At 65.5% G+C, this 57,671-nt stretch carries 45 protein-coding genes and 1 tRNA gene (1 of these 46 cut by a window edge); 30 read left to right on the top strand and 16 right to left on the bottom strand.

Annotated features, from left to right (window positions below):
- The 5 genes from ectB to GGR43_RS00515 form a co-directional block, all read left to right on the top strand.
- On the top strand, positions 1 to 194 hold the 3' end of the coding sequence (gene ectB / locus GGR43_RS00535; RefSeq protein WP_188069997.1) for a diaminobutyrate--2-oxoglutarate transaminase. It extends 1,114 nt beyond the left edge of the window; 194 of the gene's 1,308 nt are visible here — the last part of the coding sequence; its start codon lies beyond the left edge, outside the window; it ends in the stop codon at positions 192 to 194.
- 18 nt (positions 195 to 212) lie between these two features.
- The gene (locus GGR43_RS00530) at positions 213 to 617 is read left to right on the top strand and encodes an ectoine synthase (RefSeq protein ID WP_188069996.1); all 405 of its coding nucleotides are present in this window, start codon (positions 213 to 215) and stop codon (positions 615 to 617) included.
- A gap of 33 nt (positions 618 to 650) precedes the next feature.
- Positions 651 to 1,571, top strand: coding sequence for an ectoine hydroxylase (gene thpD / locus GGR43_RS00525; RefSeq protein WP_188069995.1), 921 nt, complete (start codon positions 651 to 653; stop codon positions 1,569 to 1,571).
- A 120-nt stretch (positions 1,572 to 1,691) separates the two neighbouring features.
- Positions 1,692 to 3,029 carry an MFS transporter gene (locus tag GGR43_RS00520; protein ID WP_425502142.1) on the top strand — a complete coding sequence of 446 codons (1,338 nt, stop codon included), beginning with the start codon at positions 1,692 to 1,694 and terminating at the stop codon, positions 3,027 to 3,029.
- Entirely contained in the window at positions 3,029 to 4,297 is a 1,269-nt protein-coding gene (locus tag GGR43_RS00515) for a mechanosensitive ion channel family protein (RefSeq protein ID WP_188069993.1), read from the top strand. The genes GGR43_RS00520 and GGR43_RS00515 overlap by 1 nt, the downstream gene beginning before the upstream one ends.
- Before the next feature lie 21 nt (positions 4,298 to 4,318).
- On the opposite strand, the gene nhaA is transcribed toward GGR43_RS00515, so the two are convergent.
- On the bottom strand, positions 4,319 to 5,488 hold the full coding sequence (nhaA, locus tag GGR43_RS00510) for a Na+/H+ antiporter NhaA (RefSeq protein WP_188069992.1): 1,170 nt from the start codon (positions 5,486 to 5,488) through the stop codon (positions 4,319 to 4,321).
- On the bottom strand, positions 5,485 to 6,303 hold the full coding sequence (locus tag GGR43_RS00505; protein ID WP_188069991.1) for a universal stress protein: 819 nt from the start codon (positions 6,301 to 6,303) through the stop codon (positions 5,485 to 5,487). The genes nhaA and GGR43_RS00505 overlap by 4 nt, the downstream gene beginning before the upstream one ends.
- Before the next feature lie 611 nt (positions 6,304 to 6,914).
- Here GGR43_RS00505 and GGR43_RS00495 point away from each other — a divergent pair.
- The 6 genes from GGR43_RS00495 to GGR43_RS00470 all read left to right on the top strand — a co-directional run bounded on the left by GGR43_RS00495 (position 6,915) and on the right by GGR43_RS00470 (position 15,496).
- The gene (locus GGR43_RS00495) at positions 6,915 to 8,120 is read left to right on the top strand and encodes an MFS transporter (protein WP_188069989.1); all 1,206 of its coding nucleotides are present in this window, start codon (positions 6,915 to 6,917) and stop codon (positions 8,118 to 8,120) included.
- A 30-nt stretch (positions 8,121 to 8,150) separates the two neighbouring features.
- On the top strand, positions 8,151 to 10,484 hold the full coding sequence (locus tag GGR43_RS00490; protein WP_188069988.1) for a TonB-dependent receptor: 2,334 nt from the start codon (positions 8,151 to 8,153) through the stop codon (positions 10,482 to 10,484).
- A gap of 63 nt (positions 10,485 to 10,547) precedes the next feature.
- Complete coding sequence (locus tag GGR43_RS00485; protein ID WP_188069987.1) at positions 10,548 to 11,786, top strand: FAD-dependent monooxygenase; 1,239 nt, start codon at positions 10,548 to 10,550, stop codon at positions 11,784 to 11,786.
- Between the two features lie 50 nt (positions 11,787 to 11,836).
- Positions 11,837 to 13,357 (top strand): amidohydrolase family protein, encoded by a 1,521-nt coding sequence (locus GGR43_RS23450; protein ID WP_223177228.1) that lies wholly within the window; start codon positions 11,837 to 11,839, stop codon positions 13,355 to 13,357.
- A 59-nt stretch (positions 13,358 to 13,416) separates the two neighbouring features.
- The gene (locus GGR43_RS00475) at positions 13,417 to 14,622 is read left to right on the top strand and encodes an MFS transporter (protein WP_188069986.1); all 1,206 of its coding nucleotides are present in this window, start codon (positions 13,417 to 13,419) and stop codon (positions 14,620 to 14,622) included.
- A 94-nt stretch (positions 14,623 to 14,716) separates the two neighbouring features.
- Positions 14,717 to 15,496 (top strand): GntR family transcriptional regulator, encoded by a 780-nt coding sequence (locus tag GGR43_RS00470; protein WP_188069985.1) that lies wholly within the window; start codon positions 14,717 to 14,719, stop codon positions 15,494 to 15,496.
- Between the two features lie 15 nt (positions 15,497 to 15,511).
- On the opposite strand, the gene GGR43_RS00465 is transcribed toward GGR43_RS00470, so the two are convergent.
- On the bottom strand, positions 15,512 to 16,219 hold the full coding sequence (locus GGR43_RS00465) for a class II aldolase/adducin family protein (protein ID WP_188069984.1): 708 nt from the start codon (positions 16,217 to 16,219) through the stop codon (positions 15,512 to 15,514).
- Positions 16,216 to 17,190, bottom strand: a complete 975-nt coding sequence (locus GGR43_RS00460) for a dihydrodipicolinate synthase family protein (RefSeq protein ID WP_188069983.1) — start codon at positions 17,188 to 17,190, stop codon at positions 16,216 to 16,218. The genes GGR43_RS00465 and GGR43_RS00460 overlap by 4 nt, the downstream gene beginning before the upstream one ends.
- Positions 17,191 to 17,377: 187 nt before the next feature.
- Here GGR43_RS00460 and GGR43_RS00455 point away from each other — a divergent pair, with 187 nt between their 5' ends.
- The 7 genes from GGR43_RS00455 to GGR43_RS00425 all read left to right on the top strand — a co-directional run bounded on the left by GGR43_RS00455 (position 17,378) and on the right by GGR43_RS00425 (position 24,318).
- Positions 17,378 to 18,325, top strand: a complete 948-nt coding sequence (locus GGR43_RS00455) for a VOC family protein (protein WP_188069982.1) — start codon at positions 17,378 to 17,380, stop codon at positions 18,323 to 18,325.
- Positions 18,326 to 18,386: 61 nt separating this feature from the next.
- The gene (locus GGR43_RS00450; RefSeq protein ID WP_188069981.1) at positions 18,387 to 19,589 is read left to right on the top strand and encodes a thiolase C-terminal domain-containing protein; all 1,203 of its coding nucleotides are present in this window, start codon (positions 18,387 to 18,389) and stop codon (positions 19,587 to 19,589) included.
- A gap of 1 nt (position 19,590) precedes the next feature.
- Positions 19,591 to 19,992, top strand: a complete 402-nt coding sequence (locus GGR43_RS00445; protein WP_223177227.1) for a Zn-ribbon domain-containing OB-fold protein — start codon at positions 19,591 to 19,593, stop codon at positions 19,990 to 19,992.
- Positions 19,993 to 20,003: 11 nt separating this feature from the next.
- Positions 20,004 to 21,182: a CaiB/BaiF CoA transferase family protein gene (locus GGR43_RS00440; RefSeq protein ID WP_188069979.1), complete on the top strand. Its 1,179-nt coding sequence runs from the start codon at positions 20,004 to 20,006 to the stop codon at positions 21,180 to 21,182.
- A 60-nt stretch (positions 21,183 to 21,242) separates the two neighbouring features.
- Positions 21,243 to 22,559, top strand: a complete 1,317-nt coding sequence (locus GGR43_RS00435) for an NtaA/DmoA family FMN-dependent monooxygenase (RefSeq protein ID WP_188069978.1) — start codon at positions 21,243 to 21,245, stop codon at positions 22,557 to 22,559.
- Positions 22,560 to 22,592: 33 nt separating this feature from the next.
- On the top strand, positions 22,593 to 23,915 hold the full coding sequence (locus GGR43_RS00430) for a flavin monoamine oxidase family protein (protein WP_188069977.1): 1,323 nt from the start codon (positions 22,593 to 22,595) through the stop codon (positions 23,913 to 23,915).
- A 16-nt stretch (positions 23,916 to 23,931) separates the two neighbouring features.
- A complete protein-coding gene (locus tag GGR43_RS00425) occupies positions 23,932 to 24,318 on the top strand; it encodes a DUF4440 domain-containing protein (RefSeq protein ID WP_188069976.1) in 387 nt (128 codons plus the stop codon).
- Between the two features lie 67 nt (positions 24,319 to 24,385).
- On the opposite strand, the gene GGR43_RS00420 is transcribed toward GGR43_RS00425, so the two are convergent.
- Genes GGR43_RS00420 through GGR43_RS00410 form a run of 3 tightly spaced genes read right to left on the bottom strand, consistent with a single transcriptional unit; the run spans position 24,386 to position 28,560 of the window.
- Positions 24,386 to 25,873: an aldehyde dehydrogenase family protein gene (locus tag GGR43_RS00420; protein ID WP_188069975.1), complete on the bottom strand. Its 1,488-nt coding sequence runs from the start codon at positions 25,871 to 25,873 to the stop codon at positions 24,386 to 24,388.
- 21 nt (positions 25,874 to 25,894) lie between these two features.
- Positions 25,895 to 27,349 carry an aldehyde dehydrogenase family protein gene (locus GGR43_RS00415; protein WP_188069974.1) on the bottom strand — a complete coding sequence of 485 codons (1,455 nt, stop codon included), beginning with the start codon at positions 27,347 to 27,349 and terminating at the stop codon, positions 25,895 to 25,897.
- Positions 27,346 to 28,560, bottom strand: a complete 1,215-nt coding sequence (locus GGR43_RS00410; RefSeq protein ID WP_188069973.1) for a cytochrome P450 — start codon at positions 28,558 to 28,560, stop codon at positions 27,346 to 27,348. Before GGR43_RS00410 ends, GGR43_RS00415 begins: the two co-directional genes overlap by 4 nt.
- 189 nt (positions 28,561 to 28,749) lie before the next feature.
- Here GGR43_RS00410 and GGR43_RS00405 point away from each other — a divergent pair, with 189 nt between their 5' ends.
- The 3 genes from GGR43_RS00405 to GGR43_RS00395 are packed head-to-tail and all read left to right on the top strand — an operon-like array spanning position 28,750 to position 31,399.
- Positions 28,750 to 29,793, top strand: coding sequence for a cupin domain-containing protein (locus GGR43_RS00405; RefSeq protein ID WP_188069972.1), 1,044 nt, complete (start codon positions 28,750 to 28,752; stop codon positions 29,791 to 29,793).
- Positions 29,794 to 29,826: 33 nt separating this feature from the next.
- Positions 29,827 to 30,432 (top strand): malonic semialdehyde reductase, encoded by a 606-nt coding sequence (locus tag GGR43_RS00400; protein WP_188069971.1) that lies wholly within the window; start codon positions 29,827 to 29,829, stop codon positions 30,430 to 30,432.
- A gap of 13 nt (positions 30,433 to 30,445) precedes the next feature.
- The gene (locus GGR43_RS00395) at positions 30,446 to 31,399 is read left to right on the top strand and encodes a fumarylacetoacetate hydrolase family protein (protein WP_223177226.1); all 954 of its coding nucleotides are present in this window, start codon (positions 30,446 to 30,448) and stop codon (positions 31,397 to 31,399) included.
- A gap of 364 nt (positions 31,400 to 31,763) precedes the next feature.
- On the opposite strand, the gene GGR43_RS00390 is transcribed toward GGR43_RS00395, so the two are convergent.
- Positions 31,764 to 31,848: transfer RNA gene (locus tag GGR43_RS00390), tRNA-Leu, on the bottom strand.
- A 157-nt stretch (positions 31,849 to 32,005) separates the two neighbouring features.
- Between GGR43_RS00390 and GGR43_RS00385 the strand changes: the two genes are divergently transcribed.
- Complete coding sequence (locus GGR43_RS00385) at positions 32,006 to 32,974, top strand: glucokinase (RefSeq protein WP_188069969.1); 969 nt, start codon at positions 32,006 to 32,008, stop codon at positions 32,972 to 32,974.
- A 423-nt stretch (positions 32,975 to 33,397) separates the two neighbouring features.
- Here the strand turns inward: GGR43_RS00385 and GGR43_RS00380 are convergent, their stop codons facing one another.
- Complete coding sequence (locus GGR43_RS00380) at positions 33,398 to 33,820, bottom strand: glycine zipper 2TM domain-containing protein (protein WP_188069968.1); 423 nt, start codon at positions 33,818 to 33,820, stop codon at positions 33,398 to 33,400.
- Between the two features lie 229 nt (positions 33,821 to 34,049).
- Between GGR43_RS00380 and GGR43_RS00375 the strand changes: the two genes are divergently transcribed.
- Complete coding sequence (locus tag GGR43_RS00375) at positions 34,050 to 35,051, top strand: esterase-like activity of phytase family protein (protein ID WP_188069967.1); 1,002 nt, start codon at positions 34,050 to 34,052, stop codon at positions 35,049 to 35,051.
- Positions 35,052 to 35,244: 193 nt separating this feature from the next.
- Here the strand turns inward: GGR43_RS00375 and rpmB are convergent, their stop codons facing one another.
- Positions 35,245 to 35,538 (bottom strand): 50S ribosomal protein L28, encoded by a 294-nt coding sequence (gene rpmB, locus GGR43_RS00370; RefSeq protein ID WP_188069966.1) that lies wholly within the window; start codon positions 35,536 to 35,538, stop codon positions 35,245 to 35,247.
- Positions 35,539 to 35,701: 163 nt separating this feature from the next.
- Between rpmB and GGR43_RS00365 the strand changes: the two genes are divergently transcribed.
- Entirely contained in the window at positions 35,702 to 36,160 is a 459-nt protein-coding gene (locus GGR43_RS00365) for a nucleoside deaminase (RefSeq protein WP_188069965.1), read from the top strand.
- 81 nt (positions 36,161 to 36,241) lie between these two features.
- Here GGR43_RS00365 and GGR43_RS00360 read toward each other — a convergent pair whose 3' ends face one another.
- Positions 36,242 to 38,101, bottom strand: a complete 1,860-nt coding sequence (locus GGR43_RS00360; protein WP_188069964.1) for a hypothetical protein — start codon at positions 38,099 to 38,101, stop codon at positions 36,242 to 36,244.
- 109 nt (positions 38,102 to 38,210) lie between these two features.
- Between GGR43_RS00360 and GGR43_RS00355 the strand changes: the two genes are divergently transcribed.
- Together GGR43_RS00355 and parE are read left to right on the top strand one after the other, a co-directional pair.
- Positions 38,211 to 38,645 carry a GtrA family protein gene (locus tag GGR43_RS00355; RefSeq protein ID WP_188069963.1) on the top strand — a complete coding sequence of 145 codons (435 nt, stop codon included), beginning with the start codon at positions 38,211 to 38,213 and terminating at the stop codon, positions 38,643 to 38,645.
- A gap of 235 nt (positions 38,646 to 38,880) precedes the next feature.
- Positions 38,881 to 40,860: a DNA topoisomerase IV subunit B gene (gene parE, locus GGR43_RS00350; protein ID WP_188069962.1), complete on the top strand. Its 1,980-nt coding sequence runs from the start codon at positions 38,881 to 38,883 to the stop codon at positions 40,858 to 40,860.
- A gap of 242 nt (positions 40,861 to 41,102) precedes the next feature.
- Here the strand turns inward: parE and GGR43_RS00345 are convergent, their stop codons facing one another.
- The 4 genes from GGR43_RS00345 to wecB all read right to left on the bottom strand — a co-directional run bounded on the left by GGR43_RS00345 (position 41,103) and on the right by wecB (position 44,825).
- The gene (locus tag GGR43_RS00345) at positions 41,103 to 41,654 is read right to left on the bottom strand and encodes a sugar O-acetyltransferase (protein WP_188069961.1); all 552 of its coding nucleotides are present in this window, start codon (positions 41,652 to 41,654) and stop codon (positions 41,103 to 41,105) included.
- A gap of 1 nt (position 41,655) precedes the next feature.
- Positions 41,656 to 42,354 carry a fatty acid desaturase CarF family protein gene (locus tag GGR43_RS00340; RefSeq protein WP_343054361.1) on the bottom strand — a complete coding sequence of 233 codons (699 nt, stop codon included), beginning with the start codon at positions 42,352 to 42,354 and terminating at the stop codon, positions 41,656 to 41,658.
- A gap of 64 nt (positions 42,355 to 42,418) precedes the next feature.
- The gene (gene wecC, locus GGR43_RS00335; protein WP_188069959.1) at positions 42,419 to 43,720 is read right to left on the bottom strand and encodes a UDP-N-acetyl-D-mannosamine dehydrogenase; all 1,302 of its coding nucleotides are present in this window, start codon (positions 43,718 to 43,720) and stop codon (positions 42,419 to 42,421) included.
- On the bottom strand, positions 43,710 to 44,825 hold the full coding sequence (wecB, locus tag GGR43_RS00330) for a non-hydrolyzing UDP-N-acetylglucosamine 2-epimerase (protein ID WP_188069958.1): 1,116 nt from the start codon (positions 44,823 to 44,825) through the stop codon (positions 43,710 to 43,712). The genes wecC and wecB overlap by 11 nt, the downstream gene beginning before the upstream one ends.
- Before the next feature lie 270 nt (positions 44,826 to 45,095).
- On the opposite strand from wecB, the gene GGR43_RS00325 reads away from it, so the two are divergent.
- From GGR43_RS00325 to GGR43_RS00310, 4 genes are all read left to right on the top strand, one after another.
- On the top strand, positions 45,096 to 46,757 hold the full coding sequence (locus GGR43_RS00325; RefSeq protein ID WP_223177225.1) for a methyl-accepting chemotaxis protein: 1,662 nt from the start codon (positions 45,096 to 45,098) through the stop codon (positions 46,755 to 46,757).
- 572 nt (positions 46,758 to 47,329) lie between these two features.
- The gene (gene rpoB, locus GGR43_RS00320) at positions 47,330 to 51,484 is read left to right on the top strand and encodes a DNA-directed RNA polymerase subunit beta (protein ID WP_188069956.1); all 4,155 of its coding nucleotides are present in this window, start codon (positions 47,330 to 47,332) and stop codon (positions 51,482 to 51,484) included.
- 92 nt (positions 51,485 to 51,576) lie between these two features.
- The gene (gene rpoC, locus GGR43_RS00315; protein ID WP_188069955.1) at positions 51,577 to 55,830 is read left to right on the top strand and encodes a DNA-directed RNA polymerase subunit beta'; all 4,254 of its coding nucleotides are present in this window, start codon (positions 51,577 to 51,579) and stop codon (positions 55,828 to 55,830) included.
- Between the two features lie 357 nt (positions 55,831 to 56,187).
- Positions 56,188 to 57,009, top strand: coding sequence for an MOSC domain-containing protein (locus tag GGR43_RS00310; protein ID WP_188069954.1), 822 nt, complete (start codon positions 56,188 to 56,190; stop codon positions 57,007 to 57,009).
- Between the two features lie 229 nt (positions 57,010 to 57,238).
- Here the strand turns inward: GGR43_RS00310 and GGR43_RS00305 are convergent, their stop codons facing one another.
- Positions 57,239 to 57,634: a hypothetical protein gene (locus GGR43_RS00305; RefSeq protein WP_188069953.1), complete on the bottom strand. Its 396-nt coding sequence runs from the start codon at positions 57,632 to 57,634 to the stop codon at positions 57,239 to 57,241.
- Positions 57,635 to 57,671 lie beyond the last annotated feature (37 nt).

Genomic DNA, 57,671 nt, shown 5'->3' with positions numbered 1-57,671 from the left:
AGGTCGCCGCCACTGTTACCGCCGCTTGCTTTGCGCGCGGTCTCATCATCGAAACCAGCGGTGCGCATGATGAGATCGTCAAGGTGCTGGCGCCCCTTGTGATCGATGACGCCGTGCTGTCGGCCGGTCTCGACATCCTTGAGGAAAGCATCCGCGTCGCGCTGGCGGCTTCCTATGGCGTGGCCGCGGAATAGGAAAGGGAGAACAGGCATATGATCGTCCGCACGCTGGAGGACATCCGCGCATCCGACCGCAATGTGAAGTCGAAAGGCTGGGAAAGCGCCCGGTTGCTGCTCAGGGATGACGGCATGGGTTTTTCGTTCCATGTTACGACCATGTATGCCGGCGAGGAACTGCGCATGCATTACCAGAACCATCTGGAAGCGGTTCTGGTGCTGGAGGGGAACGGCACGATCGAGGATCTGGGCACGGGCGTCACCCATCGGCTCGCGCCCGGCGTTATGTATGCGCTCAATGCCCATGACAGGCATATCGTGCGCCCCGAAACCGATATCCTGTGCGCCTGCGTGTTCAATCCGCCGGTGACGGGCCGGGAAGTCCATGACGAGAACGGCGCCTATCCGGCCGAGGGCGATATGGCTCAGGCGGCCCGCTGACAAACTGATCCGGAAAAAATGGCGGAATGTCCCATGAACGACCTATATCCTTCCCGGAAAGCCGACATGGCCATGTTCCTGCCGCGTCTCGATCCGGTCGTGCACAGCGACTGGAATGGGGATGCGCCGCTGGGCCGTGAGCAGGCCGCCCGTTTCGAACGTGACGGCTATCTGGTCCTTGAAGATCTTTTCTCGGAAGAGGAGGTCGCCTTTCTCCAGAGTGAGGCCGGCAAGCTGCTGGCCGATCCCGATGCACTCGAAGAGGAAACGGTCGTCGCCGAGCCGGGCGGGCAGGAGATCCGCTCCATCTTCAAGATTCATGCTCAAAGCCGCGTGCTGGCGCGTCTGGCGGCCGATGAGCGGCTGGCCGGCGTCGCGCGCTTCCTGCTGGGGGACGAAGTCTACATCCACCAGTCCCGGCTCAACTACAAGCCGGGTTTCCGCGGCAAGGAATTTTACTGGCACAGCGATTTCGAGACCTGGCATGTCGAGGACGGCATGCCGCGCATGCGCGCGCTGTCCATGTCGATCCTGCTGGCGGAAAACACGCCGCATAACGGGCCGCTGATGCTGATTCCGGGATCGCACCGGACATTCCTCACCTGTGTGGGGAAAACACCGGAAGATCATTACCGCATGTCGCTGAAGCGACAGGAATATGGCGTGCCGGACGAGGACAGTCTTGCCGAGCTGGCGCATCGGCATGGAATCGTCGCACCGACCGGAAAGCCCGGCACCGTGGTCCTTTTCGACTGCAATATCATGCACGGCTCCAACGGGAACATCACGCCTTTCCCGCGTGCCAACGCCTTTCTGGTCTATAATGCCGTCAGCAATGCATTGAAGCCGCCCTTCGGCGTCGACAAGCCGCGTCCGGAGTTCATCGCGGCCCGTGGCGTGCCGCAGGGCCTGCACCCGGTATCCGGTCCCCTCATGGAGGGGAAGATGCCATGAGCGACACGGGGAACGCACGGCTCCGCCCGTTCCTGGCGCGATCGCGGAATGCCGGCGGGTCTGCCGGTGACTGATGGTCTTGCCGATGCCGGATCGGCCGGGCGGGCAGCCGATCCGAGCATTATCGTCGAGGTTTCCGGAACCCCGCCGCCGGAAGCGGTGACGGACCGGGCCACGCTTCGTCGCGCGATCGCGGCGTCGGCGCTGGGCAATGCGACCGAATGGTTCGACTATGGCATTTATGCCTATGGCGTGACCTATATCTCCGCCGCACTTTTCCCCGGCGATGTCGACGAGGCCGTGCTGTTCGCGCTGGCGACCTTCGCCATCTCTTTCCTTGTCCGGCCATTGGGCGGACTTTTCTGGGGGCCGCTGGGCGACCGGCTGGGGCGAAAATCGGTGCTGGCCTTCACCATATTGCTGATGTCCGGCGCAACGCTGTGCGTCGGGCTGATCCCCGATTATGCCAGCATCGGCTTTTGGGCGCCGACCTTGCTGATCCTGCTGCGCATGGTGCAGGGCTTTTCGACCGGCGGCGAATATGGCGGCGCGGCAACTTTCATGGCCGAATATGCGCCGGACGACCGGCGCGGTTTTTACGGCAGCTTTCTGGAATTCGGCACGCTGGCGGGTTTTTCGTTCGGCGCCTTCCTGATGCTGGCCTTTTCGCTGCTGCTGGGGGACGCGGCGATGCATGAATGGGGCTGGCGCATTCCGTTCCTGATCGCCGCGCCCATGGGCCTGATCGGCATGTATCTGCGGTCGAGGATGGAGGATACGCCGATCTTCCGCGAAGAAAGGCATGGCGGCGGCCGGACCGGGACGCCGCGTCTTTCGACGCTCGTGCGGCGGCATTGGCGGCCGATGCTGGTGGTGGCTGGCCTTGTCGTTGCGCTCAACGTGGTGAATTACACGCTGCTCAGCTATATGCCGACCTATCTTCAGCGGCGCATCGGCCTGTCGCCGGACCAGGCGCTGATCGTCCCGATCATCGGCATGCTGTTCATGATGCTGTTCCTGCCCTTCGCGGGCAGCCTGTCCGACCGGATAGGGCGGCGCGCCCTGTGGGCGTTCTCGCTGACCGGATTGCTTCTCGCCGTGGTGCCTCTCTATATGCTGATGGCGACCGGCCTTGCCGGGGCGATCGTCGGCTTCGTCCTGCTCGGCCTGCTCTATGTGCCGCAGCTCGCGACCATCTCCGCGACATTCCCGGCGCTGTTTCCGACCCCGGTTCGCTTTGCCGGCTTCGCCATCGCCTATAATATCTCCACCTCTCTCTTCGGCGGCACCGCGCCCGCCATGGGAAGCGCGCTCATCACCATGACCGGCAATGAACTGATGCCTGCCTTCTACATGATGGCCGCCTGCGTCATCGGCCTTGTTACCCTGCGCTTCATGCCGGAGACGGCGGGCCGGTCCCTTCGTTACGACCCCTTTTCCGACGAGCAGCGAGTCTGATGACCGATCCTTTCACCTTCTCCGGCCAAATCGAACATCTGATACGGGCCTGGATACCCGAACCCTGGATGCAGACTGGCATATCCCTGCTTCTGTTGCTGGCGTGCGCCTGGATTTCCAACTGGATCGCCAAGGAAATCGTGCGCCGGATCGTCATGCGCGTGCTCGGACATCTTCCGTTCCCCATCGAGGCGCGGCATATCGGCGCGATCGTGGCGCGCCTGTCCAACATCGTGCCGGCGCTCGTGATCCAGGCGGGTATCGCCGCGGTCCCGCACCTGCCTGCCGGCGTGACCGCGCTGGTCCAGAGCCTTTGCGCGGGTTTCATCATCCTGACCATCGCCATCGCCCTGAGCGGCGTGCTGGACCTGCTGAACGACCTCTACCAGCGGCGCCCCCATGCCGCCGACCGCCCGATCAAGGGCTATGTCCAGATCGGCAAGATGTTCCTCTATGGCGCCGCAGCCATATTGATCATCGCGGTGCTGATGAACCGCTCGCCCCTGTTGCTGCTTTCCGGTCTCGGGGCGATGGCGGCGGTCTTGATGCTCGTGTTCAAGGATACGATCCTTTCGCTGGTCGCCTCGGTGCAGCTTGGTTCCAACGATATGATCCGGCTGGGCGACTGGATCGAGATGCCGCAGGTCAACGCCGACGGGGACGTCATCGATATCGCCCTTCATACCGTGAAGGTGCAGAATTTCGACAAGACGATCACGACCATTCCCACGCACCGGCTGATCAATGAAAGCTTCCGCAATTGGCGCGGCATGTCGGAATCGGGTGGACGGCGTATCATGCGGTCGCTGATGGTCGATCAGAACAGCGTCCGCTTTCTCGACTGGGAGGGGCTGGCCGCCGTGTCGCGCTTCGGTCTGTTGAGCGATTATCTCCAGGCCAAGCGGGAAGAGGTGGAGCGCTGGAATGCCGATCATGCCGGGGCGGAGGCCGTCGACAGCAGGCGGCTCACCAATATCGGCACCTTTCGCGCCTATGTGCGGGCCTATCTGAAAGCCCGCCCCGACATAGCCGATGACAAGACGCTGCTGGTGCGCCAACTCGCGCCCGGCGAACATGGCCTGCCGCTCCAGATCTATGCCTTTGCCGCCACGACGGCATGGGCCGATTATGAAGGCATACAGGCCGACATCTTCGACCATCTGATCGCGATCATGCCTGAGTTCGGCCTGCGCCTGTTCCAGCGTCCGTCCGGCCTCGATCTCGCGGCATTGGGACCGGCTGCCGCCATATATCCCGCCCGCCTCTGATCTGCGCCGTTCAGCAGAATCTCACCGTCCGCCAGAAGCAGACATGCGCAGGATGAGGAAACCGGCGGTGGCCGACAGGATCGAGCCGCCCAGCACACCGATCTTCACTTCGTCAATCAACAGCGGATCGGTGAAGGCGAGACCGCCGATGAACAGGCTCATCGTAAAGCCGATCCCGCACAGCAAGCAGACGCCATAGATTTGCGTCCAGGTCGCATTGGCGGGTTTCGGCGCCAGCCGGAGCCTGACGCATAGCCAGAGCGCGCCGAGCACGCCCGTCTGCTTTCCGATGAACAGGCCCGCCGCGACGCCGAGCGGCAACGGAGCCAGCAGATGCTCCATGCCGATGCCGGCGAAGGAAACGCCCGCATTGGCGAAACCGAAGACAGGTACGATGGCATAGGCCACCCAGGGCTGGAGCGCATGTTCGAGCCGATGGAGTGGCGGTTCTGCATCCTCCGGCGCGCCGGAGGATGCACGCAGCGGGATGAACATGGCGCTCAGCACGCCCGCGATCGTGGCGTGGATGCCGGAGAGCAGCACGGCCAGCCACAGGAGTGCCGCGAGCGCGAGATAGGGCTGCAAGCGTGTAACGCCACCCCGATTGAGCGCGAACAGCACGGCCATGATCGCGAGGGAAGCCAACAGCGCCAAGCCGTTGAGGCCATCGGTATAGGCGAGCGCGATGATCGCCACCGCGCCCATGTCGTCGACGATGGCAACGGTGACGAGGAACAGCTTGAGCGAAGTCGGGACGCGCCTGCCCAGCAGCGCCATCACGCCGATGGCGAAGGCGATATCGGTCGCGGAGGGGATGGCCCAGCCGCGCGCCAGTCCCGGCGTCGATCCGGCGATCGCCAGATAGATCAGCGCCGGAACCGCCATGCCGCCCGCCGCCGCGATCATCGGCAAGGCCCGATCCGACCAGCTCGACAGCTGCCCGCCGGCGAACTCGCGCTTGATCTCCAGCCCGACCAGCAGGAAGAATAGCGCCATCAGCCCGTCATTGATCCAGTGGAGCAGCGTCAGCGGCCCCAGATGGATATGCAGGCCATGGAAATAGCCGTCCGCCAGCGGGCTGTTGGCGACCAGCATGGCGAGCGCGGCGGCAAGCATCAGCAGGATGCCGCCTGACGCCTCGCTGCGCAGGAAATCGCGCAGGACGGAGGACCGGACGGCTGGCGCTGTCATGCCTTGCGCTCGCGCACCATCAGCACATCGACGCTCACGGCGGCGAGAAGCGCTTCGGCCTGACTGCCGATGGTCGCATGGGCAAAGCCGCTGCGGCCATGCGTGCCGAGGACCAGCAGGTCGGCGCCGGTGCGGTCAAGCTGGCGCATCACCACGCTGCCGGTCTCGCCCTCGTCGATCAGCGGCTCGATGCGCGCCTTCAGCGCCGCCACATCCGGATGGGCGAGGAAGGCGTCGAGTTCCTCCTGTGCCTCTGCTCGAACATCCCGTTTCACGTCATCGGACTTGAGCCAGCCTTCAAACGGAACGTGGAATGCGTGAACGAGCGTGATGGCGGTGTCGGGAAAGAGCCTGGCGGCGGCGAGGAGAGCGGCGCGCGAGCAACCGGACAGGTCGGTCGCGACGACCATATGGGCATAAGGGCCGCGGGCCCGCCCTCTCACGACGAGCACGGGGGCATCGGCATTGCGCACGATATGATCCACGGCCGTGCCCAGCACATAGTCGCCGATGCTGTTGTAGCGTGCGACGCCGGTTACGATCAGATCGCTGCCGCGCTCCGCCGCGAGTTGTGCCAGCACCTTGGGAGCCGATCCTGCCCGCACCACCAGTTCCGCCCCGCGCGCCTCCGGCGGCAGATCCATGCGCAACCGCTCGACAATCCCGGAATCGGGATTGCTGCCGCCCTTTTCCAGAACATGCGCGATAAACAGCGTCCCATCCCTCTCGTCCGCGACCCGGAGCGCGCGGTCGAGCGGCCGATCCGACCGCGCGGTGAAATCACTCGCCAGCAGCGTCTCGAAAACTACGGCCATGGTTGCTCCTTTGATGCTCGAGCGGACATTCTCCGGCCGCGGAGCGGCGCCTGGTGCAGGCGCCGCGCGCCGAAAGCTGCGCCACAGCCCGAAGCGCCGTTGTTCGCGAGCCGGTACAGAAGGGAGAGAGCGCCGATATTGCGCGGTATCGAATGCGGGTCTGTCATGCTGCGCGCACTTTTCGAAAAACGTATCAGGTTCTCCGTATTCGGGCGTGATGCCCAAGCGCACGCAGCACACGCCAAGCGCCGGCAGGATAGCGTGCTGGCCAAAAATGTTCAACCGCCGCCCGGCTGCGGGCGAGATCATTCATGATGTGCCGTCGCATGATCATATCCCTATGCTCGTGGAAATCCTGCTCTGACGGCACCCGGCCGGTCGGATGAATTATTGATATCCATCAGAGAAGTTAGGCGCGCGCATCTCAGGCGGCGGAGACAGGGCCATTTGTGCGCCAGCGATAAAAATTCCAAAATATATTTGACATTGGAAATTTTGAAGTGAATGATGCAGGGCATAACGCGGGCACCCATCATCGGTGACCGGATTGTCTTGGGATTGGAAATGGTGCCTGGTGCTCGATCATATCCGATGTCTGCCGGCGGCCACCGATGAGTGAGGAGCGTCATGTCGCGCCCTCAATGGCCATGGCTGTTGCCTGCGGGGCAATGCTGAACCTTGGCTATATGTCGCTGTGGCTTCAGCCGGCGGTAATCGGTGAGATCACGGGCGTCCGGCATATTCCTGTTGATCTGGCCGGGGTCATCGCGACGGGCGAGACGCTCACCGTCTCCGGCGTCTTGCTTCTCGCGTTCCGCTGGAAGGGGCGCATAGCCTATCGCGCGGTTGGTCTGGCGGGCCTCATGATAACGGCGCTTGCGACCTTGGCATGCTTCGTCGCCGATGGTTTCGTGTCGCTGCTGGTGGCGCGCCTTGTCGCCGCCATCGGGTTCGGGCTGATGCTGGTGGTGCCCAATCTGGCGCTGGCCTCGTTCGAGCGAACGGACCTCATGTTCGGCAGACTCTATACGTTGAACCTGCTCTGGAGCGCGTTGCTGGTCTATGCGATGCCATGGGTCGAGCGGCTGGGTTTCGGTCCCGCGCCCTTTGTGGGCTATCTGCTGTCCTGCGCGCTGATGCTTCCGCTGTTCCTGCTGATGCCCGCCGCCGCGGCCTCCCGATCGATGCGGAAAGAAGATGTGGCTGCCTTTGGCGCGGAAGCGCGGAAGATCGTGTCGCGTCTTGCATTCGGTTCGGCCGCCGTGGGCCTGGGCTTTGGCCTTGTATGGGCTTTCTTCGTCCTGTTGGGGCAAAAAGCGGGCATGGCAAAGGGGGATGCGATTACCGCATCCAGCCTGTCGCTGCTCGGCGCCTTTCTCGGCAGCGCCCTCGCGAGCCAGTCGCGCTTCTTCGCCATTACGTTGCCGATATTTCGCGTGGCCCTGTTTGCGGCGGCGGCCAGCCTGCTGTGCATTGCCCTTTCCTCGCCGCCGCCGGTCTTCGTCGCGGCTGGCATGATTGCCATGTTCGGCATGTACTTCTTCTTTCCGACCGTGCTGGGCGCGGCAGGGAAAATCGATGATACGGGCCGGTCCGTCGCCCTGATCAATGGTTCGCTTTCGACCCTGTCCGCCATTGGTCCGCTGATCGGCGGTGTCATCCTGGCCCAGGGCGGGCGCTATCTGTTGGGCTTCCTTGCCGCAGGCGCGGTTTGCGTTGCCATCATTGCTTTTGAAACGGTTCTGAGGCGCGGAAACGAGCGCAATGCGTCCGCCGCGAAACTGGGCGCTGGCAATGTGCCGGAAGCCTCACGGTAAATCCACATAACGACACAAAGGGGAGGATATATGAAGGTGTTTGCTCGCATTTCGCTGGTGGCCCTTTCGCTGGGGACATCGACCGTCGCGCTGGCGCAGGCCGGTGGCGATGCCTCCGATCGGCAGCAGGCGCAGGCCGACGGCTATCTGTCCGATATCATCGTCACCGCCACCAGGCGCGACACCAACATCCAGGACACGCCGATGGCGATCAGCGCGATCACCGGCGAGAGCCTGCGGTCGGCGGGCATCAGCCAGCCGAGCCAGCTTTCCAGCCTCGCGCCCAGCCTGCAGGTGGACCAGGGGTTCGGCAACGGCCAGACCCACGTTTCCATTCGCGGCATCGCCAGCTCGGATTTCGGGATCGGTTCGAACAATCCGGTCGCCCTCTATCTGGACGATGTCTACCAGCCCTATCAATTCGGGCTCAGCAGCCAGGTCTTCGACCTCAACCGCATCGAGGTGCTGCGCGGCCCGCAGGGAACGCTGTTCGGCAAGAACACGACCAGCGGCGTGCTCGGCTATTTCTCGCAGACGCCGGTTAACCGGGAGGAGGGCTATCTCCAGCTCGCCGGGGGCGGGGGCGACTTCACCCATTATAATCTGGAGGGCGCCTTCAACAAGCCGCTGACGGACGATCTGGCCATGCGCGTCAGCCTGCGCGTCGATCGGCGCGAGGATTATATCGACAATCTCTACACCGGTCCCGAGCCCAATGACGGGCGCGAGATCGGCGACTATTGGACTTATGGCGGGCGCGTCCAGCTCAAATGGGATGCGGGGACGGGCACGCAGGTCCTCCTCAAGATCTTCGGCGTGAAGAGCAAGGGCGACGGGCCGGTCTACACCACGCCCTATTATGGCGATCCGTGCGATCCCGCCCGGCCCTTCTTCCCCGGCGGCTATATCTGCGCGACCGGCACGGCGGGCCCGGCGAGCGACGACCCGCGCAAGGTCTATTCCAACGTGCCGACCGTCGAATCCTTCGACAATTACGGCGCGACGCTGCGGATCGACCAGCAGCTCGGCGGGTCCACGCTGACCTCGGTGTCGGCATGGGGCAAGGGGCATTACCGGGCGATCGCCAATGCCGACGGCGTTGCCGCCGATGCCTTCCAGTCGATCCAGGCCTCGTCGACGAAGCAATATAGCCAGGAAGTCCGCATCGCGACCCCGGCGTCCAGCCCGCTTCGCGCGGTCCTCGGCGGCTTCGTGCAATATGACGAGATCACCACCGATCAGGGGTCGGCCTCGACGCAGCTCGACGTGCCCGGCGCGGTGTTCGGCTATGATTATTATTCCGGCAGCCTGGGGCACCAGAAGGACACCTCGCTCGCGGCCTTCAGCTCCGTCACCTATGACATCAGCCCGGCCTTCTCGCTGATCGGCGGCCTGCGCTATTCGTCGGAGCGCAAGAAGGTGCAGGTCAACTATCTGTCCGCCGGTTTTCTCGACCTGTTGCAGGACGATGTTTCCTACACGGTCGTCACCGCGCGCCACGGCCTCGCCCCGACCCTGTCCTACAGCGACGCGAAGACCTTCTCGCGCGTCACCTGGGACGGAACGGTCAATTTCAAGCCGGGCGAGGGAACGCTGATCTTCGCGCGCGTCTCCTCCGGCTTCCGGTCGGGCGGCTATCAGATCGGCATTTCCGATCCCAGCTCGTACAATCCGGCCAAGCCCTATATCGATCCCGAAACGGTCTATTCCTACGAACTGGGCTTCAAGACCGAATTGTTCGGCCGCCGGCTGCGCCTGAACGGCTCGGTCTATCAGAGCGACTTCGACGATCTGCAGGTGCAGCTGACCAACACGTCGGGCACCGGCTCGCGCCTGACGAACGCCGCGACCGCGCGGGTGCGGGGCGCCGAGCTGGAATTCGAGTGGGCGCCCGGCAGGCTGTTCCATCTCAACGGCTCGGTCGGTTATAACGACGCGCGCTTCCGCCGCTACGTCACCGTCGATCCCAATCGCCCGCGCGGCGGCAACGCCACCGGCAACCGCCTGCCCTATGCGCCGGAATGGACGGCGAACCTCGCGCTCGACTACAAGGTCGAGGTGGGCGCGGACCACAGCATCGATTTCAACACGGGCTGGAACTATCGCAGCCGCGTCTATTTCGATGCGTTCCAGGAGCAGCTCTCGTCCGACCCCGATCGCCTGATCGGCAGCGTCCGGGTCAGCTACGGGACGGTCGGGACGGGGTGGCGGGTCACCGCCTATGCCGACAATGTGACCAACCAGATCCAGAAGGTTTATGTGTTCCCGTTCGGCGGCGCGGGGGTGCCCAACAGCTTCCTGATCGCGCCGACCATCTACGGCGCGGGCCGCACCTTCGGGTTGCAGGCGGCATTCGACTTTTGACTTGGGAAAAGGGCTGCCGGCAGGGAAGGTCCATGCCGGCGGGCCTGTGGGAGAAGAGGAATTATGACCGTGATTGCTCCAAGGGGCCGCCGGCGGATCGCCGTGGCCGGTGGTGGTCTGGGCGGGCTTGCGACGGCCATCGCCCTCAGCGCGATCGGCGAGGAGGTGACGGTCTACGAGCAGGCGCGGGCGCTGGGAGAGATCGGCGCGGGCATCCACATCAGCCCGCAGGCGACAAAGGCCCTGTGGGGGATGGGCCTGCGCGATGTCGTCGCCCGTACGGGCGACGTGATGACCGGGCAGATCCAGCGCAACATGTACAGCGGCGATCAGCTGGCCGAGACGCCGCTGGGGGAAAACGGGCACTATCGTTTCGGCGCGCCCTATTATGTGTTCCATCGCGCCGACCTGCTGGAGGCGCTCGCTTCGGCGGTGCCCGGCAACAGGGTGAAGCTGAACCACAGGCTGGCGGCGATCGAGGAGCATCCCGACCGCATCCTGCTCCATTTCGAGAACGGCGCCGTGGAGGAAGCCGACCTGCTGATCGGCGCGGACGGCATCCATTCGCGGGTCCGCAGCCATCTCTACGGCGAGGACGAGGCCCGGTTCACCGGCCAGATGGTGTGGCGCGCGCTGCTCGACGCCAGCGCCTTTCCCGACGACATTCTGGGGCCGCACGGGTCCTGCGGCTGGATCGGCAAGGGCTGCCACATCATGTCCTATTATCTGCGCGGCGGCAGCATCATCAACATCACCACCCAGTCGGACAGCGATGTCTGGCAGGAGGAAGGCTGGTCGATCCCCGGCGATCCCGACAGGATGCGATCCTATTTCCCGGATTGTGCGCCGCAATTGCAATCGCTGCTCGATGCGGTGACGACCTGTTCGAAATGGGGGCTGTTCGGACGCGAGCCCAGCCAGAATTGGGGGCGGGGGCGCATCCAGCTTATCGGCGACGCGGCGCATCCGCTGCTGCCCAATGCCGGGCAGGGCGCGGCGCAGGCGTTCGAGGACGCCTATGTCCTGTCGCGCTGGCTCGGCCGGCATGCCGACGACCCCGAACGGGCCTTTTCCGAATTCCGCCGCATCCGCATCCCGCGCGCGCATGCGGTGCAGCGGCAGTCGCAGGCCAACAGCAAGCTGGTCCACGCCGGCGACTGGGAACAGCGGCAGGAAGCCTTCCGCGCGCGCGAGGCGGCGGGGGACACCCCATTGGGCTTGAGCTGGATCTATGCCTATGAGCCGGAAAGCGAGTGGGAAATCCGGCGGGAATATCCCCTGTCGTTCGAACCGCGATCCTGACGGGGCATCATCCGGCGTTCATCGAACCATCATAGCCAAGAGGACAATCCGTGACACAAGCACCCCAATCCACAGCCGCGCCGCGTTCCGGCAACGCGGGCGACCGCATACTGCTCAAGGGCGGAACCATATTGTCGATGGACCCGGCGCTCGGTGACTTCGCCCAGGGCGACGTCCTGATCGAGGGCAGGAAGATCGTCGCCGTCGGCGCCGGTCTCGGCGATGTCGGCGATGCGCAGATCGTCGATTGCAGCGGCCAGATCGTGATGCCGGGGTTCGTGAACACCCATCATCACCAGTTCTACGCCGCGCAGCGGGCGATCATCTCCGACGGCAATCTCTGGGCGCCCTGGCCGCAGGAAGATTATATGGCGGTTCAGGACATCATGACCTTCGGGCGGATCCTCGACCAGAACTGGCAGCCGCTCTGGGATCTGGGGCGGTCCCCCTATGATCCCGAAGACTGCCGCATCGCCGAGCTGCTGACCTCGCTCAACCAGATCAACCAGGGCGTGACGACCGGCATCGACACCTCCCAGTGCCAGCACAACCCGGACTATACCGAGGCGATGCTGGACGGGATCGCGCAGTCGGGACGGCGCACCGTCTTCGCCTTCTCCTATGGCCGCGGCGACGATCCGGCCTATGAATTCCCCGGCGCGAAGGAAGATCCCTCGCGCGGTTTGGCGCGGCTGCGGGCGACGCATTTCGCCTCCGACGACCAACTGGTCACGCTGGCGCTCAATACCGACCATTTCCTGTTCACCGGGTTCAAGGCGGAGGACGTGCTGCTCGCCCGCGAGCTCAAGGTGCCGCTGCTGCAGCATTCGGGGCCGACCGAAGGCGCGATCGCGGCGGGCATGCTGGGGCCGGACATGGAATTCATCCACTGCACCGGCATTCCCGGCGAAAGCTGGAAGGCGATGGCCGACAATGGCTGCCATGTGTCGCTTTCGGTGCCGATCGAGATGCAGATGGGCCACGGCACGCCGCCGATACAGCAGGCGCTCGACCATGGCATCCTTCCCAGCCTCAGCTCCGACGTCGAAACCAACATGGCGTCCGACATGTTCACCCAGATGCGCGGCGCGTTCACCCTCCAGCGCATGCGCGTCCATGAGCGGCTGTTTGCCGGGGACCAGGACGCTCCGCCGCTGCTCACCTGCCGCCAGGTGCTGGAGATGGCGACCGTCGCGGGCGCCGAATGCGCTCATCTTTCGCACAAGATCGGGTCTATCACGCCCGGCAAGGAGGCCGACATCATCCTGCTCGACACGCGGACGTTCAACGCGGCCGGGTTCCACAATGTCGACGGGCTGGTGGTCACGCTGATGGACACCAGCAACGTGCGCGGCGTGATGGTGGCGGGGCGGTTCCGCAAATGGAACGGCGAGATGCTGGATGTCGACCTGCCGTCGCTCATCACCCGCATCGAGCAATCGCGCGAGCGGATCATGGAGCGGATGCGCACCAAGCCGCTGCCGGTCGACGGCCTCAATTCGGCGCCCGGCTTCACGCCCAAGCTGTTCGGCTCCTGCTGCATCGGCCACCGCTATGCGGCCCGTCCCTGACGGCATGCCTTTCGACGGGACGGGGAAAGGTGGGGCGGGGAAGGTGGGAGCTTTCGGCCTTGCATGACCGCCAAGGCCCGGTTGCGGCCGCCGGCCATCGGGCAGGTGGCCCTTCCGTCCTGCTGCTCGGCCTGCTGGCCGCGCTCAATGCGTTCGGCATCGACAGCTATGTCGCCGCCCTGCCGACGATGCAGCGGGAATTGCATGCCGGTGCCGTCGCGGTCCAGTCGACCGTCGCGGCCTATCTGGCGGGGCTTGCGTCCGGCCAGCTGCTCTGGGGCTGGGCCAGCGACCGGTTCGGCCGGAAGAGGCCGCTGCTGCTGGCGCTGGCGGTGCTGTGCCTCTCGTCGCTGGGATGCGGTATGGCGGGTAACATCGGCGCCCTTGTCCTCTTCCGTTTCGTCCAGGCGATCGGCAGCGCGGGCGCGGCGACGATCGCCTATGCGCTGGTTGCCGACCATTGGGCGGCGACCGAGAGGGCGCGGATTTTCTCGCGCCTGTCGCAGCTCATCGGCGCAACCGCGATAACCGCGCCGTTGCTGGGCGCAGGCATTCTGGCACTCGCCTCGTGGCGGGCCATATTCGTGCTGTTCTCGCTGGTCGCGGCGGCGATGGCGGTATGGGTCGCTTGCGGCCTTCGGCAGGAAGGAAGGGCGGATGCAACCGGTCGGTGCGGAACGGCGGGCGGGTTCAGGTCGCTCCTCGTCGAGGATGGATTTCGGGCCAGCCTGCTCGTCGCGGGCCTGTCCAATGGCGCGATGCTGGCCGTGCTCACGGCCTCTTCGTTCGTGCTTGTCGGCCAGTTCGGCTGGACAAGCGGAGGCTATGCCGGATTCTATGCGATATCGTCCTTCCTGTTCATCCTCTGCGCGCAATGGAACGTCGTCCTGCTGCGCAAGCTTACCCCGCGCGCGATCCTGTGGCGCGTCAGCTGGATCATCGCGCTGCTGGCTGCGCTGCTCCTCGCCGGGATTCTGAGCGGCCTGTCGGGCGCGCCGGGATATGTCGCGATCGCGGGCGCCTATCTGGCGCTGCTTGGACTGGTGCTGGGAAATGTCGCGTCGATCGCGATGGAGGGCGTCCCCCCGGCATTGGCGGGACGCGCCGCCAGCCTGCTCGGCATCTCGCAATTCCTGGCCGGGAGCCTTCTCGTCCCGCTGGCGACGGCATTGGAGCCCGTCGCCCTTTCCGTGGCGCTGGTTTTCCTCGGCTGCGCGGCGGGCGTGCTGCCCTGCGCGGCGCGATTGCGGGGCCTCGGCGAATAAACGCATTTGCAAATCGGGAAATTTTTGATAATTCTGGATCATTTCCAAATCTCAACATTTATAGGATATTTGAGATTCAAGGGGTTGAAGCCAGATGAAGAGAGCCGTTTCCGATGTTGCAGCCAGCGCCGCGGGCGAAAGCTTCACCGACGTCGTCTATGGCCAGCTCAAGGCGGACATTCTCTGGGGCCGGCTGTCCCCCGGCGAGGCGCTGCGGTCGGAGGAATTGCGGCGCCGCTATGACATAGGGATCAGCCCGTTGCGGGAGGCGCTGACCAGATTGGCCAGCGAGCAACTGGTGATCCGGTTGCCGCAGAAGGGCTTTCGCGTGGCGACGCTCGACGCGGCGGAGGTCAACGATGTTCTCGAAACGCGGCTGATCGTGGAAGGCGAGGCGCTGCGCCTGTCGATGGCGCGGGGCGACATCGAATGGGAAAGCGGGATCCTGGTCGCCTCGCACGCGCTTGGCCGAGCGTTGCAGGACACGGCGCTGAAACCCGAAACGCCGGAATGGTCGGCGGTGCACCGGCGCTTTCACCTGTCGCTGCTGTCCGGATGCAAGTCGCCGACCCTCCTCCATTTCGCGGAAATCCTCTACGACCGCGCCGAGCGGCACCGGATGGTCGGTGAAACCTGGCGCGCAAGGGTGGAATCGTCGGGCGCGGTCGCCGGGCGGAACCGGGCGGGCGAGCATGAGACGATCAGCCAGTTCGTGCTGGCCGGCGATTTCAACCAGGCGATGGAGGCGCTGCGCCGCCATTATATGTTGACCGCCCAGTCGGTGCTCCATGTGCTGGGCTACAAGGACAGCGCGACCGGCGAGGGGACGAAAGCCGCGCCGGCCAAGGCCGGGTTGCGCAAGGGGGCCGCCTGAGGCGACCGCGCTCCGTCAATCGAGTGCCGCCGCCCAATGGTCCCACGCGCGATCGATCGTCGCGCTGGTTGTCGCGGCGGCGAGCGTCGCTTCGCCCGGCGTCAGATAGTTGACCGGACCCAGCGGGACGGAGGCGAGCGCAAGTTTGGCGTTGTGCTCCAGATATACCGCACGGAACACCGCTTCCCGCACGCTTTCGGCCACCACCACCGAGCCATGTCCGCGCATCAGCAGCGAACTGGCGCCCCCCAGGTTCCGGGCCAGCGCCCGTCCCATCGCGCGGTTGCGGATGAGGAGATCGGTGTCGCCGAACTCCGTGCGCGTGTCGAAGATCGGCGCGCCTTCCCCCAGAAAGCCGCAGACATGGCAGAGGGGCTTCAACGCGGTGCCGGTGACGCCGAAGGGAAGCACCGAGGGCGAATGGCTATGGACGATGGCGGCGATGTCGGGCCGCGTCGCATAGATTTCGCTGTGGATGAAGCGTTCCAGATAGGGCTTGACCGGCGGGCCGCCGACTTGCTCGCCATCGGGCCCGAAGCGCCGGATATCCGCCGCCTCGACATCCGCCGGGGCGCGGCTGCGCGACAACAGGAAGCAGCCCGGATGGGCGGGATCGCGCACGCTGACATGGCCGAACGCGTCCAGCACGCCATTGGCCGCGAGGATACGGTTGGCGAGGACGAGGTCGCCGACCAGCGGGGCGGGCAAGGGGGCGTCCGTCATGCCGGCATTTCCGCCGCGAATTCTTTCTGAATCACGGCCCACCGGCGACCCGTCTCCAGCGCCCCTTCGCGATAGGCGTCCGGCAGGCCGGCATAGGGCGGGCGAACCGGTCCCGGATCGATGAGGCCCGCCGCCTCGAAGCGCAGATGGCCGATCGCGATGCTGTGGTTCATGAACGCCGCAAGGTCGCCGCCCGCCATCATCGCCTGCTCCGCCCAGCGGCACCGCGCGCTGATGCTGTCCGCCCGGTCCCAATCGCGCGCGGCGATGGCGCTGGCCAGCGCGACCAGCGGCGCGGGCGCGCAGGCGACATGGCCGCTCCAGCAGGCCTCGAACAGGTCGGGATGCGCGCGCGCGACGCGCGCCCAGTCGCCGTTTACCGGCAGGATGCGGCAGGCATCGCCGACCGCCAGCGCATCGCTTTCCAGCGACGGGCCGCCGACATGCTTGGCGGCAATGACTTCGGGGATACGCGCCAGCTCGATATAGGTTTCCGGCTCGATCTTGCCCTTGAAGGCGATGGGATTGTCATAGATCACCTGCGGCACGCCGGGCAGCGCCTCGGCCAGATCCTGATGGAAGTGGAGAATCTGGGATTGCGACATGGCCAGCCACATCGGCCGGCCCACGAAGATGCCGTCCGCCCCCAATGCTATCGCCCGCCGGGCCTGCGCGATCGTATCCCGCGTATTGAGCGTGCCGACGCCGCAGAAGAACGGGACCCGTCCGGCAATGGTTTCCGCGATGCAGGCGTTGAACGCCTCATGCTCGGTCCGGGTGAGGGTGGCGCATTCCCCGAACGTGCCGTTGGTCATCAGGATATCGACTCCTGCTTCCACCAACAGCCCGGCCATGCGCTCGCTTTCGGAGAGATTGACCGAATTCTTGCAGCGCCAGCTCTCTGCGTCGCTTGTTGCGGGCGTTGGCATGATGCCCGCCAAACCCTTGAAATCTTTTGGGGTCATTTTCATGGCTTGCTCCCTGAGCGGTTCTGTTGCCTCTTGTTTACGGAGATTTTCGTCGGCTGTAAATATTTTGGAATATTTATATTGAAATCCAAAATTATCGGAATAACCTGAAGGGCAAGAACAGCGTGCGATTCGCTGCGACGGATTGTGGACAATCTCCGTGCAATCGCTCAGGCTATGGGAGAGAGAGATGGCGACTGGTGCAGGCAAGTCTTTGCTGAAGGTAAGGGATCTGCTGCACGTCCGCGTCGCGGCGCCCGATCTGGACGAGGCGGAGCGGTTTCTCGTGACCTTCGGGCTGGCGACGGTCGAGCGCACGCCCGACCGGCTCTATTCGCGCGGGACCGACGCCGGGCCATGGTGCCATGTCGTGGAGCGCGGCGAGGCCCGGCTGATCGGCTCGGCCTTCCTTGTCGACGACCGCGCGCAACTGGAAAAGGCGGCGGCGATCGCAGGCGCCGGGGCGATCGAGCCGACGGGCGAGCCGGGCGGCGGCGACAGGGTCCGCCTGACGGATCCCAACGGCTTTTCCGTCGATATCATCCATGGGATAGAAAGCCTGCCCGCGCTGCCGGTGGAAGAGCACAGGGTGAATACCGCTTTTCGCCGCGGCCGCCCCGATGGCCAGCTCTATCGCCGCCCGCCGGGCCCGGCCCATGTCCGCCGGCTGGGGCATTTCGTGCTGTCGACGCCCGATCTCGATCGCACGCGCCAATGGTATCGCGAGGTCCTCGGCCTTATCGGAACGGAAGACATCTTCGCGGGCGAGAAGGACAATATCGTCGCCAGCTTCAGCAGGCTGGCGCGCGGCGAGGAATATGTCGATCATCATGTGTTCATGACGCACAAGGGCGCCAAGGCGGATCTCAACCATCTCGGTTTCGAGGTGCTGGACGCCGACGATCTGTTCTTCGGCCATTATTACATGAAGGATGCCGGGGTGCGGCATCGTTGGGGCGTCGGTCGGCATCGGCTGGGCAGCCAGATCTACAACCAGTGGTTCGATCCATGGAACCGGGGCTATGAGCACTGGACCGATACGGATGTGCTGAACGAGCAGCATGAACTGGCGCTTGTGCCCGCTGCCGAGGCGTTGAAATCGCAATGGGGCGACGCGCCTCCGGTGAAGTTCGAATGACGCCGCCGCATGGCGGGTGAAGCCGGTAATCCACTATCTCCATTCTGTCGGAGTCAAGGCGATGAGCGAACCGCGTTTCCGCGATGCCTGCGCGATCAGCGGCATAGGCTGGTCGGCGCTGAGCAAGGCGAGCGGACGTACCCCGGCGGCGCTCGCCACGGAGGCGGCGCTGGCCGCGATCGCCGATGCCGGGCTGGAACCTGCGGAGATCGACGGCCTCGTTACGCTGTTCTGGGGTGCGCGCGATACGCCGGCCCCGTCCGAGATGGTGGCCGCCCTCGGCCTTCCCCGCTGCCGCCTCAGCCATTGCGATGCGGGCGGCGGCGCGTGGGCCTGCTCGGCGGTGATGGCCGCCGCGCTCGCGGTGCATGCCGGGATATGCCGCCATGTGCTGGTCTATCGAGGGGCCAATATGCCATCCGCCCCGCCGCCCTCGGCCGATCCCGACTATTGGCCTTCCGGGCAGCGGCCGTGGAGCGAGCCTTTCGGAGCCGTGCATGCCGCGACGCTTTACGGCCCCCATGTCGCCGCCTGGATGCACGCGCACGGCCTTTCCAACAGCGATTTCGCGGACCTGGCGGTGATGCAGCGCGCCCATGCGCGGCTCAATCGCAAGGCGATGATGCAGGCACCGATGAGCGTGGACGATCATCAGCAATCGCCCTGGATCATCCGGCCGTTCCGGCTGCTCGATTGCAGCATCTTCAATGACGGCGCGATGGCGCTGGTCGTGTCGGCGAGCGACGCGGCACGGGGGTCGAAGCACGGTGTCGTCACGATCCGCGCCGCGCTCGGCGGCTCCTCCGGCGCGCCGGTCCGGGCATGGGGCAGCGGCGATTACTGGACGCTCAATGCCGAGGCGCTCTCGCGCGAACTTTATGCGCAGGCCGGGATAAGCGTTGCGGATATCGACATCGCGCAGCTCTACGATCCGTTCACCGGCATGGCGCTGATGCATGTGGAGCAGTTCGGCCTCGCCGCCGCGGGACAGGCGGCCCGCGCCGTGGCGGAGGGCGAATTCGGGCTCGACGGCCGGATCGCGCTCAATAGTTCCGGCGGCCATCTTTCCGAGGGCAATCTGGCCGGACTGGGCCATGTCATCGAGGCGGTGCAGCAATTGCGCGCCGGCGGCGTCCGCGACGATCTGTGCGATGGGGCGCATAGCTTCGATCGCTCCTGCTGCCGTCAGGTCCGGTCGCCGCATATCGCGCTCGTCGCGGGCGAGTGCGGCGATTCCGGCCTCATTCTGGCGAGGGAGGCATAGGATGCGGCCGCCGGTCATGGACGCCGATTCCGCGCCCTTCTGGAAGGGCTGCGACGAAGGACGGCTGATGGGGCAGAGCTGCGAGGGTTGCGGGACGTTCCGTTGGCCGCCGCGTGAATATTGCCCCTCCTGTCATTCCCATAGCTCCCGCTGGTCCGGGCTTGGCGGCACGGGACAGATTGTTGGTCTGGTGGTCGTGGAGCGAGCGCCGATGCCGGGTTTCGATGCGCCGCTGCCGCTGCCGATCGTGCATGTCGAGCTCGACGGGACGGGCGGGAAGATGGTCCTTCAGGCCAATCTCAGGTCGGACGGGAAGGCCGCCATCGGCGACCGCGTCCGCACGGAATTCACCGATGCCGAAGGCGCACAGCGCCTGCCGGTCTTTGTTTTGCAGAAAAGTTGAGGAGAGGCGTGATGCTGACGAAAGGCGAATTCGGACCATTGCAGGGGGTGAGGATCCTGGATCTTTCCCACGTCCTCAACGGCCCGTTCGCGACCATGCTGCTGGCGCATATGGGCGCCGAGGTCATCAAGGTCGAGCAGCGCGACGCCCCCGACCGGTTCCGCCATGCCTGGATGCCGGTGGATGCCGACCATGACGGCTATGAGTTCCTGGTCGTCAACGCCAACAAGCGCTGCATCACGCTCAACCTGAAGAATGAGGACGGCCGCAAGCTCTTTCTCGATCTGGTCCGCAAGAGCGATGTCGTGGTGGAGAATTTCTCGACCGGCGTGATGGATCGTCTCGGCTTCGGCTATGAGCAGTTGAAGGAGGTCAATCCCTCGATCATCTTCGCTTCGTCGAAAGGCTATGGCGAGACGGGGCCTTATGCGGGCCTGCGCTCCTTCGCGACGATCGCGATGGCGATGAGCGGCTGGGCCGACGCGTCCTGGAAGCTTTCCGGCGCACGGGGCACGCAGGTCTTCGGCCCCGGCGACGAGGCGGCCGGGGTCTCGATGGCGCTCGGCATCTGCGCGGCGCTCTATCATCGCGCGATGACAGGGAGGGGGCAGAAGATCGAGGTGTCGATGCAGGAAGCGCTGATGGGTTTCATGGTCAGCCACTTCCACGAGCATTTCGAGGGTATGGGACCGGCCGGCGCCTATATGGAATCGAAGGACGGCCATATCGCCACCCATCTGCCGGACATGACGGACGCCCTGTTCCTCAAATATTCGACGGCGCTCGGCCATCCCGAAGCGATAGAGGACCCGCGCTTCGCCACGGTCGCCAAGCGGCGCGAGAATTTGAAGCTGTTGCAGAATACCGTGGCCGAATGGATGAGGAAATTCACCTCGCACGAGTTGTTCGAAATCTTCAGCGAGCAGAAGGTCCCGGCGGGCCCGGTGCTGACGATTCCGGAAATCCTCGACGATCCGCACATCAAGGCGCGGGAGGCATTTGTCGGTGTCCATCATGACGAGGCCGGCGATCTGACCTTGCTGGCTCCCTGGGTCCGGTTCAGCGACACGCCGGCGCGGATCGACCATGCAGGCGCTGCCGTCGGGCAGCATAATGAGGAAGTCTATCGCGAATTGCTGGGGCTGACGGCCGGGGATCTCAAGGATCTGGAGGCGCGCGGCGCGATCTGACGCGGGATTTTCCGCACCGGCATTTTCTCTCATTCGCGTTTCCGGGAAAGGACCACGATCATGGTTCGTCAAAGCAGCCGTCAACTCGTCCTTGGTTTCTTCAGTTCCTTCTCTCCGCCGGCATGGCACGCCGCCAGCGATCGGCTGCATGGCGCGGATTGGGCAAGCGGCGCTTTTCACAGCCGTCTGGCAAAGCGGGTCGAGGAAGAATGCTTCGATTTCCTGTTCTTCGAGGATACCTCGTCGGTGTCCCGCATCGGCGGTTCGATGGACCTCGATCTCGCCAATGTCTATTCCTCGCCGAAAAACGACCCGGTGGCGTTGCTTCCCTTTCTGGCGGCGCAGACCGAGCGGCTCGGTTTGGTGGCGACGGCGTCCACATCGCTTTATCCGCCCTATCTGCTGGCGCGCGCGCTGGGCACGCTGGATTCGCTGTCCGGGGGACGGATCGGCTGGAACATCGTGACCACCAGCGAAAAGGAATCTGCGCAGAATTTCGGCATGGACGATCTGCCGCCGGTTGCGGAGCGCTATGATCGTGCCGACGAATTTGTGGAGGTGGTCAGCAAGCTCTGGGACAGCTGGGAGGCCGGGGCGGTGATCGCCGATGTAGAGCGGGGCATCTACACGGACCCTGCCGGGGTTCGCGAAATTGCGCATGAAGGGCGGTATTTCAAGGTTCGCGGTCCGCTGAATTCGGCACCGTCACCGCAGGGGCGGCCGGTGTTCGTCCAAGCGGGCGGTTCGGACAAGGGGCGGGACTTCGCGGCGAAGCACGCGGAAATCATCATGTCGACGACCATCGGCGGCGTCGAGGCGATGAAAAGCTTCCGGGAAGATGTTCAGGGCCGGATGAAGAGCTTCGGCCGCGATCCGCGCGAATGCAAGATCCTGTATCTCGCAAGGGTGAACATCGCGGACAGCATGGACCAGTTCCGCGCAAGCATCACCGACGAGCAGATCCGTACCGTGCTCGGCACGCATTCCGCCCATCTCGGCATCGATCTGACGCGGTTCGACATGCACAAGCCCATTCCGCAGGATGCGGTCACCAACGGCACAACCAGCATGTTCGACGCGCTCAAGAAGAAGGGCGCGCAGGGGCAGAGCATTCGCGATGTGATGATCGATTTCAACTGGGGCGATCGCAATAACGGCCAGATCGGCAAGGCCGGCGACGTGGCCGACTACCTCATCGACATGATGGAGGAGGCCGGTGGCGACGGTTATCTGATCGGTGCGACCAAGGAAGCCAATGCCAATTTCCTGTCCGGGATTTTCGATGGTCTCGTGCCCGCGCTGAAGGAGCGCGGCGCGATGCAGCGTGCATATGGTTCGGGCGCCACGCTGCGCGAGCGCCTGTTCGGCGCGCACTGATCGGCCGGCAAGTCCGCAACAAAGGGAATGAATATGAGCAGCGGGAAAGACAGCGCGGTTGATGTCGCGATCGTGGGCGGGGGGATTGCGGGTTTGATAGCCGGTCGCGATCTGGCGCGGGCGGGTCTTTCCGCTCTCGTGCTGGAGGCGAAGGACCGGCTGGGCGGGCGAGCCTTCCACCGGGACAGCAAGCTTGGCATGAAGCTCGAAATCGGGGGCGGCTTCGTGCATTGGCTCCAGCCCCATTTGTGGGCCGAGATGCTGGCCTACGGGCTGGAGATAGAATCGGTGGCCTGGATCGAGCATGGCTATTGGCTCGACAAGGGCGAAGTGCGCAAGATGCCGATCATGGACCTGATGGGCGCGATGACGCCGGGCGAGATCAGGATCGCGGAGGGCGCGCTGGAGGCCTTTCCCAACCCCCATGCGCCCTTCCCGCTGACCGACGCCGCGCGTCGCGCCGACCGCATGACGGTCGCGCAGCGTCTGGCGGAACTCGACCTCTCCGACGAGGAGCGCCGGATGGTCGCCGCTCACTGGACCTTGTCGTTCAACGGGCCGATGGAGGATGCGGCCTGGTCCCAGATCCTGCGCCTCGTCGCCCTGGCCGGGGGGGACTGGAAAATGCGGGGGCAGGCGGAATCCCGCTATGTCCTCAAGGGAGGCACGTCGATGCTGATCGATGCCATCCTCGCGGAATCCGGGGCCGAGCATCGTTTGAACGCCCACGTCATCTCGATCGTGCAGGATGAGAAGGGCGCTGCGCTCTCGCTCGCCGACGGCAGCATCGTGAGGGCGCGTGAAGTGATCGTCACCGTTCCGATGCCGGTCGTCCATGACATGGCCTTCGATCCTCCGCTTTCCGCGCGCAAGGTGGCGGCGTCGCGGCGCAACCAGGTGTCGCAGGGCGTCAAGGTCTGGATGCGCGCCAAAGGCAAGATCGACGGCTTTATCGCCTTCGCGCCGGAGGACTATCCGTTGACCATGATGGGAACGGAATATGATGTGGATGATGATACCATCCTTCTCGCTTTCGGCCCGCGGTCGAGCGACCTCGACATACGGGATGTCGCGGCGGTTCAGGCTGCCGCGCGGCAATGGTTGCCCGATCTGGAACTGGTCGCCGTCGATGGGCATGACTGGTCGGCCGATCCGCTGTGCCGTGAAACCTGGGCGATGCTGCGGACCGGCCAGCTGGAGGACATAGAGGAGTTCAACCGACCTGAGGGGCATGTCCGCTTCGCCGGGGGCGACATAGCGCTGGGCTGGGCCGGCCATTTCGATGGCGCGATCGAAAGCGCCCGCCGCGCGGCCCGCGACATTGCCCGCAAATTGTCCGCGCAGGGCGGATCGTGATCGAAAGGAAAAGAGCATGTCAGCCAATCTGGGCAATGCGCTGGAAGCGATGAACCGCGCCTATGGCCGCAACGATGTCGATGCCTATTTCGCCTTCTTCTCGCCTGAAGCGACGATCGTGCTTCCGGGCCGGGGCCGGGTGCCGGTCAGCGCCTATGTCGAGCGGTGGCAGGCGGTGGTCGGGTCGGGCGCCGGGGTGGAGCGCTGCGTCATGCTGGACGTGGCGCTCAAGCCGTCGCCATCGGGCGATGCATCGATCGTGACCTATATTCTCGATGTCACCTATCGGGGCATGGGTGTCGAGGGCGAGGACCGGCGTCGGCTGTCGATGAGCGAGGGCTGGTTCCTGCTGGATGGCGCATGGAAGCTCGTCCATATGGACTGGACGACGCTGGAGGGCTGATCACAGGACCGGCTGAAAAACGGACAGGCGAGAGGCCGGATGTTCGATCCGGCCTCTTTTTTCGTCGTCAGTCCAGCAGGACCGCGACCGATTTGGTTTCGGTGAAGGCAAGGACGCCCTCCTCTCCGCATTCCCGTCCGATGCCCGAAGCCTTGCGCCCGCCGAACGGCAGCGCCGGATCGACGAGAGAATGGGTGTTGATGCCGACGGTGCCCACTTCCAGTCGGCCCGCGAGGGATTGCGCGCGCGCGACATTGCGCGACCAGATGCTGCCCGCCAGTCCGAATTCGCTGGCATTGGCGCGCCGGGCGAGGTCTTCCAGATCGTCATCATCGTCGAACCTCATGACCGACAGGACCGGGCCGAATATCTCCTCCCGCACGATATCCATTTCCGGCGCGGCGTCCGTCAGGATCGCCGGTTCGAGGAAATAGCCGGTGCGGTCCGGCGTCGACCCGCCGAAGGACAGCCGGGCGCCCTGTGCCTCGCCCTGCATGATATAATGGCGCACCCGTTCGCGATGCGCGGCGGAGATGAGCGGGCCGAGCCGGGTTTCCGGGGCGAGGCCGTGGCCCATGGTCAGCCCGGCGGCGAAACGGGCGATGCCCTCGACCACGGCGTCATGGATGTCGCGATGGACGAACAGGCGGGAGGCCGCCGCGCAGACCTGCCCGGAATTGTTGAAGATCGCCATCGCGACGCCGGGAATGGCGCGTGAAAGATCGGCGTCCGACAGGAGGATCGCCGGTGACTTGCCGCCGAGCTCAAGGCTGACCCGCTTCAGCGACCGCCCCGCCTCGGCGGCGATCGCCCGGCCGACGGAGGTGGAACCGGTGAAGCTGATCTTGTCCACCAGCCTGTGGGATACCAGCGCCGCGCCTGCTTCCGCGCCGCCGGGCACGATGTTGAACACGCCCGCCGGTATGCCCGCCTCAAGCGCGAGCTCGCCCAGACGCAGCGCGGTGAGCGGCGTCAGCTCCGACGGCTTGAGCACGATGGCGCATCCCGCCGCCAGCGCCGGAGCGACCTTCTGCATGGTCAGCATGATGGGCGCGTTCCACGGCACGATCATTGCGACGACGCCGACCGGCTCCCGCACGGTATAGGCATGCCAGGTGCCGGGGCGGGAAAGCGTCACCTGCCGCCCGCCCGCCTGCGCCGCCCAGCCCGCATAATAGCGCGTCAGGGCGATGACGAAGGGCAGGATCGCATTGCGGATCGCGGCGCGCGGCGTGCCGTTGCAGATCGTTTCCAGATCGGCGAGCAGGTCGGCGTCGCGCTCGATGGCATCGGCAAGGCGCATCAGCGCCGCCGCGCGCGCGGCCGGCGGCATGGTCCGCCAGGCAGGGGCGGCGGCAGCGCGGGAAGCCGCCGCCACGGCCCTGTCCACATCGGCGGCCGAGGCCTCCCGGATGTCCGCGAGCGGGGTTTCCGTCGCGGGATCCGTCGGGCGGAGATGCCCTTGCCCGCCCGCCGCCGGACGGTCGCCGTCGATCAGGGGATGGTGGTCGCGGGCAAGATAGTCTCGCGCGGCTTGGCTCAGAAGCTCATGCATGTCTCGGTTTTCCCTGACGGTTCAGAAGCGGAAGTTGATGGTCTTGAGGTCGGTGAATTCGAGCAGTTCGTCGAGCGATTCCTCGCGACCGATGCCGGACTGCTTGACGCCGCCATAGGGCGCGCCGATGAAATGGCGGGCGCTGTCGTTGATCCAGAGGAAACCGGCCTCGACCGCCCGTGACGCCCGCATCGCGGTGGCGAGGTCGCGCGTCCAGATCGCGGCGGTGAGGCCGTAATCCACATCGTTCACCTCCGCCAGCATCGCCGCCTCGTCGCGCCAGCGCAGCACCGAGAGAACCGGTCCGAAAATCTCCTCGCGGGCCACGGCCATCGCGGCGGTCACGTTCGTCAGCAAGGTCGGTTCGTAATAATGGCCGTTGGCGAGGGCGGGATCCTCCGCCCGCCGCCCGCCGCATCGCACGGTGGCGCCGGCCTGTCGGGCGAGCCTGACATAATGCTCCACCTTGGCGCGCTGCTCGGCGGAGATCAGCGTTCCCATGGTCGTCGCGGGATCTTCGGGAAGGCCGGGCCGATAGACGGCCATCGCCTCCGCCAGCCGGTCGACGAAGCGGTCGTGAATATCCTCGTGGAGAAACAGCCGGGAGGTGGAACCGCAGCTTTGCCCGGCCCAGCCGAAATTCATCCCCCGCACCGCCGCCTCGACCGCTTCGGAAAGGTCCGCGTCGGGCCAGACGATCATCGCATTCTTGCCGCCCAGTTCGAATATCACCCGCTTCAGCCGGTCGGCCGCGCCGCGCATCACCGCCCGCCCGGTCGCCGCTCCCCCGATCAGGGAAACCAGCGGCACCTGCGGGTGCGCGGTCAGCGCCGTTCCGGCTTCCGTTCCGCCGGTGACGATGTTGAGGACGCCGGGCGGCAGGATGTCGCCCGCCAGCTCCATCAGCCGATAGGCGGACAGCGGCGCCTGCACGGGCGGCTTCATGATCACCGCATTGCCCGCCGCGATGGCGGGTGCGAGTTTCATGCAAAGGAACATGAGCGGATGGTTATAGGCGAGGATGCGGGCGCATACCCCGACCGGCTCGCGCGCGACGAGCCGCAGCGCGCCCCCGCCGCTGGGCAGCACATCGCCCTTCGCCTCATGGGCGATGCCTGCGAAATAGTCGATATAGTCGGCGCCGAAGGCGGCATCGCGCAGCAGCTCGCGCAGCGGACTGCCGCAATTGATGGCGTCAATCCGCGCCAGTTCCTCCGCATGGGCGCGAACGGCAGTGGCCAGCGCCCGCAGCCGTTCCTGACGCTCCAGCGGCTCGGTGAGCCGCCAGTGCGCGAAGGCGCGCCCGGCGGCGGCCACCGCCAGATCGACATCCATGGAGTCGGCTTCGGCGGCGACGCCCAGGGGCCGCCCGTCGGAAGGGCTGAAAAGCTCGCGATAGCCGCCGTGCGGCTCATGCCACCGGCCGTCGTAGAAGAGCTGCCTATGCGCGGGCAGGAAGTCGCCGCTGCCGCTCATGCCGGTTCGATCTCCACGGGAAGGCTCGCCATCGCGTGGAGCGAATTGTTCAGGCGGCGGACCAGCGGTCCGGTCATGCGAATGGAGGCGATTCGTTCGCGCAGGGCGGCGAGCAGCAATTCCACCTCCTGACGCGCCACCATCTGCCCCAGACACTGGTGAATGCCATAGCCGAAAGCCACATGGCCGCTGGTGTGCCGGCGAATGTCGAACGCGTCGGGATTGTCCCATTTGCGCGGATCGCGGTTGGCGGCGGCGAGGAACAGCAGCACCTTCGCGCCCTCGGGCAGGCGGACGCCGGCCAGATCGACCTCGCGCGTCGTCGTCCGGCAGAATATCTGGGCGGTCGAGTCCCAGCGAAGCGCTTCTTCGAACGCCTTGCGCACCAATGAACCCTCCTGACGCAGGACGGCCCATTGGTCGGGATAGGTGGCGAAGGCCAGCATCATGTTGCCGATGCTGTTGATCGTCGTATCCACCCCGGCGCTCAGGAAGGAACGGACCAGCCGTTCGCCCTCCTCCTCGCTGATCTCGCCAGCGTCGACAGCGTCGAAAATGCCCATGCCCCAACTGCCGGGCTGGAGATTTTTCCGTTTGCAGGCTTCGGCGACCCATGCATTCGCGGCGGGTAGCTTCGCTTCCGAGGAAAGAAAGACCCGGTTGCGGGGGCCATAGGCATTGAACACCGCTGCGGCATAGGGAAGCATGTGCTCGCGGCCTTCCTCCATGATGCCGATGGCGTCGGGGAAAACGGACAGCGGGAAGACCTCGGCAAGGTCGGTCACGGCATCGAAGCGACGCCTGGCCACGAGCCGGTCGGCCAGTTCCTCGGCCTGAGCCTGCCAACGGTCACGCACCTTCTTGAGCGCGGGGAGCGAGACGATGCGGTTCATGAGCGTGCGCGCACGCGTATGTTCGGGCGGGTCGGCTTCCAGCAGGAGCGAAGCCGGACGCCATGGCGGGTCGGTCTTGAAATCCTGAAGGCCGACCCCCCGCGCCGAACAATAGGTGGCATGATCGCGCAGGACCTCCATCACCTCGGCATAGCGCGCGCAGGCATGGATGCCGTAGCGCCGAATATGGAGAACCGGCCCGGCATCGCGCAATGCGCCGTGCAGGGGATAAGGGTCTTCGAGAAAGGCTTCGTCGAAGGGATCGAAGTCCATTTCGACCGCCCTTTCCCCAAGCCTGCCTGCCGCTGTTTCCGTCATCCTGCTCTCCCTTTCCGATCCGAGGTGGCGCTCGTCCGCGCCGAAATGGAGTCGTTTGATAGGCGGCATCTAGCTTATTTTTAGAAATAATGCAAAATATTCCAAAAAAAGATGACGTGAGGAAAATTTTCCGTTATAAGCGGCCCACAGATCGAAAATGCAGCTCAGGGGCTGTGCGGGAGAGTGGCAGTGACGACCTTGGCGAGCAGCGATCCGGTGTCGCCGGAACTGAGAAGCGCATATGACGCGCAAAAGCTTGTTCCGCTCTGGGAAAGCGGAACGACGGGATTTTCGCAGGGCGGGGAGCAGCCCCGTCATTGGCCTTGGGAAGCGATCGGGCCGATCCTGCGCGAAACCGCCCACATCACGGTGCCGTCTATCGTTGAGCGGCGTGTGTTGATGATGATGAACTCGACGATTCCGCGCAACGATGCGGAAAGTTGCGCGGGGCTTGTGAGTGCCGGCGTGCAGGCGCTGATGCCGGGCGAGATCGCGCGGCCCCATCGTCATGCGATGCATGCGCTCCGCTTTGTTCTGGAAGGCGAGGGGGCTGAAACCATCGTCGAGGGCAAGGCATGCGCCATGGAGCCGGGCGATCTGGTGGTGACGCCGGGGTGGGCGTGGCACGAGCATCATAATAAGGGCGGCAAGCCAACTCTCTGGGTCGATATTCTGGATCTGGCGATCCATCGCGCGATGCGGACCGACATGTTCCAGCCCGGCCCGGTAAATGCGTTGCGGGCGGTTCCGGCGGATCGCGCTTATGGTGCGGCCGGTATCGTTCCGGTGGGTATCGAGGAGAATGAGGTCGCCCGCGCCGGCCATACGATGATGTTCCGCTATCCGGCGGGACCGGCCCAGGCGGCGGCGGCGAATGCGCCACAGGACCAGTTCGGCATCAGGCTTGCGCGCTATGTCGATCCGCGCAACGGCGGCGCGATCGTCCCGACGATCGACTGCTATCTCATGCAGCTGGAAGAGGCGGAAACGGCGAAGGCGCGTAGCCTTGGCGCGCAGCTCTGCGTCGTCGTGGCGGGGGCGGGCGAGAGCGATATCGACGGAACCCGCATCGCCTGGCGGCGCCATGACGTCTTCACGATACCGCGGGGGGCAACGGTGGTTCACCGCATCTCCGAGGGCCCGGCGCAGATCTTCGTGGCGAGCGACATCGAGATCTACCGGCGGCTGGGGCAGGCAGACGGCAACGATCCAGCCCTTTTCGCGGCAGTCTGAACGACCTCCTGAACCGAACCCAGAGGAAGAATAATGACGACACCATGGGGAAGCGACCTCGATGAAGCGGTCGACCGGATGTTTCTCAAGGCGCGGTCCTATAATGGCTGGCAGGCCGAGGACGTGTCCGACGATATGCTCCGCCATATCTATGACCTGATGCGCTGGGGCCCGACCAGCATGAACGGCAATCCGCTGCGGATCCTGTTCCTCCGCTCGCCGGAGAAGAAGGAGCAGCTTGCCGGGATGATGGTCGGCAGCAATGGCGACAAGGTCCGCTCGGCTCCGGTCGCGGCCGTGCTGGCCTATGACACGCGCTTCCATGAAAAGATGGATCGGCTGTTCCCGCACGATCCCAAATCGCGGGCCTGGCTGGAGGCGGACGATGCGGCCCGTGAAGAGACCGCCTTCCGCAACAGCTCCATGCAGGCGGGCTATTTCATCCTGACGGCGCGCCTGCTGGGCATCGACTGCGGGCCGATGTCGGGCGTGTACAAGGATCGCGTCGACGCGGCGTTCTTTCCCGACGGGCGATGCAGGACGAACCTGGTCTGTGCGCTCGGAAGGGGGGACCCGTCCTACCGATTGTTCGAGCGCAATCCCCGCCCCGGCTTCGACGAAGTCTGTCAGATTGTTTGAAGGGTATCGCCCAATGTCGGCTTACACGCTTATGTCCTACAGCAAGGACAATTCCGAACCGCGCGCGGGTCTTATCGTCAAGGATCATGTGTTCGATGTTGCCCGGTTGCTGGGTGATTCCGCCCTTTCCACGATCGAACAATTGCTCGCCTCATGGGATGATGCCGATCGGCGCCTGTCGGATGCCGTTGAGAGGCTTGCCGCGAACGGTGATGGCGCAATTGATCCGCAGGATCCGGCTCTCGTCGGACAGCGCGATACGGTGAAAGAGGAAAAGATGCTGCGACCCGGCGCGATATTCTGCGTCGGTGCGAACTATCAGCAGCATATTGACCGCATGGCCGCCATCAGGAATGTGGACATGGGCAAATCGACCACCGAACTCGGTCTCCCGCCTTATATCTTCATCAAGCCCCTTCAATCGCTGGCTGGATCGGGAGAAGTCATTTCCGTTGCGAGCCGGAGCCTCGACTATGAAGGCGAGCTTGGCGCCGTAATCGGCCGGGCGGCGGCCAATGTCGGCAAGGATGATGCGCTGGACCATGTGGCCGGATATTTCGTGGCCAATGATCTTTCGGCGCGCGACCGTTTTATCCGTCCGGGGGTGCCGCCCGTCTCGCCATTCCGCTGCGATTGGGTCGGACACAAGGTGTTCGACGGCAGTTGTCCGATAGGATCGGATCTATTGCCTGCCCGCTTTGTGAAGGACCCTCAGGATCTGCGGCTGAAGACATGGGTGAATGAGGAACTCCGGCAGGATTCCTCGACCAGTGACATGATCTATTCGGTGGCCGAGATTATCGCATATCTTTCTACCCTGGTGACTCTCCAGCCGGGCGATCTGATCCTGACCGGAACCCCCTCGGGCGTCGCCTCGGAAACGGGCAATTTCCTTCGGGACGGCGATAAGGTCACCGTGCATATTCAGGGCATTGGAAACCTGTTTTCCCAGATCCGGATATTATAGGACATATTATAATCGGATGAGAGCCATTTTATATTTCCGAAGGCTCTCCTGACTCGCGCCCGACATCGCGACCGCTCTCGTCGAGGGACCTCATCCATCGCTCTCACGCCCAGGATGCTGCCCGACGCGGATTTCCCGCTCGACTGGACCAGCCGGAAAGAGCTGCTCGGCTTCGCCTGATCCCTCCCACGAGGTGCAGTCGGAAACTCAGGCCCATGAAGACGAGGCCGGAGAATGGCGCCCCTGTCCCACGCGAAACTGTCTCGCCGCTACGCGCGTCATGACCTGCCGCTGAAAGCGCGCGGAACCGCGCCGGTTCCGGGGTGGCCGGTCGGGAGTAAGTCGCTGATTTAACAGGAAAATATGGTGCCCCTGGCCGGACTCGAACCAGCACTCCCGAAGGAACTCGATTTTGAGTCGAGCGCGTCTACCAATTTCACCACAGGGGCAGGCCCGCGCCCTCGGCGCGGAAGGCTGCCTGTAGCCGAGCGGAAGGGGCAACGCAACCATCAGATGCGGCACCGCGCGCGCTGCCATGTATGACAAGGTTATCAAATTTCCGGGCGGCGCTATGGCATTGGCGGCCGTTGCGGGTATAACCTTGGTATGAGCCATGAAATCATCGCCGTCGATATCGGCGGGACCAATGCCCGCTTCTGCCGCGCCCGCATCAGCAAGGGCGGCGCGCCGCAACTGGGCGCCATCCGGAAATACAAGGTGGAGGATCACCCGACCCTCGCCGATGCGTGGCGCCATTTCGCGCAGGATGAAGCGGACGCCTTGCCCGATGAGGCCGTGGTCGCTCTCGCCGCGCCGGTGACCACCCCGCCGATCAAGCTGACCAACAGCCCGTGGATCGTCGATCCCGTCGGCCTGAAACGCGATCTGGCGCTGGACCAGTTGATCCTCGTCAACGATTTCGAGGCGATGGCGCATGGCATCATGGCGCTGCCCCGCGATCATTTGACCCATTTGTTCGGGCCGGACAGCGGGCTTCCCCTTTCGGGCGCGACCAGCATCGTCGGGCCGGGCACCGGGCTGGGCGTGGGGCTGGCGTCGCGGGTGGAGGGGGACACCCGCATCCTGCCGACCGAGGGCGGGCATATGAGCTTCGCGCCGGTCGATGAGGAGGACGACCTGCTGCTGTCGCAACTGCGCAAGCGGTTCGGCCGGGTGTCGGTCGAACGGGTCGTTTCCGGGCGCGGGCTGGGTTATATCCACACCGCGCTGGCGGAACTGGCGGCAAGCGGCGAAACCACGCCGGAGGATGCGGTGCTGTGGCAGGCGGCGCTCGACGGGCGGCAGCCGCTGGTGCGCGAGGCGCTCTCGCGCCTGTGCATGAGCTATGGCGCGGTCACCGGCGACCTGGCGCTGGCGCATGGCGCGGGCGCGGTGGTGCTGGCCGGCGGGCTGACCGGGCGGATGAAAGAAGCGCCGGAATTCCAGGGTTTTTACGAGCGGTTCCTGGCCAAGGGCCGCCATCGCCGCATCATGGAAACGCTGCCGGTCTATCACGCCGACCACCCCGAACCCGGCCTGTTCGGCGCGGCGGCGGCAGGGGCGGCGCGGCTCTGAAGCGGGCGTGTGATGGTGGGGATGTGATTCTGAGCGCCGATGGTTCGCGCGGAGATGCGGAGACGCAGAGGGGGCTTTCCCTAACGTCACCCCGGCGCAGGCTGGGGTCGCAGGTCATGTCGCGCGTTGCCTCCTGAGATGCCAGCCTGCGCTGGCATGACGGGGTAGGAGCGGATGGAAAGCGGATTTCTCCCCCACAGCCGCTTGCCCTGAGCCTGTCGACCCGAAGGGCGGGCGGAAGCCAACGGCTGCTTTTCTTGGCCAGAAGGACAGGGCTTCGACAAGCTCAGCCCGAACGGATTTCTTATGTCCTTACTGGAGCAAAACAGACGTCCGGTCAGAACCCCTTCGCCGCCAAAAAGAAAGCCCCCGGTCCGCGTGGGACCGGAGGCCAAGGTTCAGGGGAGGGAAATCATCCGTTCGTCAGCAGCGGCCGTCGTTCCGGTCGATGGCGTGGCCGGCCAGCGCGCCCACGGCTGCGCCGATGACGGAGCCCGTGGTCCGGTCGCCGGGGCGCGCCACGCTGTTGCCGAGCAGGCCGCCCGCGACCGCGCCGATGATCGCGCCGCCGGTGCCGTCGTCGCGGCAGCGATAGCGATCCCCGCGATAGCCGCGATAATAGTCGCCGCCGCGATAGGAGCGCGCATCGCGATAATAGGTTCCGCGATAGCGATCCCGGCCGTTATTATAGCCGCGATAGTTGTAACCGCGATAATCCTGGCCGCGATAATGGTCGCCGGGGCGGTAATGTTCGCGCGCGGCGGCGGGGGTGGCGGTAAGGGCGCCGATCGACATGAGGCCGATCCCCATCGCCGCGCCGAGCTTGCGGATTAATGTCTTGCTCATATCGACTTCCTTTCAAATCCTTTGCGGGCGGGGTGAAGGCCGTAGGGCGAATCACCGGTCCCGTCATGATTCGGATATGCCCCATCGGCATTGAGCCTTCCCTGAATGGCGCTGTCAGCGGCGGTTCAGCTTTGCGCGACCGGCCGCGCGGATGCGGCGGCCCGTCGCTGCCGCCATACCCTGCGCGCAGGTTTCCTTTCGCTGCAAATGGCTATAGGACGCTGCGGTAATGCGTATCCTGCTCGTTCTTCTGTTCCTGTTCCTGACGGCGATGACCGGCCGCTATGTTCTGGAGGAGGTCAAAAAGCCGCCGAGGGCCGAAAACGGGCTGATGCGCATCGCGGCAAAGCCGCTGGTGCTGGACAGCGGGCGGCCCGAGCGGACCCGGCTGGGCGATCTGCATTTCCTCGGTGCGTGGGAGCTGACGGGACCGGACCGGTCCTTTGGCGGGCTGTCCTCGCTTCATATCCTGCCCGACGGGCGCATCCGCGCGCTCAACGACACCGCGACGATGTTCACCTTCCCGCAGCCGGGCGTGCCGGGCATGGGCGAGGTGAAATGGCTGCCGATCATCCGCAAGCGCACGGGGGGATGGCTGCCCAATTCCACCGACAGCGAATCGATGGCGGTCGATCCGCGCACCGGGGCGATCTGGGCGGGGTTCGAGATGACGCAGATGATCTGCCGCTATCCGCCCGACCTGTCGCGGGTGGAGGAATGCCGGACCTGGCCGGAAATGAAGGGGTGGACGGAAACCTCCAGCATCGAATCGCTGGCGCGCCTGTCCGACGGGCGGTTCCTGGTCATCGCGGAAGGCGCCCATGGCTATGGCGAGGGGCGCGACGTGCTGCTGTTCGCGGGCGACCCGGCGGCGGCGGACGCGATCCCGCCGATCCTGATGCGCTACATACCGCCGAGCGGCTACGACCCCACCGACGCCGTCCAGATCGGCGAGGACAAGCTGCTGGTGCTGAACCGGCGCGCGACCATCTACGAAGGCTTCACCGCGATCCTGACGCTGGTCGACATCGGCCATATGGCGCCGGGCGTCACCCTGCCGGGCAAGCAGGTCGCCCGCCTCGCGCCGCCGGTGCTCGCGGACAATTTCGAGGGGCTGACGCTGGAACGCGGGCCGGACGGACAGCGCATCCTGTGGATCGTCTCCGACGACAATCATCTGTTCTTCCAGCGCACGCTGCTGCTGAAATTCGCGTTGCCGGAGGAATTTTAGGCATTCCTCCCCCTTTGGGAGAGGGGCACAGTCCGCTGGACGTGAGGCATGATCGGAGGGCATTGCGCTTGACGGATGGTGCCCCTCCACCACCCTGCGGGTGGTCCCCCTCCCGTGCCGGGGAGGAATGGCACACGCAAAAAAAAGCGGCCCCGGAGGAGCCGCCCTTTCATTCGCTATGTCCGGCCGCGAATCAGGCGGCGACGGCAGTGCGCTTCTTGCTGATCTCGCGCTTCAGGCGGCGGGCCTTCAGCGACAGCTTGTCGTCCGAGGTCTTGAGCAGCCAGTTGTCGAGGCCGCCATTATGCTCGACCGAGCGCAGGCCATGCGTCGACACGCGCAGCTTCACGCCGCGTTCCAGCGTTTCGGAGAGAAGCGTCACATTCTGCAAATTCGGCAGAAAGACGCGCTTGGTCTTGTTGTTCGCGTGGGAAACATTGTGTCCCACCTGACGACCCTTGCCGGTCAGCTCGCAAATGCGCGACATATCAATCAATCCTGTTCATCGGTACTGCATGAAGCCGCCCCGCATGGGCAGCCTTCCGGAAAGCCGCGCGGATAGCCGGATCGGTCCGGTTCGTCAAGTCGCGCCGTGCTTTATCCTGCCCGCGCGCTTGCCATAGCGGGCGCGGCGGCGATAGGGAAGGGCGATGCCGTCCGTCTTCCCCTTGCCCGCCGCGATGGCCCGCGCGCTGGAGCTTGCCCGCGCCGCCGCCGCCGCGCAGGAGGTGCCGATCGGCGCGGTGGTGACGCGCGGCGGGACGATCATCGGCGAGGGGGAAAATCGCAACCGGCGCGACAACGACCCCACCGCCCATGCGGAGATAGTCGCGATTCGCGCGGCGGCGGCGCATGTCGGCGATTTCCGCCTGACCGATTGCGATCTCTACGTGACGCTGGAACCCTGCCCGATGTGCGCGGGCGCCATCGCCCATGCGCGAATCGCCCGGCTCTATTACGGCGCGGAAGATCCCAAGGGCGGCGGCGTGGAGCATGGCGCGCGGGTCTTTGCCCAGGCCCAATGCCATCACCGGCCGGAGGTCTATGGCGGGCTGGGCGAGCGGGAGGCCGCCGCGCTGCTGCTCGATTTCTTCGCCGCGCGGCGCTGAGGTCTCGCAGTCCGTTCGGAGATTTGCGGAAGAGCGAAATTTCGACACTGCCATGCGCCGCAGGGCGCATTTCCGGACGCCTCAATAATCGATTCGATAGAGGCGATAGGGCATTTCGGCCGTGGTGCGCAGCTTCACCTCGTGCAGCCAGCCCGGCAGCTTCCCCTTTTCGGCGAGGCTGTAGAAGCCCTGCGGGCTGCGCGCGCGATAGATGGTGCCTTCGGGGAAATCGGGGCAGACCAACAGATAGCGCGCGCCATGGCGGCGGGCGATCGCGCGGAAGACCTCCGGGCTGCCGTCGAATGCATGATGGATGTCGAGGATCGCCGCCCCGTTGCGGTGATAGGGCCCGGCGATCGCGCTGTGGTGCGTCGTCGCGATCAGGCGCGGGCCGAGATCGACCAGCGTGAAGATGGTCGCGGGCGGCAGCTGGTCGAGCGTCTCCAGCGCGGGCAGCGTGCGGCAGCGGGCATTGGCGCGGCGGATGCGCTCCAGCCGCGCCTTGCGGGCGTCGGCCTGCGCCTGCTGCTGCGCGTTGACGGGCGCGCCGCCCACGAGCGCGGTTTTCCAGCGCGTGAACCCGCCCTGCACGGCATCGGCATTGAACAGCGCCAGCATCGCCGCCACCCCCGCCAGCCCGGCGATGCGGGCGGGCCAGCGCCCCCCGGCGATCCAGCGCAGCGCGGCATAGCCGGCCCAGGCGACCGCCGGAATGGCGAGCAGCTGCGCGGCGGGACCGGCCCGGATCTGCCAGAACATCAGACCCAGCGCGAACAGCGTCATCAGCGCGACCGTGCCCCAGGCCCAGAGCCGCTCGCCGTCGCGGCGCACCGCGATGCAGCCGATGAGCGCGGCGATCGCGCCGCCGACCGGCAGCGCCAGCATCGATATCGCCGAGGGGAGCGACTGGGCGGTGATCGGCTTGGCCTCGCGCACATGGGACAGCCACAGCCGGTCGAGTTCGGGTGAGATCTGATAGGCGCCGGTGAAGCATTGCGGCCAGTTGAGCAGCGCGAAGCCGCCCACCGCCGCGCCGACCGCCGCCCCCACCGCGAGGCGCGCCGGCCATGTGCGCAGCGGCAGCAGCGACAGCGCCAGCATGCCGCCCGCCGCGATGCCCAGCACCGCGACCCAGACCGGCGAGAGCGCGTCACAGACGGGCAGGCGGTTGGCGTTGCTCGCGAACCCGGCATAGAGCAGGCCGGTGCCGCTGCCGAGCGCCAGCGCATAGGGCGCCATGCGTCGGCCCGCGCCCGGCTTGAACACCCAGCGCAGCGCGATCAGCGCCCCCGCGCCCGCGAGATAGACCATCATCTCCATGCCGATGGCGATGGAAAGCGCGCTCGCAAAGCCCGCGACCAGCCCGCCGCGCAACCATTTGCGGTCGACGATCCCCGCCAGCATCGCGACGGTCAGCGCCAGCTGCCAGCCATGATGATCGATGCGCAGCGGCATGTACATCGCAAGGCCCATCGGCGCGCCGAGCGGGGCGAGCACGGCGATGATCCACGCGGCGCTGTCCGGCGCGGTCAGCCGCCGGGTGATGAAGCCGAGGCTCAGCATCAGCGGCAGCAGGGGAAGCAGCGGCGCCGCCGCGCAGGCCCAGCGATCCGCCAGTCCCTGTTCCAGGACCAGGCCGAGCAGCAGCATCAACCCCGCGATCGGCAGGTCGACGAGGCGCGACCAGTGGATATTCGCCCCGCCCGGCGGATCGAGCCGGTACTGGCGCAGGTCGAACCAGCCCTGCCCGGCCAGCCAGTCGCGCACCTGCACATAGCGCATATTGTCGTCGGTATCGCCGAGCGTGAACCAGTGGATATTGTCGGCCCGGATCGCGAGATAATAGGCCGCGATGCCCAGCCAGATCAGGAAGGTCAGCCATTTCCAGTTGTCGTTCGCCCAGCACAGGGTGCGATGGCTCGCGGTCCTGACGGCGGACATGATCCGGCTTTGGGTGCTTTCCCTCATGGGCGTCAGGGATTAGAGCGATCCGCGCAAAGCGCAACGGCTTTGTGACGGCAGGAAGGCACGGCATGGGAAACCGCATCGCATGAGGACGCTCTGGCACGGCCTGGCGCCGGAAAGGCGCGCGCTGGCGGCGCAGATCGCGCGCTATGGCGTGGTCGGGCTCGGCGTCACGCTGGCGCAGGCGGCGGTCTACTGGCTGCTGGCGGCGCGGGCGGGCGTGCACAGCCAGATCGCCAATCTGGCGGGCTATGGCGTCGCCGCGCTGCTGGGCTATGGCTTGCACGGGCGCTTCACCTTCGTCGATACCGGCGGCACGCGCGACACCGGCGCGAAGGCTCATGCGGTGCGCGGCGCGCGCTTCGTCGCGGTGTCGCTGATCAGCCTCGCGCTCAATGCGCTCTGGGTATGGCTGTGCGTGTCGTGGATGCGCTGGCCCGAATGGACGCCGATCCCGGCGATGATCTTCGTGACGCCGGGGGTGGTGTTTCTGCTGAACCGGGCGTGGGTGTTCAGGTAGGGTGGCAGTTGAGGGAACGCCCATAACCCATCCCCCGTTCGGGCTGAGCCTGTCGAAGCCCTGTCCTTCTTCTTGCCCCAAGAGAAAAGCAGCCGTTGGGCTTCGCCCGCCCTACGGGTCGACAAGCTAAGGGCGAACGGAGATTGGGGGATTGGTCGGCCTTGCCTCCCATGTTGCCATAAGGCTGAAGTCCTCCCCCTTGCGCAGGCCGTTCCCCGCGCCCTATAGCTACGCCATGTCCGAAGACCTTTTCGCTTCCTCCGCCTCCGCCACATCGGGAAATTACGACGCGTCCTCGATCGAGGTGCTGGAGGGGCTGGAGCCGGTGCGCCGCCGCCCCGGCATGTATATCGGCGGCACGGACGAGCGGGCGCTGCATCATCTCGCCAGCGAAGTGCTCGACAACGCGATGGACGAGGCGGTCGCCGGCCATGCGACGCGGATCGAGGTGACGCTGGAGCCGGGCAACCGCCTCACCATCGTCGACAACGGACGCGGCATTCCGGTCGGCATGCACCCCAAATTCCCGGACAAGTCGGCGCTGGAGGTGATCCTGACCACGCTGCATTCGGGCGGCAAATTCTCCGACAAGGCCTATGCGACCTCCGGCGGCCTGCACGGCGTCGGCGTGTCGGTGGTGAACGCGCTGTCGGTGGAAACGGTGGTCGAGGTCGCCCTCAACCGCGAATTGTTCCGCCAGAGCTTCAGCAAGGGCCACCCGCAAGGCCCGCTGCAAAAGATCGGCGCGGCGCCCAACCGGCGCGGCACTTCGGTCAGCTTCGTGCCGGATACGGAGATTTTCGGCGCGCATCATTTCAAGCCCGCGCGGCTCTACCGGCTGGCGCGTTCCAAGGCGTATCTCTTCGCGGGCGTCGAGATTCGCTGGAAATGCGCGCCCGAACTGATCAGCGACGACACCCCCGCCGAGGCGGTGTTCCAGTTCCCCGGCGGCCTTGCCGACCATCTGGCCGAGCAGATCGCGGGCCGCGAATGCGCGACGAAGGATTTCTTCTCCGGCACGCAGGATTTCGCGGGCGCCGTGGGCCGCGCCGAATGGGCGATCGCCTGGCCGCTCTGGTCGGACGGCAGCTACAGCTGGTACGCCAACACCATCCCGACCCCCGATGGCGGCACGCATGAGGCGGGGCTGCGCACCGCGCTGGTCAAGGGCATCCGCGCCTTCGGCGAGCTGGTGGGGGTGAAGAAGGCGAAGGACATCACCGCCGATGACGTGATGACCGGCTGCGAACTGATGCTCTCCGTGTTCATCCGCGACCCACAGTTCCAGAGCCAGACCAAGGATCGCCTCACCAGCCCCGAAGCGGCGCGTCTGGTCGAGGCGGCGGTGCGCGACCATTTCGACCATTTCCTCACCGACAATATGGACCGCGGCAAGGCGCTGCTCTCCTATGTGGTCGACCGGATGGACGAGCGGCTGGCGCGCAAGGCCGAGAAGGAGGTGAAGCGCAAGACCGCGACCAGCGCGCGCAAGCTGCGCCTGCCGGGCAAGCTGACCGATTGCAGCGCGGACGATCCGGCGGGCACGGAAATCTTCATCGTCGAGGGCGACAGCGCAGGCGGCTCGGCGAAGCAGGCGCGGGATCGCAAGACGCAGGCGATCCTGCCGATCCGGGGCAAGATCCTGAACGTGGCCTCCGCGACCGCGCAGAAGATTCTCGCCAATCAGGAAATCGCGGACATCATTCAGGCGCTGGGCTGCGGCGCGCGGAAGGACTGCAACCCCGACACGCTGCGCTATGAGCGCATCGTGATCATGACCGACGCCGATGTGGACGGCGCGCATATCGCGACGCTGCTGATGACCTTCTTCTTTCAGGAGATGCCGGAACTGGTGAAGCGCGGGCATCTGTTCCTCGCGCAGCCGCCACTCTATCGCCTGACCAGCGGGGGCAAGAGCGTCTATGCCCGCGACGACGCGCACAAGGATGCGCTGCTGGCGACGACGCTGAAGGGCAAGAAGGTCGACGTGTCGCGCTTCAAGGGGCTGGGCGAGATGAACCCGGCGCAACTGCGCGAAACGACGATGGACCCGAAGACGCGCAGCCTCATCCGCATCGTGCTGCCCATGGAGTTCGAGGATCAGGCGGCGGTGCGCGATCTGGTCGACCGCCTGATGGGCAACAACCCCGCCCACCGCTTCGCCTTCATTCAGGAGAATGCGGCGGAGGTCGACGAGGACATGATCGACGCCTGAGAATTGGCCGCTATTCCGTTCAGGCGGAGCCTGCGGAACGCGATTTCCTGTGCTTCGGTGCTCACGGACCTTAAGTCCGCTGCGCTCCGATGCTCGGAACTCGCGCCCCTCGGCTCCGCCTGAACGGAATATCGAACCAATTCTTCTTCGTCATGCCAGCGCAGGCTGGCAACGCTGGAGGCTTGGCTGCGCGCTATCGAGGACGATCCCAGCCTGCGCCGGGATGACGAACGAGGGAGCGCTCACCGCACCCGCGCGGGGTTGCCCATCGCCGTTGCGCCAGCGGGAACATCGCGTGTCACCACGCTTCCCGCGCCGATCGTCGCATCATCGCCGATCGTCACGCCGGGCAGGATGATCGCGCCGCCGCCGATCCAGACGTTGCGGCCGATATGGATCGGGCGGCCCCATTCCAGCCCGGTGGCGCGGGTGGCGGCGTCGCGGGGATGGTCCGCCGTCAATATCTGGACGCCCGGCCCGATCTGCGTGCCGTCGCCGATGGCCACCTCCACCACGTCGAGGATCACGCAGTTGAAGTTGAGGAACGCGCCGCTGCCCAGGCGGATATTATAGCCATAGTCGCAATGAAAGGGCGGCCGGATCACAGAGCCCATCCCCACCGACCCCAGCCTTTCCCGCAACAGCGCCTCCCGCTGCGCAGGCGGCAGGGTGGAAGCGGCGTTGTAGCGGGCCATCCACAAGGCGGCGGCCTGCTGGTCGGCGACGATCTCCGGGTCGCCGGCATGATAGGGCTCGCCCGCCAGCATCCGCTGCTTCTGGGTGCGTTCGCTCATCTCACCCCTGCGGCTCCAGCCCCTCGTCGCGGAGCCAGCCGCGACCATAGGCGAACCGAAACAGCGGGTTGAGCAGCGCGTTGCTCCAGCCGCTGTTGGTGGCGAAATCGCGCTTCAGCGTGTCGTGGTGCAACTGGTGCGCCTCCGGTGTCATCAGCAGGCGGGCGCGGCGCATCGCATGGACGATCCACGGATTTTCGTCCCGGTGCAGCGTGCCGTGGAAATATTGGGCGAAGGTGCCGCCGATCAGCAGGCTCAGCATCCCCGCCGCCGCCCAGCCCGGCACCGGCCAGATCAGGCAGGCGGCGTTCAGCAGCAGCGAGCAGGGCAGGGAGCCCGCGATCACCGTCGATCCGATCTGCCGCCACATCGTCCGCCGCCCCAGCGCATGCGGGCGCGGGTGGTGGTTCTTGAAATCGTAGACCAGTTTCTCGAACGGGTTGAGATGGCCCATCGAGGCGCGGAACATCGCCTGATAGTCCGCCGATTCCCGCGATCCCTGATAGAAATAGATGCGGTCGAGGCCGACGCCGAGGCGCGCCGGGAAATAGTCCATCGTCATGTGGACGAGGCCAGACAGCATGTCGGCGAGATACCAGCCCGCGAGCAGCGCTGGCAGCATCCAGAGGCTGGGGTCGCGCAGCGCGAACGCCAGATTGCCCGCGAGGGACAGGCTCAGCAGCAGGACGGAAACGCGCATCAGCATTGCGCGCTTTTACCAGCCCCGGCCGCGAAAGGGCAAGGGCGGGGCGGACAGGGCGGCGTTATTCCCCGACCGCGCGCAGCTTGCCTTCTCCGGGCGCGATCGCGGGCTGGTCGCGCCAGATGCCGCGCGTGTCGTACACCGCCTTGTCGGCGCGCTCGTCGAGCGGCACCGATTTGAACACGTCATGATCGACCAGCACGATGAACACGCCGCACCGTTCGATCGCCGCGTCGATGTCGATCAGCTCCGCGCCCGTGCCCGCGAATTCGACCGGCAGCTCGCGCGCATAAGGCTCGACCAGCTTCACCCGCTGGCCATAGCGGCGGGCGAGGCGGGTGGCGACCTTCACCGCCGGGCTTTCGCGGAAATCGTCGATATTGGGCTTGAAGGCGAGGCCGAGGCAGGCGATCTCCGCGCCCGGAAAGGCGTCTATCAGGTCGCTGGCCTTGGCCACCACATAATCGGTCTTGCCGTCGTTCACCTCGCGCGCGGTGCGGATGAGGCGGGCATTTTCCGGGTCGGCATGGACGATGAACCACGGGTCGACCGCGATGCAATGGCCGCCGACGCCGGGGCCGGGCTGGAGGATATTGACGCGGGGGTGGCGATTGGCGAGCGATATCACTTCCCACACGTCGATGCCTGCCCGGTCGGCGATCACCGAAAGTTCGTTGGCGAAGGCGATGTTGACGTCGCGGAAACTGTTCTCGACCAGCTTCACCATTTCGGCGGCGCGCGCCGAGGTGGTGATGCAGGCACCGCGCACGAAGGTCCGATAAAAGCTCAGCGCCTTCCTCGCGCAGCGCGGCGTGATGCCGCCGATGCAGCGGTCATTGTCGATCAGCTCGACGAGGATGCGGCCGGGCAGCACCCGCTCCGGACAATAGGCGATGGCGATGTCGGCGGGGCCGTTACCCGCGACCGGCATCCTGAGGTCCGGGCGCAGCTCGGCCAGCAGGTCGCGCATCGCCTCGGTCGTGCCGACCGGCGAGGTGGATTCGAGGATCACCACGTCGCCCGCCTTCAGCACCGGCGCGACCGTGCGCGCGGCGTCGAGCACATAGCTGATATCGGGCGCATGGTCCTCCGACACCGGGGTCGGCACGGCGATGACGAACACATCGGCCGCCTCCACGGTGAGCGACGCGCGCAGCAGCCCGCGCGAGACGACGCCCTGAACGAGGCCGTCGAGGTCGACCTCCTCGATATGGACCTTGCCCGAATTGACGGTTTCCACCACATGCGGCGAAACGTCGACGCCCAGCACCCTTGCGCCCGACCGGGCGATCAGCGCGGCGGTCGGCAGGCCGATATAGCCAAGGCCGATGACGGCGACTTTCTGTTCATTCTCAACGGGCATCGGCGATGATCCTTGCAATGCGGGTCGCGGCCTGCCCGTCGCCAAAGGGGTTGTGCGCGCGGGCCATGGCGCCATAGGCGGTGCTATCGTCCAAAAGGCTGAATATTTCGGAAACGATGCGTGGCCCATCGGTTCCGACCAGCCGCGCGGTGCCCGCCGTCACGCCCTCCGGCCGTTCGGTCGTGTCGCGCATCACCAGCACCGGCTTGCCGAGCGAGGGCGCTTCCTCCTGCACGCCGCCGCTGTCGGTCAGCACGATGTGGCTCATGTCGAGCAGGCGGACGAAATGGGGATAATCCAGCGGGTCGATCATCGCGACATTGCGAAGGCCCGCAAGCTGCGCCTCCATCACGCCGCGTACATTGGGATTGGGATGGACGGGGAAGATCACCGCGACATCGGGCCGTGCCGCGATGGTGCGGATGGCCGTAGCAATGGCCTCCATGCCATCTCCGAAATTCTCGCGCCGGTGGCTGGTGACCGCGACGATGCGTTTCCCTGTGAAACGCGCGGCGAGGTCGTCCAGCCCGACGGCGAGCGACGGGTCGGCGTCGATCCGCGCCTTGGTGGCGAGCAGCGCGTCGATCACCGTGTTGCCGGTGACATGGATGCCGGAGGGATCGCGTCCCTCGGCCAGCAGCGCGTCGGCGGCGCCTTGCGTCGGCGCGAAATTGAGGTCGGCGATGCAGGCGACGATGCGGCGGTTGACCTCCTCCGGCCAGGGATGGTGGATGTTGCCGGACCTGAGACCCGCCTCGACATGGGCGACCGGGATCTTGCGATAATAGGCGGCGAGGCTCGCCACCATGGTCGTCAGCGTGTCGCCATGGACGATCACCCGGTCGGGCTTCTCCGCATCCAGCACCTCGCCCAGCGCGGTGATGAGCCGGGCGGTCAGGCCGTCGAGCGTCTGGTTCTCGCGCATCGCGTCGAGATCGATGTCGGGGGTGATGCCGCTCATCTCCAGCACCTGGTCGAGCAGGCCGCGATGCTGGGCGGTCACGCAGATGCGGGTGTCGATACCGGGAACGGCGCGCAATGCGTGCACGACCGGGAACAGCTTGATCGCTTCCGGCCGGGTTCCGAATATCACCACTATCTTCATGACGCCTTCATTTCCCCTATGCGCGATTGCCGTGCGCGATTCCCGTCGATGCGGCGGCTTATCGCAGCGATTGGTGTAAATGTGCTGAACGGCGGAAGGCCGGTCAAATCCGAAAATGCGGGCAGGCCGCCAGGAGCCCCCGTGCAACCCGCTGAAATGAGACGAAATGCGCGGCATGGCGGGTGGAAGTGTAAAACTTTGGCAACCTTTGCCCGGCTATGACCTGTTGGATGGATATCGGATGGACAGGGGAAAGCGGGACGATCCCGCATGAAAGGCCGGATGACGGGGCGCAAGGATAGCAAGGTCCGCCTGCCGGGCAGGATAGTCGAATGGGTCGGCGGCCGGGCCGTCGACGCCAGCCCCGTGTCGCGCCATATCGGCATGGAGCAGGCGCGCGAAGCCGGGCGCGGCGTCGCCCGCACGGTGGTGCCGGTCATCGCGCTGGCGACGACCATCGGCCTTTCCTTTCACAATGAGGTCAACGGCCCCTGGGTGACCGCGCTGGCGGTGATGCAGGTGGCGATCGCCGTCTGCGCCCAGTTCCTGATGCCGTTCACCCGCTTCTGCCGCGTCCGCTATACGTCGGTCGCCGCCTGCTTCACGGCCTTCACCGTCTACACCTTCTTCATCTCGATGGGGTGGGGGCTGCTGATGACGGCGGCCAGCATCGGATCGAGCTTCGCCGCGCAGACGACGCTGCTGTGCATCCATGTCGGCGTGATCTGCGTGGGTGGGCTGACCTTCGCGATGATCCCGCGCGCCTCGCTGGTCTATACCCTCAATGTCGGCGCGCTGGCGCAGCTGCACATCTTCGTGTCGCTGGGCCAGCCGCTGTGGCTGCTGCACGGGCTGGTGCTGCTGTTCTCGTTCATGCTGGCGCAGGCCTATATGCAGATGGCGGGGCAGTTCGTCGCGCGCATGCGGTCGGATATGGAGCGGCGGGATACCGAGCGGCGCATGGCCGAGGCCGAGCGGCTGGAGGTGGAGCGCGCCGCCGCCGCCAAGCTCGCCGCGCGGGCGGAGCGGGAACGGGACCGCGAGCGGGCCGATGCGGAGCGCGAAGCCGCGATGCTCGATCTGGCGACCCGCTATGAGGAATCGGTGGCCACGCTGGCGCGGCAGCTGGACGAGGCGATCAGCGCGCTGGCGACGGTGACCGGCAATATCAGCCAGATCAACGCCAATGCCCGCAACCGGGCGCAGCATGTGCTGGACCTCGCGATCGGCACGACCGAATCGGTCGAGGCCGTCGCCAGCGCCACCGGGGCGCTCAAGCAGGCGGCGTCCAACATCGCGGCCGAGGCGCATGAGCAGGTGGCGATCGGCAATGCGGCGCGGGAGGCGGGCGTCAACGGCCTCGTCAGCCTGAGCGCGCTGGCGCAGCAGACCAGCCATATCGGCGAGATCGTCCGCCTGATCCAGGATCTGGCGAGCCAGACGGGCCTGCTCTCGCTGAACGCCACCATCGAGGCGGCGCGCGCCGGGGAGGCCGGGCGCGGCTTCGCGGTCGTCGCCGGCGAGGTGAAGCAGCTGGCGGCGCAAACCCACGGCGCGGTCGCGCGCATCGACGAGATCATCATGGGCACGCGGGTGAAGATGGAGGAGGCCGACAGCGCGATGCGCTCCGTCGCCGAGACCATCGGCAAGGTGTCGGCGCGCGCGGGGCACATCGCCGACGCGGTGACGAGCCAGCGCCAGACCACCGCCGACATCAGCGAGGCCGCCGCCCGCACCGTCAGCGCATCGCAGCAGGTGCGCGGATCGGCCGACGAGGTGGCCCGCAGCGCGCGCGAGGCCGACTTGCTGGCCGAGGAAATCCGCACGATCATGACCTCGCTGCGATCGAAATCCGACGCGCTGCGCACGACCAGCAACGCGTTCCTCGCCTCGCTGCGCAGGGGACGGGAAGAGGAACGGCCGGCGGCCTGAGGCATTTTTACCGCGTCATGCCAGCGCAGGCCGGCATCTGTGGAGATGGCGCGCGACATGGTCTGTGACCCAGCCTTACGCTGGGGGAGGATGAAGAGAAACCGTTCGGGCTGAGCTTGTCGAAGCCCTGTCCTTCTTCTTGCCCCAAGAGAAAAGCAGCCGTTGGGCTTCGCCCGCCCTACGGGTCGACAAGCCAGGGCGAACGGAGGTGGGTCTGTGGCGGATAAGCCCTAAACCGGCCCTTACATGCGACATCCTGCAGCCGATTTTCCCGCCGCGCCCCCTTCACAAAACCGCCCCGATGCCCTATATCACGCCTGTAATTCCCGTCGTCGGCGCCCTTGTTTCGGGTGGTGGCGGCAAATCCTTCTTCCGTCCGGGACAGGGTTCGATTGGCGGTCGGACCGTGACGAATGGGGCGGAAGGCCTAGGGTTTCATAACGCTGACAGTGCGGTTCGGACAGCCCCGGCCCGCACTTTTTTGCGTCGCTTGGCGTGCGCGAATCGGCTGAGTTTCGCTGGGATGCGAAGAGAATTTTTATCGGCTCAACAGCCCGGAAGGCGGAAAATACATGGCGACCAAGGCGGTATCGACCCCGACAGCAAAGAAGCGCATTCGCAAGGTGTTCGGCAATATCCACGAAGTGGTGCAGATGCCGAACCTGATCGAGGTGCAGCGCGAATCCTACGAGCAGTTCCTGCGGTCCGACCCGTCGATCGGCTATGTCTCCGGCCTCGAAAAGACGCTGCGCTCGGTGTTCCCGATCCGCGACTTCGCCGGCACCGCCGAAATGGATTTCGTCAATTACGAGCTCGAAGAGCCGAAATACGACGTCGAGGAATGCCGTCAGCGCGGCATCACCTACGCCGCGCCGATGCGCGTCACCCTCCGTCTGATCGTGTTCGAGGTGGACCCCGATACCGAAACCCGCTCCGTCCTCGATATCAAGGAGCAGGACGTCTACATGGGCGACATGCCGCTCATGACTGAGAACGGCACCTTCTTCATCAACGGCACCGAGCGCGTGATCGTCAGCCAGATGCACCGCTCGCCGGGCGTGCTGTTCGACCATGACCGGGGCAAGACGCACTCTTCGGGCAAATATCTCTTCGCCGCGCGCGTCATCCCCTATCGCGGCTCGTGGCTCGATTTCGAGTTCGACGCCAAGGATATCGTCAACGTCCGCATCGACCGCAAGCGCAAGCTGCCGGTGTCGGCGCTGCTCTACTCGCTTGGCCTCAATGCCGAGGAAATCCTCAGCGAATTCTACAAGAAGGTGACGTTCGTCCGCGGTCAGGGCGGCTGGCAGATCCCGTTCCTGCCCGAGGCATGGCGCGGCCTTAAGCCCGCCTTCGACGTGGTGGACGCCAAGACCGGCGAGGTGGTGTTCGCCGCCGGGCAGAAGATTTCCCCGCGCGCCGCCAACAAGGCGGGCAAGGACGGGCTGGAGACGCTGCTGATCCCGACCGAGGAAATCTTCGGCCGCTACAGTGCCTATGACCTGATCAACGAAACCACCGGCGAGATCTATATCGAGGCCGGGGACGAGGTTTCGCCCGAAAATCTCGAAAAGCTGGACAAGGCGGGCATCGACCGCATCGACCTGCTCGACATCGACCATGTGACCACGGGTCCGTGGATCCGCAACACGCTGAAGGCCGACAAGGCCGAGGACCGCGACCATGCGCTCGCGGAAATCTATCGCGTGATGCGTCCCGGCGAGCCGCCGACGCGCGAAACCGCCGAAGCGCTGTTCGCTGGCCTGTTTTTCGACCCTGAGCGCTACGACCTGTCGGCCGTGGGCCGCGTGAAGCTCAACATGCGCCTCGGCCTCGAATGCGAGGACAGCATCACCACGCTGCGCCGCGAGGATATCCTCGCCGTGGTCAAGGAACTGGTGAATCTGAAGGACGGCAAGGGCGAGATCGACGATATCGACAATCTCGGCAACCGCCGCGTCCGTTCGGTCGGCGAGCTGCTGGAGAACCAGTATCGCGTCGGCCTGCTGCGCATGGAGCGCGCCGTCAAGGAGCGCATGTCGAGCGTCGACGTGTCCACCGTGATGCCGAACGACCTCATCAACGCCAAGCCCGCCGTGGCCGCGGTGCGGGAGTTCTTCGGTTCCTCGCAGCTCTCGCAGTTCATGGACCAGACCAACCCGCTCAGCGAAGTCACCCACAAGCGCCGCGTCTCGGCGCTCGGGCCGGGCGGCCTCACCCGCGAGCGCGCGGGCTTCGAGGTGCGCGACGTCCACCCGACCCATTATGGCCGCATCTGCCCGATCGAAACGCCGGAAGGCCCGAACATCGGTCTGATCAACAGCCTCGCCACCTTCAGCCGCGTCAACAAATATGGCTTCATCGAAACGCCCTATCGCAAGGTGATCGACGGCAAGGTGACGAACGAGGTCGTCTACCTCTCCGCGATGGAGGAGCAGAAGCACACCGTCGCGCAGGCGAACGCCGAGCTGAACCCCGACGGCAGCTTCGTCGAGGAGCTGATCTCGGCGCGCGAAGGCGGCGAATTCCTGATGGCGCCGCGCGACCAGATCACGCTGATGGACGTTTCCCCCAAGCAGCTGGTGTCGGTCGCGGCCTCGCTCATTCCGTTCCTTGAGAACGACGACGCCAACCGTGCGCTGATGGGTTCGAACATGCAGCGTCAGGCGGTTCCGCTCGTCCGCGCCGAGGCGCCGTTCGTCGGCACCGGCATGGAAGAGACGGTCGCGCATGATTCGGGCGCGGCGATCGCGGCCAAGCGCACCGGCATCGTCGACCAGGTCGACGCGACCCGCATCGTCATCCGCGCGACCGAGGATGTCGAACCCGGCAAGTCGGGCGTCGACATCTACACGCTGATGAAGTTCCAGCGCTCCAACCAGGACACCTGCATCAACCAGCGCCCGCTGGTGAAGGTCGGCGAACTGGTGAACGCGGGCGACGTGATCGCGGACGGCCCCTCCACCGAACTGGGCGAGCTGGCGCTGGGCCGCAACACCCTCGTCGCGTTCATGCCGTGGAACGGCTACAACTATGAAGACTCCATCCTGATTTCCGAGCGGATCGTGAAGGATGACGTGTTCACCTCGGTGCATATCGAGGAATTCGAGGTGATGGCCCGCGACACCAAGCTGGGGCCGGAAGACATCACCCGCGATATCCCGAACGTCGGCGAGGAAGCGCTGCGCAACCTCGACGAGGCGGGCATCGTCTATATCGGCGCCGAGGTGGAGCCGGGCGACATCCTCGTCGGCAAGATCACGCCGAAGGGCGAATCGCCGATGACGCCGGAGGAAAAGCTGCTCCGCGCGATCTTCGGCGAAAAGGCCAGCGACGTGCGCGACACCTCGCTCCGCCTGCCGCCGGGTGTCGCCGGCACGGTCGTCGAGGTGCGCGTGTTCAACCGCCACGGCATCGACAAGGACGAGCGCGCGATGGCGATCGAGCGCGAGGAGATCGACCGTCTGGCGAAGGACCGCGAGGACGAGCGCGGCATCCTCAACCGCGCGACCTTCAACCGCCTGCGCGAAATGCTGCTGGGTCAGGTCGCCACCTCCGCGCCCAAGGGCGTGAAGAAGGGCGTCGAGATCGACGAGGCGCTGCTGGCCGAGGTCGAGCGCCACGAATGGTGGAAGTTCGCCGTCGCCGACGACGCGCAGCAGGCCGCCCTCGAAGCGGTGAAGGCGCAATATGACGAGGCGGTGAAGTCGATCGTCGAGAAGTTCGAGGATCGCGTCGACAAGCTCCAGCGCGGCGACGAACTGCCGCCGGGCGTGCTCAAGATGGTCAAGGTGTTCGTCGCGGTGAAGCGCAAGCTGCAACCGGGCGACAAGATGGCCGGCCGTCACGGCAACAAGGGCGTCATCTCGCGCATCCTGCCGCAGGAGGACATGCCCTTCCTCGCGGACGGCACGCCGGTCGATATCGTGCTGAACCCGCTGGGCGTGCCCTCGCGCATGAACGTCGGGCAGATCTTCGAGACGCATCTGGGCTGGGCCGCGCGCGGCCTTGGCCAGCAGATCAAGACCGCTCTGGAGGACTGGCGCGAGGCCAATCCGAATCCGGAGGCGGCCGAGGCCCCCGAAGCGGTCAAGGAGCGTCTGCTCACCGTCTATGGCGACAAATATGCGGACGAGATCAACGCCCGCACGACCGACCAGATCGTCGAGCTGGCGTCCAACCTCGTCACCGGCGTGCCGATGGCGACGCCGGTGTTCGACGGCGCCCGCGAAGCGGACGTCGCCGAGATGCTGGAGCTGGCGGGTCTCGACCGGTCCGGCCAGTCGGACCTGTTCGACGGCCGCACCGGCGAGAAGTTCGACCGCAAGGTGACCGTCGGCATCATCTACATGCTGAAGCTGCACCACCTTGTCGACGACAAGATCCACGCCCGTTCGATCGGCCCCTACAGCCTCGTCACCCAGCAGCCGCTGGGCGGCAAGGCGCAGTTCGGCGGCCAGCGCTTCGGGGAAATGGAGGTCTGGGCGCTGCAGGCCTATGGCGCCGCCTACACGCTTCAGGAAATGCTCACCGTCAAGTCGGACGACGTGGTGGGCCGCACCAAGGTGTATGAAGCGATCGTCAAGGGCGACGACACGTTCGAGGCGGGCATTCCGGAGAGCTTCAACGTTCTCGTCAAGGAAATGCGCAGCCTCGGCCTCAATGTCGATCTGGCCTCGCTGGACGAGATCGAGGACGACGACGGTTATCAGGCCGCTGCGGAATAAGGGATGCGAAGGGCGGCGGCCTTGCCGGGCCGCGCCCTTCCGCCCCCGCTGCTTCGCCCCGAATTTTGCCTCTGTTCTGAGGAAATGAAGACATGAACGAACTGACCAATTTCGCGAACCCGATGCAGAAGGCCGAAACCTTCGACCAGATCCAGATCGGCCTTGCCTCGCCGGAACGCATCCGCAGCTGGTCCTTCGGCGAGATCAAGAAGCCGGAAACCATCAACTACCGCACGTTCAAGCCCGAACGCGACGGCCTGTTCTGCGCGCGCATCTTCGGCCCGATCAAGGACTATGAGTGCCTGTGCGGCAAGTACAAGCGCATGAAGTACAAGGGCATCGTCTGCGAGAAGTGCGGCGTCGAAGTGACCGTGTCGAAGGTCCGCCGCGAGCGCATGGGCCATATCGAGCTGGCCGCGCCGGTCGCGCACATCTGGTTCCTGAAGTCGCTGCCCAGCCGCATCGGCCTGCTGCTCGACATGCAGCTCAAGCAGTTGGAGCGCGTGCTCTATTTCGAGAGCTATATCGTCATCGAGCCGGGCCTCACTGCGCTGGAGAAATATCAGCTGCTGACCGAGGATGAGCTGATCGACGCGCAGGACGAATATGGCGAGGACGCCTTCTCCGCCGGCATCGGCGCCGAGGCGGTCAAGCAGATGCTGATGGACCTCGACCTCGATGGCGAGAAGCAGGCGCTGCTGGAGGAGCTGGCCACCACCAAGTCCGAACTGAAGCCCAAGAAGATCATCAAGCGCCTGAAGGTGGTCGAGAGCTTCCTCGAATCCGGCAACCGCCCGGAATGGATGATCCTCGACGTGATCCCGGTCATTCCGCCGGAATTGCGCCCGCTGGTGCCGCTGGACGGCGGCCGCTTCGCGACCTCGGACCTCAACGACCTCTACCGCCGCGTCATCAACCGCAACAACCGCCTGAAGCGGCTGATGGAACTGCGCGCGCCGGACATCATCGTCCGCAACGAAAAGCGCATGTTGCAGGAAGCGGTCGACGCGCTGTTCGATAACGGCCGCCGCGGCCGCGTCATCACCGGCGCGAACAAGCGCCCGCTCAAGTCGCTCAGCGACATGCTCAAGGGCAAGCAGGGCCGCTTCCGTCAGAACCTGCTCGGCAAGCGCGTCGATTATTCCGGCCGTTCGGTCATCGTGACCGGCCCGGAGCTGAAGCTGCACCAGTGCGGCCTGCCGAAGAAGATGGCGCTCGAACTGTTCAAGCCGTTCATCTATGCCCGCCTCGACGCCAAGGGTCTGTCGATGACGCTGAAGCAGGCGAAGAAGTGGGTCGAGAAGGAGCGCAAGGAAGTCTGGGACATCCTCGACGAGGTGATCCGCGAGCATCCGGTGATGCTGAACCGCGCGCCGACGCTCCACCGCCTCGGCATCCAGGCGTTCGAGCCGGTGCTGATCGAGGGCAAGGCGATCCAGCTGCACCCGCTGGTCTGCTCCGCGTTCAACGCCGACTTCGACGGCGACCAGATGGCCGTGCACGTCCCGCTGAGCCTTGAGGCACAGCTGGAAGCGCGCGTCCTCATGATGTCCACCAACAACATCCTGTCGCCCGCGAACGGCAAGCCGATCATCGTGCCGTCGCAGGACATGGTTCTCGGCATCTACTATCTCTCGATGGAGAAGGAAGGTGAGCCGGGCGAGGGCATGGTGCTGGCCGACATGCAGGAGGTCCATCAGGCGCTGTTCGCCAAGGCGGTGACGCTGCACAGCCGCATCATCAGCCGCGTCCCCCAGACGGACGAGGACGGCAACCAGTATATGAAGCGGTTCGAGACCACGCCGGGCCGCATGCTGCTGGGCGAGTGCCTGCCGAAGAACCACAAGGTGCCGTTCGATGTCGTCAACCGCCTTCTCACCAAGAAGGAAATCGGCGACGTCATCGATCAGGTCTATCGCCACACCGGCCAGAAGGACACGGTGCTGTTCGCCGACGCCATCATGGCGCTGGGCTTCCGCCACGCGTTCCAGGCGGGCATTTCCTTCGGCAAGGACGACATGATCATCCCGGCCAGCAAGGAGCAGTTCGTCGACGACACCAAGGCGCAGGTGGCCGAATATGAGCAGCAATATCAGGACGGCCTGATCACCCAGCAGGAAAAGTACAACAAGGTGATCGACGCCTGGTCGCAGTGCGGCGACAAGGTCGCGGCGGCGATGATGGAACAGCTGAAGGCCACCCCGAAGGACCCGGAGACGGGCCGTCTGGCGCCGATCAACTCGATCTACATGATGTCGCATTCCGGTGCGCGCGGCTCCCCGGCGCAGATGAAGCAGCTGGGCGGCATGCGCGGCCTGATGGCCAAGCCTTCGGGCGAGATCATCGAAACGCCGATCATCTCCAACTTCAAGGAGGGCCTGACCGTCCTTGAATATTTCAACTCCACCCACGGCGCCCGCAAGGGCCTGGCCGACACCGCGCTCAAGACGGCGAATTCCGGTTACCTGACCCGCCGTCTGGTCGACGTCAGCCAGGATTGCGTCGTCGTCGAGGTCGATTGCGGCACCGACAAGGCGCTGGAGATGAAGGCGATCGTGCAGGGCGGCTCAACCATCGCGTCGCTGGGCGAGCGCATCCTGGGCCGCACCACGGCCGAGGACATCATCGACACCAAGGACGGCTCGGTCGTCGTTCCCGAAGGCGAACTGCTGGACGAGGCGATGATCGCGAAGATCGAGGCCATCGGCACGCAGGCGGTCAAGATCCGCTCGCCGCTGATCTGCGAAAGCAAGATGGGCGTGTGCGCGAAATGCTATGGCCGTGACCTTGCCCGCGGCACGCCGGTGAACATCGGCGAGGCGGTCGGCGTCATCGCGGCGCAGTCCATCGGTGAGCCGGGCACGCAGCTGACCATGCGGACCTTCCACATCGGCGGCGCGGCGCAGCTCAACGAGCAGTCGAACCTCGAAGCCGTGGCCGATGGCCGCATCGAGCTGCGCGACATGCCGACCATCGTCGACAAGAATGGCCGCCGCCTCAGCCTCGCCCGCAACGGCGAGCTGGCGATCATCGACGACGAGGGCCGCGAGCGGGCGGTGCACCGCCTGCCCTATGGCGCGCAGATCATGTTCGACAATGACGCCAAGGTGAAGAAGGGCGACCGCATCGCCGAATGGGATCCGTACACCCTGCCGGTGATCACCGAAAAGCCGGGCGTGGTGAAATATCAGGACCTGATCGACGGCAAGACGCTGACCGAGCAGACCGACGAGGCGACCGGCATCGCGCAGCGCGTGGTGACGGAATATCGCGGCTCTTCCCGCAGCAAGGAAGACCTGCGCCCGCGCCTCACCCTGCTCGACGACGAGAGCGGCGAGGCCGCCCGCTACATGCTGGCGGTCGGCGCGACCCTCTCGGTCGAGGACGGGCAGCATGTGGAGGCCGGCGACGTGCTGGCGCGTGTCAGCCGCGAGGCGGCCAAGACCCGCGACATCACCGGCGGTCTGCCGCGCGTCGCCGAGCTGTTCGAGGCCCGCAAGCCGAAGGACAATGCGATCATCGCGAAGGTCTCCGGCCGCGTGCAGTTCCTCAAGGACTATAAGGCGAAGCGGAAGATCGCGATCGTTCCCGACGACGGCGGCGAGCCGGTCGAATATCTGGTGCCCAAGTCGAAGGTCATCGACGTGCAGGAAGGCGACTTCGTCAAGCGCGGCGACAATCTGATCGGCGGCAGCCCGGATCCGCACGACATTCTGGAAGTCCTCGGCATCGAGGCGCTGGCCGAATATCTGGTCAGCGAAATCCAGGAAGTCTATCGCTTGCAGGGCGTGAAGATCAACGACAAGCACATCGAGGTGATCGTTCGCCAGATGCTGCAGAAGGTCGAGATCACCAATGGCGGCGACACCACGCTGCTGCCCGGCGAGCAGGTCGATGCCGAGGAAATGCACGAGGTCAACGCGAAGCTCGAACCGGGCCAGCAGCCCGCCGAGGGCAAGCCGGTGCTGCTCGGCATCACCAAGGCGTCGTTGCAGACCCGGTCGTTCATCTCGGCCGCGTCCTTCCAGGAAACCACCCGCGTCCTCACCGAGGCGGCGGTTCAGGGCAAGAAGGACATGCTGGTCGGCCTCAAGGAGAATGTCATCGTCGGCCGCCTCATCCCGGCGGGCACCGGCGCGGGCATGAACCGCATGCGCGTGACGGCCAATAGCCGCGACGCCGCGCTGCGGGCTTCGCTGCGCAGCATCGAAAGCCACCTCGTCGCGCCGCGCTCGGCCGCCGAGGAGCGGGAATATGAGCTGAAGCAGGGGCCGGAAGCCGCCATCGGCGACGACCCGCTCGGCAAGGTCCAGGGTGAGGACTTCACCACCGAGGATCTGGATTGATCTGATGGAAGGGCGGGGATTTCCCCGCCCTTTCTCTTTGCGGTATGGGGTTTGAAAACCTGTCGCCTGTTGACGGGCAGATTGCGATCAAAAGCGGACGTAGAAGATTGGTTTCACGCGGAGGCGCGGAGACGCGGAGAGATAGTAGCGCGAAGCGCTTTCCTTCGTCATTTACCCCGGCAACCAACGCAAGGAGAATGAAATGGGGCCTGCGGCCCGGAACGTCCTTCTCCGCGCCTCCGCGTCTCCGCGTGAACTTTCTACTCCAGCACGATATGTCCGCTAACCACTCAAAGCAGTCCTTCCGCAAGCAGGCCTGCACTCCATAATCGTTATCCCAAAAGGGCGGCACTCCCCATGCAGATCAGCGCCATCGCCATCTATCCGGTCAAGAGCCTGGGGGCGATAGCTCTGTCTTCGGTCGAGGTCGGCCCGCGCGGCATGGCGGGGGATCGTCGCTGGATGATCGTCGATGCGGGCGGGCGCTTCGTCACGCGGCGGGAATGTCCGGCGCTGGCGCGGATCGGCATCTGCCCCGGCGACGCGGGGGATTTCCATCTGACCGGGCCGGAAGCGGGCATGGCCGCCCGCCTGCCTTTCGTTCCGGAGGGCGGCCTGCCGGGCGAAGTGCGGGTCTGGCGCGACATCGTGCCCGCGCGGCTGTTCGACAATGACGCCAGTCGCCTGATCTCCGCGATCGCGGGCCGCCCGTTGCGGCTGGCCTATATGCCCGACGACGTCCGCCGCCCCGTCGATCCGCGCTATGGGCGGAACGGCGATATGGTGAGCTTCGCCGATGGCTATCCGATCCTGCTGGCGTCCGGGGCGTCGCTCGATGCGCTCAACGCCGCGCTGGAGCAACCGGTGCCGATGGACCGCTTCCGCCCCAGTCTGGTGGTGAGCGGCGCGGGGCTGGAGGCGTGGGCGGAAACGCGCTGGCGCCGGGTGCGGGCGGGCGATGTGCTGCTCGATCTGATCAAGCCCTGCTCGCGCTGCATCGTCATCACGCAGGACCACCGCACCGGCGAGCGGCCGGATGGCGCGTCCCCGCTGAAGGCGTTGCGAGCGCTGGGGCGCTTCGACGGCAGCGGTGTGCTCTTCGGCGAAAACGCCATCCCCCGACGCACCGGCCGCGTGGCGGTGGGCGACAGGGTGGTGGTGGAGGAAGGGCAGGGGTGAAGGCGGATCGCAGGAGCGATTTTTGGCCATTTCCTGACGAAAAAACCGTTCGCCCTGACCCCTTCGACAAGCTCAGCCCGAACGGGGATTGGAGCGGCCCTTTCCACCCAGCCGTTCCGCAAATCCGGTTGCAAACCTGTCCCGCAAAAAAAGAAAGGGAGCGCGGGGAAGGACGCTCCCTTTCCGGTGGGTCGAATGGTCCGGGCGATGTTGCCCGGCCGGGCAGCTATTAGCGGCCGGGCGTCTTGACGTCGGCGGACGCGCCGCCCTGCGCGGCTGCGCCGCCCGCGCCCGCACCGGCGGTCAGGCCGCCTTGCGCATCGGCGCCATGGCTTCCGGCATGGCCTGCCGCATGGCCGCCCACCGTAACAGAGCCCTGATCGGGCGTCGCGTCCTTGACCTTGTCGACCGCCCTGCCGGTCGTGTCGCGGGCGCGATCGACGGTGTCGCCGACCGTGTCGCCCACCGGCTGTCCGGTGACGCTGCCGCCAACGGTGCCGCCCGCCTGTCCTGTCACGCCATCGACGGTTCCGCCGACAGTGCCGCCAACGGTACCTCCAAGCTGGGCGTGGGCGGCGGGCATCGCCACAAGAAGGGCGGCAATCGAAAGGGTCGTTTTCAGCATATCTACTCTCCTCGAACGATATCCGGGGAAAGTAACG

Origin of the sequence: Sphingobium jiangsuense, assembly GCF_014196495.1 — a bacterium.
Taxonomy (GTDB): domain Bacteria; phylum Pseudomonadota; class Alphaproteobacteria; order Sphingomonadales; family Sphingomonadaceae; genus Sphingobium; species Sphingobium jiangsuense.
This window is presented reverse-complemented; position numbering and strand designations above follow the sequence as displayed.

Coding starts and splice junctions, on each gene's coding strand:
- GGR43_RS00515 (WP_188069993.1), top strand. CDS start 3,029: ATGACCGATCCTTTCACCTTCTCCGGCCAAATCGAACATCTGATACGG.
- GGR43_RS00490 (WP_188069988.1), top strand. CDS start 8,151: ATGAAGGTGTTTGCTCGCATTTCGCTGGTGGCCCTTTCGCTGGGGACA.
- GGR43_RS00410 (WP_188069973.1), bottom strand. CDS start 28,560: ATGACGGAAACAGCGGCAGGCAGGCTTGGGGAAAGGGCGGTCGAAATG.
- rpoB (WP_188069956.1), top strand. CDS start 47,330: ATGGCGACCAAGGCGGTATCGACCCCGACAGCAAAGAAGCGCATTCGC.
- GGR43_RS00310 (WP_188069954.1), top strand. CDS start 56,188: ATGCAGATCAGCGCCATCGCCATCTATCCGGTCAAGAGCCTGGGGGCG.
- GGR43_RS00440 (WP_188069979.1), top strand. CDS start 20,004: ATGCTGACGAAAGGCGAATTCGGACCATTGCAGGGGGTGAGGATCCTG.
- GGR43_RS00450 (WP_188069981.1), top strand. CDS start 18,387: ATGAGCGAACCGCGTTTCCGCGATGCCTGCGCGATCAGCGGCATAGGC.
- wecC (WP_188069959.1), bottom strand. CDS start 43,720: ATGCCCGTTGAGAATGAACAGAAAGTCGCCGTCATCGGCCTTGGCTAT.
- GGR43_RS00470 (WP_188069985.1), top strand. CDS start 14,717: ATGAAGAGAGCCGTTTCCGATGTTGCAGCCAGCGCCGCGGGCGAAAGC.
- GGR43_RS00360 (WP_188069964.1), bottom strand. CDS start 38,101: ATGTCCGCCGTCAGGACCGCGAGCCATCGCACCCTGTGCTGGGCGAAC.
- GGR43_RS00325 (WP_223177225.1), top strand. CDS start 45,096: ATGAAAGGCCGGATGACGGGGCGCAAGGATAGCAAGGTCCGCCTGCCG.
- GGR43_RS00385 (WP_188069969.1), top strand. CDS start 32,006: ATGAGCCATGAAATCATCGCCGTCGATATCGGCGGGACCAATGCCCGC.
- GGR43_RS00495 (WP_188069989.1), top strand. CDS start 6,915: ATGAGTGAGGAGCGTCATGTCGCGCCCTCAATGGCCATGGCTGTTGCC.
- GGR43_RS00420 (WP_188069975.1), bottom strand. CDS start 25,873: ATGCATGAGCTTCTGAGCCAAGCCGCGCGAGACTATCTTGCCCGCGAC.
- nhaA (WP_188069992.1), bottom strand. CDS start 5,488: ATGACAGCGCCAGCCGTCCGGTCCTCCGTCCTGCGCGATTTCCTGCGC.
- rpoC (WP_188069955.1), top strand. CDS start 51,577: ATGAACGAACTGACCAATTTCGCGAACCCGATGCAGAAGGCCGAAACC.
- GGR43_RS00380 (WP_188069968.1), bottom strand. CDS start 33,820: ATGAGCAAGACATTAATCCGCAAGCTCGGCGCGGCGATGGGGATCGGC.
- GGR43_RS00395 (WP_223177226.1), top strand. CDS start 30,446: ATGTCGGCTTACACGCTTATGTCCTACAGCAAGGACAATTCCGAACCG.
- GGR43_RS00365 (WP_188069965.1), top strand. CDS start 35,702: ATGCCGTCCGTCTTCCCCTTGCCCGCCGCGATGGCCCGCGCGCTGGAG.
- parE (WP_188069962.1), top strand. CDS start 38,881: ATGTCCGAAGACCTTTTCGCTTCCTCCGCCTCCGCCACATCGGGAAAT.
- GGR43_RS00425 (WP_188069976.1), top strand. CDS start 23,932: ATGTCAGCCAATCTGGGCAATGCGCTGGAAGCGATGAACCGCGCCTAT.
- thpD (WP_188069995.1), top strand. CDS start 651: ATGAACGACCTATATCCTTCCCGGAAAGCCGACATGGCCATGTTCCTG.
- GGR43_RS00375 (WP_188069967.1), top strand. CDS start 34,050: ATGCGTATCCTGCTCGTTCTTCTGTTCCTGTTCCTGACGGCGATGACC.
- GGR43_RS00445 (WP_223177227.1), top strand. CDS start 19,591: ATGCGGCCGCCGGTCATGGACGCCGATTCCGCGCCCTTCTGGAAGGGC.
- GGR43_RS00485 (WP_188069987.1), top strand. CDS start 10,548: ATGACCGTGATTGCTCCAAGGGGCCGCCGGCGGATCGCCGTGGCCGGT.
- GGR43_RS00455 (WP_188069982.1), top strand. CDS start 17,378: ATGGCGACTGGTGCAGGCAAGTCTTTGCTGAAGGTAAGGGATCTGCTG.
- GGR43_RS00465 (WP_188069984.1), bottom strand. CDS start 16,219: ATGACGGACGCCCCCTTGCCCGCCCCGCTGGTCGGCGACCTCGTCCTC.
- GGR43_RS00435 (WP_188069978.1), top strand. CDS start 21,243: ATGGTTCGTCAAAGCAGCCGTCAACTCGTCCTTGGTTTCTTCAGTTCC.
- wecB (WP_188069958.1), bottom strand. CDS start 44,825: ATGAAGATAGTGGTGATATTCGGAACCCGGCCGGAAGCGATCAAGCTG.
- GGR43_RS00355 (WP_188069963.1), top strand. CDS start 38,211: ATGAGGACGCTCTGGCACGGCCTGGCGCCGGAAAGGCGCGCGCTGGCG.
- GGR43_RS00340 (WP_343054361.1), bottom strand. CDS start 42,354: ATGCGCGTTTCCGTCCTGCTGCTGAGCCTGTCCCTCGCGGGCAATCTG.
- GGR43_RS00415 (WP_188069974.1), bottom strand. CDS start 27,349: ATGAGCGGCAGCGGCGACTTCCTGCCCGCGCATAGGCAGCTCTTCTAC.
- GGR43_RS00460 (WP_188069983.1), bottom strand. CDS start 17,190: ATGAAAATGACCCCAAAAGATTTCAAGGGTTTGGCGGGCATCATGCCA.
- GGR43_RS00305 (WP_188069953.1), bottom strand. CDS start 57,634: ATGCTGAAAACGACCCTTTCGATTGCCGCCCTTCTTGTGGCGATGCCC.
- GGR43_RS00345 (WP_188069961.1), bottom strand. CDS start 41,654: ATGAGCGAACGCACCCAGAAGCAGCGGATGCTGGCGGGCGAGCCCTAT.
- GGR43_RS00530 (WP_188069996.1), top strand. CDS start 213: ATGATCGTCCGCACGCTGGAGGACATCCGCGCATCCGACCGCAATGTG.
- rpmB (WP_188069966.1), bottom strand. CDS start 35,538: ATGTCGCGCATTTGCGAGCTGACCGGCAAGGGTCGTCAGGTGGGACAC.
- GGR43_RS00430 (WP_188069977.1), top strand. CDS start 22,593: ATGAGCAGCGGGAAAGACAGCGCGGTTGATGTCGCGATCGTGGGCGGG.
- GGR43_RS00505 (WP_188069991.1), bottom strand. CDS start 6,303: ATGGCCGTAGTTTTCGAGACGCTGCTGGCGAGTGATTTCACCGCGCGG.
- GGR43_RS00400 (WP_188069971.1), top strand. CDS start 29,827: ATGACGACACCATGGGGAAGCGACCTCGATGAAGCGGTCGACCGGATG.